At 71.1% G+C, this 56,823-nt stretch carries 51 protein-coding genes (1 of these 51 only partly in view); 26 read left to right on the forward strand and 25 right to left on the reverse strand.

Going from position 1 to position 56,823, the window contains the following annotated elements:
* The 5 genes from lon to BM085_RS32955 form a co-directional block, all read left to right on the forward strand.
* A protein-coding gene (gene lon, locus BM085_RS32935; protein WP_093890720.1) for an endopeptidase La crosses the window boundary here: on the forward strand, nt 1-2,310 show its 3' portion. Its footprint begins 87 nt before the window's first position; 2,310 of the gene's 2,397 nt are visible here — the last part of the coding sequence; the start codon falls outside the window, past its left edge; its stop codon occupies nt 2,308-2,310.
* A 168-nt stretch (nt 2,311-2,478) separates the two neighbouring features.
* Nucleotides 2,479-3,612 (forward strand): Fic family protein, encoded by a 1,134-nt coding sequence (locus tag BM085_RS32940; RefSeq protein ID WP_093890721.1) that lies wholly within the window; start codon nt 2,479-2,481, stop codon nt 3,610-3,612.
* A gap of 363 nt (nt 3,613-3,975) precedes the next feature.
* Nucleotides 3,976-4,938 (forward strand): methionine ABC transporter ATP-binding protein, encoded by a 963-nt coding sequence (locus tag BM085_RS32945; RefSeq protein ID WP_093890722.1) that lies wholly within the window; start codon nt 3,976-3,978, stop codon nt 4,936-4,938.
* Between the two features lie 55 nt (nt 4,939-4,993).
* A complete protein-coding gene (locus BM085_RS32950) occupies nt 4,994-5,650 on the forward strand; it encodes a methionine ABC transporter permease (protein WP_086574677.1) in 657 nt (218 codons plus the stop codon).
* 75 nt (nt 5,651-5,725) lie between these two features.
* Nucleotides 5,726-6,559, forward strand: a complete 834-nt coding sequence (locus BM085_RS32955) for a MetQ/NlpA family ABC transporter substrate-binding protein (RefSeq protein ID WP_093890723.1) — start codon at nt 5,726-5,728, stop codon at nt 6,557-6,559.
* 43 nt (nt 6,560-6,602) lie between these two features.
* On the opposite strand, the gene BM085_RS32960 is transcribed toward BM085_RS32955, so the two are convergent.
* Together BM085_RS32960 and BM085_RS32965 are read right to left on the reverse strand one after the other, a co-directional pair.
* A complete protein-coding gene (locus BM085_RS32960; protein WP_093890724.1) occupies nt 6,603-7,268 on the reverse strand; it encodes a response regulator transcription factor in 666 nt (221 codons plus the stop codon).
* Entirely contained in the window at nt 7,265-8,440 is a 1,176-nt protein-coding gene (locus BM085_RS32965) for a sensor histidine kinase (RefSeq protein WP_245789842.1), read from the reverse strand. Before BM085_RS32965 ends, BM085_RS32960 begins: the two co-directional genes overlap by 4 nt.
* 174 nt (nt 8,441-8,614) lie before the next feature.
* On the opposite strand from BM085_RS32965, the gene BM085_RS32970 reads away from it, so the two are divergent.
* The 3 genes from BM085_RS32970 (at nt 8,615) to BM085_RS44820 (ending at nt 12,024) form a co-directional block, all read left to right on the forward strand.
* Entirely contained in the window at nt 8,615-9,925 is a 1,311-nt protein-coding gene (locus tag BM085_RS32970; protein ID WP_093890725.1) for an alpha/beta hydrolase family protein, read from the forward strand.
* Nucleotides 9,926-10,191: 266 nt separating this feature from the next.
* Nucleotides 10,192-11,727 (forward strand): acyl-CoA synthetase, encoded by a 1,536-nt coding sequence (locus BM085_RS32975; protein ID WP_093890726.1) that lies wholly within the window; start codon nt 10,192-10,194, stop codon nt 11,725-11,727.
* 129 nt (nt 11,728-11,856) lie between these two features.
* Complete coding sequence (locus BM085_RS44820; protein WP_177245392.1) at nt 11,857-12,024, forward strand: hypothetical protein; 168 nt, start codon at nt 11,857-11,859, stop codon at nt 12,022-12,024.
* A 30-nt stretch (nt 12,025-12,054) separates the two neighbouring features.
* On the opposite strand, the gene BM085_RS32980 is transcribed toward BM085_RS44820, so the two are convergent.
* The 3 genes from BM085_RS32980 to BM085_RS32990 form a co-directional block, all read right to left on the reverse strand.
* Nucleotides 12,055-12,936 (reverse strand): TetR/AcrR family transcriptional regulator, encoded by an 882-nt coding sequence (locus tag BM085_RS32980; protein ID WP_093890727.1) that lies wholly within the window; start codon nt 12,934-12,936, stop codon nt 12,055-12,057.
* Nucleotides 12,937-12,955: 19 nt separating this feature from the next.
* Nucleotides 12,956-14,218, reverse strand: coding sequence for a carotenoid oxygenase family protein (locus BM085_RS32985; protein WP_093890728.1), 1,263 nt, complete (start codon nt 14,216-14,218; stop codon nt 12,956-12,958).
* Between the two features lie 169 nt (nt 14,219-14,387).
* Nucleotides 14,388-15,338 (reverse strand): Lrp/AsnC family transcriptional regulator, encoded by a 951-nt coding sequence (locus tag BM085_RS32990; protein ID WP_093890729.1) that lies wholly within the window; start codon nt 15,336-15,338, stop codon nt 14,388-14,390.
* Nucleotides 15,339-15,422: 84 nt separating this feature from the next.
* On the opposite strand from BM085_RS32990, the gene BM085_RS32995 reads away from it, so the two are divergent.
* From BM085_RS32995 to BM085_RS33020, 6 genes are all read left to right on the forward strand, one after another.
* Nucleotides 15,423-16,298 carry a VOC family protein gene (locus BM085_RS32995; protein WP_093890730.1) on the forward strand — a complete coding sequence of 292 codons (876 nt, stop codon included), beginning with the start codon at nt 15,423-15,425 and terminating at the stop codon, nt 16,296-16,298.
* Nucleotides 16,299-16,460: 162 nt separating this feature from the next.
* Nucleotides 16,461-16,988: a DoxX family protein gene (locus BM085_RS33000; protein WP_093890731.1), complete on the forward strand. Its 528-nt coding sequence runs from the start codon at nt 16,461-16,463 to the stop codon at nt 16,986-16,988.
* Nucleotides 16,989-17,165: 177 nt separating this feature from the next.
* Complete coding sequence (locus BM085_RS33005; RefSeq protein ID WP_093890732.1) at nt 17,166-18,482, forward strand: S1C family serine protease; 1,317 nt, start codon at nt 17,166-17,168, stop codon at nt 18,480-18,482.
* A gap of 404 nt (nt 18,483-18,886) precedes the next feature.
* Nucleotides 18,887-19,300 (forward strand): hypothetical protein, encoded by a 414-nt coding sequence (locus tag BM085_RS33010; RefSeq protein WP_177245393.1) that lies wholly within the window; start codon nt 18,887-18,889, stop codon nt 19,298-19,300.
* A complete protein-coding gene (locus tag BM085_RS33015; protein WP_177245394.1) occupies nt 19,257-20,075 on the forward strand; it encodes a helix-turn-helix transcriptional regulator in 819 nt (272 codons plus the stop codon). Before BM085_RS33010 ends, BM085_RS33015 begins: the two co-directional genes overlap by 44 nt.
* Nucleotides 20,076-20,393: 318 nt before the next feature.
* Nucleotides 20,394-21,506: an ABC transporter substrate-binding protein gene (locus BM085_RS33020; RefSeq protein ID WP_093890733.1), complete on the forward strand. Its 1,113-nt coding sequence runs from the start codon at nt 20,394-20,396 to the stop codon at nt 21,504-21,506.
* 192 nt (nt 21,507-21,698) lie between these two features.
* On the opposite strand, the gene BM085_RS33025 is transcribed toward BM085_RS33020, so the two are convergent.
* Together BM085_RS33025 and BM085_RS33030 are read right to left on the reverse strand one after the other, a co-directional pair.
* Entirely contained in the window at nt 21,699-22,697 is a 999-nt protein-coding gene (locus BM085_RS33025) for a hypothetical protein (RefSeq protein ID WP_093890734.1), read from the reverse strand.
* Between the two features lie 55 nt (nt 22,698-22,752).
* The gene (locus BM085_RS33030) at nt 22,753-23,337 is read right to left on the reverse strand and encodes a hypothetical protein (protein WP_093890770.1); all 585 of its coding nucleotides are present in this window, start codon (nt 23,335-23,337) and stop codon (nt 22,753-22,755) included.
* A 378-nt stretch (nt 23,338-23,715) separates the two neighbouring features.
* Between BM085_RS33030 and BM085_RS33035 the strand changes: the two genes are divergently transcribed.
* Nucleotides 23,716-24,309: a hypothetical protein gene (locus BM085_RS33035; protein WP_093890735.1), complete on the forward strand. Its 594-nt coding sequence runs from the start codon at nt 23,716-23,718 to the stop codon at nt 24,307-24,309.
* Between the two features lie 547 nt (nt 24,310-24,856).
* A complete protein-coding gene (locus BM085_RS33040) occupies nt 24,857-25,870 on the forward strand; it encodes a Vgb family protein (RefSeq protein WP_143121168.1) in 1,014 nt (337 codons plus the stop codon).
* 107 nt (nt 25,871-25,977) lie between these two features.
* On the opposite strand, the gene cydC is transcribed toward BM085_RS33040, so the two are convergent.
* Genes cydC through BM085_RS33060 form a run of 4 tightly spaced genes read right to left on the reverse strand, consistent with a single transcriptional unit; the run spans nt 25,978 to nt 31,392 of the window.
* Nucleotides 25,978-27,657: a thiol reductant ABC exporter subunit CydC gene (cydC, locus tag BM085_RS33045; protein ID WP_093890737.1), complete on the reverse strand. Its 1,680-nt coding sequence runs from the start codon at nt 27,655-27,657 to the stop codon at nt 25,978-25,980.
* On the reverse strand, nt 27,654-29,411 hold the full coding sequence (gene cydD, locus BM085_RS33050) for a thiol reductant ABC exporter subunit CydD (RefSeq protein ID WP_093890738.1): 1,758 nt from the start codon (nt 29,409-29,411) through the stop codon (nt 27,654-27,656). Before cydD ends, cydC begins: the two co-directional genes overlap by 4 nt.
* Nucleotides 29,412-29,429: 18 nt before the next feature.
* Entirely contained in the window at nt 29,430-30,197 is a 768-nt protein-coding gene (locus tag BM085_RS33055) for a cytochrome d ubiquinol oxidase subunit II (protein ID WP_093890739.1), read from the reverse strand.
* 10 nt (nt 30,198-30,207) lie between these two features.
* Nucleotides 30,208-31,392 carry a cytochrome ubiquinol oxidase subunit I gene (locus BM085_RS33060; protein WP_093890740.1) on the reverse strand — a complete coding sequence of 395 codons (1,185 nt, stop codon included), beginning with the start codon at nt 31,390-31,392 and terminating at the stop codon, nt 30,208-30,210.
* A 157-nt stretch (nt 31,393-31,549) separates the two neighbouring features.
* Between BM085_RS33060 and BM085_RS33065 the strand changes: the two genes are divergently transcribed.
* Nucleotides 31,550-31,879, forward strand: a complete 330-nt coding sequence (locus tag BM085_RS33065) for a PadR family transcriptional regulator (RefSeq protein WP_031161345.1) — start codon at nt 31,550-31,552, stop codon at nt 31,877-31,879.
* On the opposite strand, the gene BM085_RS33070 is transcribed toward BM085_RS33065, so the two are convergent.
* Nucleotides 31,869-32,552 (reverse strand): permease prefix domain 1-containing protein, encoded by a 684-nt coding sequence (locus tag BM085_RS33070; protein WP_093890741.1) that lies wholly within the window; start codon nt 32,550-32,552, stop codon nt 31,869-31,871. The genes BM085_RS33065 and BM085_RS33070 overlap by 11 nt on opposite strands.
* 187 nt (nt 32,553-32,739) lie before the next feature.
* Nucleotides 32,740-34,167, reverse strand: a complete 1,428-nt coding sequence (locus BM085_RS33075) for a pentapeptide repeat-containing protein (RefSeq protein WP_143121169.1) — start codon at nt 34,165-34,167, stop codon at nt 32,740-32,742.
* 162 nt (nt 34,168-34,329) lie between these two features.
* Here BM085_RS33075 and BM085_RS47030 point away from each other — a divergent pair, with 162 nt between their 5' ends.
* The 4 genes from BM085_RS47030 (at nt 34,330) to trxA (ending at nt 40,029) form a co-directional block, all read left to right on the forward strand.
* On the forward strand, nt 34,330-36,711 hold the full coding sequence (locus tag BM085_RS47030) for an ExeM/NucH family extracellular endonuclease (protein WP_093890743.1): 2,382 nt from the start codon (nt 34,330-34,332) through the stop codon (nt 36,709-36,711).
* Nucleotides 36,712-36,959: 248 nt separating this feature from the next.
* Nucleotides 36,960-38,000, forward strand: a complete 1,041-nt coding sequence (locus tag BM085_RS33085; RefSeq protein WP_093890744.1) for a hypothetical protein — start codon at nt 36,960-36,962, stop codon at nt 37,998-38,000.
* Nucleotides 38,001-38,015: 15 nt separating this feature from the next.
* A complete protein-coding gene (locus tag BM085_RS33090; RefSeq protein WP_093890745.1) occupies nt 38,016-39,566 on the forward strand; it encodes an outer membrane protein assembly factor BamB family protein in 1,551 nt (516 codons plus the stop codon).
* A 91-nt stretch (nt 39,567-39,657) separates the two neighbouring features.
* Complete coding sequence (gene trxA, locus BM085_RS33095; protein WP_093890746.1) at nt 39,658-40,029, forward strand: thioredoxin; 372 nt, start codon at nt 39,658-39,660, stop codon at nt 40,027-40,029.
* A gap of 75 nt (nt 40,030-40,104) precedes the next feature.
* Here the strand turns inward: trxA and BM085_RS33100 are convergent, their stop codons facing one another.
* Together BM085_RS33100 and BM085_RS33105 are read right to left on the reverse strand one after the other, a co-directional pair.
* Nucleotides 40,105-41,436, reverse strand: a complete 1,332-nt coding sequence (locus BM085_RS33100; protein WP_177245395.1) for a class II 3-deoxy-7-phosphoheptulonate synthase — start codon at nt 41,434-41,436, stop codon at nt 40,105-40,107.
* Between the two features lie 65 nt (nt 41,437-41,501).
* Nucleotides 41,502-42,719: an FAD-dependent oxidoreductase gene (locus BM085_RS33105; RefSeq protein WP_093890748.1), complete on the reverse strand. Its 1,218-nt coding sequence runs from the start codon at nt 42,717-42,719 to the stop codon at nt 41,502-41,504.
* Between the two features lie 94 nt (nt 42,720-42,813).
* On the opposite strand from BM085_RS33105, the gene BM085_RS33110 reads away from it, so the two are divergent.
* The 4 genes from BM085_RS33110 to BM085_RS33125 all read left to right on the forward strand — a co-directional run bounded on the left by BM085_RS33110 (nt 42,814) and on the right by BM085_RS33125 (nt 45,320).
* Entirely contained in the window at nt 42,814-43,167 is a 354-nt protein-coding gene (locus tag BM085_RS33110) for a sigma factor (RefSeq protein ID WP_425443288.1), read from the forward strand.
* Nucleotides 43,168-43,210: 43 nt separating this feature from the next.
* Nucleotides 43,211-43,732 (forward strand): GNAT family N-acetyltransferase, encoded by a 522-nt coding sequence (locus BM085_RS33115; protein WP_093890749.1) that lies wholly within the window; start codon nt 43,211-43,213, stop codon nt 43,730-43,732.
* A 231-nt stretch (nt 43,733-43,963) separates the two neighbouring features.
* Complete coding sequence (locus tag BM085_RS33120; RefSeq protein ID WP_093890750.1) at nt 43,964-44,431, forward strand: hypothetical protein; 468 nt, start codon at nt 43,964-43,966, stop codon at nt 44,429-44,431.
* A gap of 181 nt (nt 44,432-44,612) precedes the next feature.
* The gene (locus tag BM085_RS33125) at nt 44,613-45,320 is read left to right on the forward strand and encodes an RraA family protein (RefSeq protein WP_093890751.1); all 708 of its coding nucleotides are present in this window, start codon (nt 44,613-44,615) and stop codon (nt 45,318-45,320) included.
* Between the two features lie 180 nt (nt 45,321-45,500).
* Here BM085_RS33125 and BM085_RS33130 read toward each other — a convergent pair whose 3' ends face one another.
* The 10 genes from BM085_RS33130 to BM085_RS33175 form a co-directional block, all read right to left on the reverse strand.
* On the reverse strand, nt 45,501-46,724 hold the full coding sequence (locus BM085_RS33130) for a S8 family serine peptidase (RefSeq protein WP_093890752.1): 1,224 nt from the start codon (nt 46,722-46,724) through the stop codon (nt 45,501-45,503).
* 177 nt (nt 46,725-46,901) lie between these two features.
* Nucleotides 46,902-47,885, reverse strand: coding sequence for a phosphotransferase family protein (locus BM085_RS33135; RefSeq protein WP_093890753.1), 984 nt, complete (start codon nt 47,883-47,885; stop codon nt 46,902-46,904).
* A gap of 9 nt (nt 47,886-47,894) precedes the next feature.
* Nucleotides 47,895-48,788 carry an aldose 1-epimerase family protein gene (locus BM085_RS33140; RefSeq protein WP_093890754.1) on the reverse strand — a complete coding sequence of 298 codons (894 nt, stop codon included), beginning with the start codon at nt 48,786-48,788 and terminating at the stop codon, nt 47,895-47,897.
* A 76-nt stretch (nt 48,789-48,864) separates the two neighbouring features.
* Nucleotides 48,865-49,872: a LacI family DNA-binding transcriptional regulator gene (locus tag BM085_RS33145; protein ID WP_093890755.1), complete on the reverse strand. Its 1,008-nt coding sequence runs from the start codon at nt 49,870-49,872 to the stop codon at nt 48,865-48,867.
* Nucleotides 49,873-49,905: 33 nt separating this feature from the next.
* Nucleotides 49,906-51,330 (reverse strand): GH1 family beta-glucosidase, encoded by a 1,425-nt coding sequence (locus tag BM085_RS33150; protein ID WP_093890756.1) that lies wholly within the window; start codon nt 51,328-51,330, stop codon nt 49,906-49,908.
* On the reverse strand, nt 51,327-52,205 hold the full coding sequence (locus BM085_RS33155) for a carbohydrate ABC transporter permease (protein WP_093890757.1): 879 nt from the start codon (nt 52,203-52,205) through the stop codon (nt 51,327-51,329). The genes BM085_RS33150 and BM085_RS33155 overlap by 4 nt, the downstream gene beginning before the upstream one ends.
* The gene (locus BM085_RS33160) at nt 52,202-53,179 is read right to left on the reverse strand and encodes a carbohydrate ABC transporter permease (RefSeq protein ID WP_093890758.1); all 978 of its coding nucleotides are present in this window, start codon (nt 53,177-53,179) and stop codon (nt 52,202-52,204) included. Before BM085_RS33160 ends, BM085_RS33155 begins: the two co-directional genes overlap by 4 nt.
* A gap of 78 nt (nt 53,180-53,257) precedes the next feature.
* The gene (locus BM085_RS33165) at nt 53,258-54,610 is read right to left on the reverse strand and encodes an ABC transporter substrate-binding protein (RefSeq protein ID WP_093890759.1); all 1,353 of its coding nucleotides are present in this window, start codon (nt 54,608-54,610) and stop codon (nt 53,258-53,260) included.
* A gap of 549 nt (nt 54,611-55,159) precedes the next feature.
* A complete protein-coding gene (locus tag BM085_RS33170) occupies nt 55,160-55,801 on the reverse strand; it encodes a DsbA family oxidoreductase (protein ID WP_093890760.1) in 642 nt (213 codons plus the stop codon).
* A 13-nt stretch (nt 55,802-55,814) separates the two neighbouring features.
* Nucleotides 55,815-56,288, reverse strand: a complete 474-nt coding sequence (locus BM085_RS33175) for a nucleoside deaminase (RefSeq protein ID WP_093890761.1) — start codon at nt 56,286-56,288, stop codon at nt 55,815-55,817.
* A gap of 139 nt (nt 56,289-56,427) precedes the next feature.
* Here BM085_RS33175 and BM085_RS33180 point away from each other — a divergent pair.
* Nucleotides 56,428-56,823: MarR family winged helix-turn-helix transcriptional regulator (locus BM085_RS33180; protein ID WP_093890762.1), on the forward strand; the 396-nt coding region annotated here is incomplete at its 3' end.

Consider the following 56,823-nt stretch of genomic DNA (forward strand, 5'->3'; position numbering starts at 1 on the left):
AACGAGATCCGGGCCGCGATCGACGCGGCGCAGGCTCTCGCTGACAACAAGCCAGAGGTGTTGCTCGTTCCCCGGATCGACGGGCGATACGGTTCCGTCGGGGTCCGGGCGGTAGTCGAGCAGGTGGGCAGGCTGCCCGGTGGCGAGCCGGCCGCCGTGGTGCGCGGTGTCGACCGGGTCCGCGTGGGTTCCGGCACGACCGGCCCCGGCGCGGCCCTCTGGGTGCAGGCCACCCTGGTCGAGGCCGTCCAGGTGGACGAGCGCGCCGAGGAGCTGGCCAAGCAGTACAAGGCGCTGTCCACCACCATCCTGCAGAAGCGGGGCGCCTGGCAGGTCGTCGACGCGGTCAACCAGATGGACGACCCGTCGGTCCTCGCCGACAGCTCCGGCTACGCCCCCTGGCTGAGCACCCAGCGCAAGGCCGAGATCCTTGAGACCGCCGACCCGGCCGACCGGCTCTCGATGCTGGTCGAGTGGGCGCGCGAGCACCTCGCCGAGCTCGACGTGGCCGAGACGATCCGCAAGGACGTCCAGGAGGGCATGGAGAAGCAGCAGCGGGAGTTCCTGCTCCGCCAGCAGCTCGCCGCGGTCCGCAAGGAGCTGTCCGAGCTCAACGGCACCTCCCCGGAGACCGAGGAGGAGGACTACCGCGCCCGCGTCGAGGCCGCCGACCTGCCCGCGAAGGTGCGCGAGGCCGCGCTCAAGGAGGTCGACAAGCTGGAGCGGACCTCCGACCAGTCCCCCGAGACCGGCTGGATCCGCACCTGGCTCGACACCGTCCTCGACATCCCGTGGAACGTGTACACCGAGGAGCGTCGTGCCGAAGGCGCGCCGAACGGCACTGTCGACATCGCCGCGGCCCGTGCCGTCCTCGACGCCGACCACACCGGCCTCGACGACGTCAAGGACCGCATCATCGAATACCTCGCCGTCCGCGGGCGCCGGGCCGAGAAGGGCCTCGGCGTGGTCGGCGGGCGCCGCAGCGGCGCCGTGCTCGCGCTGGCCGGCCCTCCCGGCGTCGGCAAGACCTCGCTGGGCGAGTCCGTCGCCCGCGCGATGGGCCGCAAGTTCGTCCGCGTCGCCCTCGGCGGCGTCCGCGACGAGGCCGAGATCCGGGGCCACCGGCGCACCTACGTCGGCGCCCAGTCCGGCCGGATCGTCCGGGCCGTCCGCGAGGCCGGCTCGATGAACCCGGTCGTGCTGCTCGACGAGGTCGACAAGGTCGGCTCCGACTACCGGGGCGACCCGACGGCCGCGCTGCTGGAGGTGCTCGACCCCGCGCAGAACCACACCTTCCGCGACCACTACCTGGAGGTCGAGCTCGACCTCAGCGACGTGCTGTTCCTGGCGACCGCCAACGTGCTGGAGTCCATCCCCGGCCCGCTGCTGGACCGCATGGAGATCGTGACGCTCGACGGCTACACCGAGGACGAGAAGGTCGCGATCGCCCGTGACCACCTGCTCCCGCGCCAGCTCGACAAGGCCGGCCTCACCGCCGAGGACGTCACCGTCGAGGAGGACGCGCTGCGCAGGCTGGCGGGCGAGTACACCCGGGAGGCCGGCGTCCGGTCCCTGGAGCGCTCGATCGCCAGGATCCTGCGCAAGGTGACCGCCAACGTCGCGCTCGGCGAGGGCGAGCTGCCCGTGACCGTCGGGGACCTGGTCCCCTACCTCGGCCGCCCGCGCCACGTGCCGGAGTCCTCGCTGCCGGAGTCCCGCCAGCGTACGGCGGTGCCCGGGGTGGCCACCGGCCTCGCGGTCACCGGTGCCGGCGGTGACGTCCTCTACGTGGAGGCGTCGCTGGCGGACCCGGAGACCGGCGACACCGGCCTGACCCTGACCGGTCAGCTCGGCGACGTCATGAAGGAGTCGGCCAAGATCGCCCTGTCCTACCTGCGTTCGCGCGGCGCGGAGCTGGAGCTGCCCGTGGCGTCCCTCAAGGACCGCTCGGTGCACATCCACTTCCCCGCGGGCGCGGTCCCCAAGGACGGTCCGTCCGCCGGCGTCACCCTGACCACGGCCCTGGCCTCGCTGCTGTCGGGCCGGCCGGTCAGGAACGACGTGGCCATGACCGGTGAGGTCTCCCTCACCGGCCGGGTGCTCCCGATCGGCGGGGTCAAGCAGAAGCTGCTGGCCGCCCACCGGGCGGGCATCACCACCGTGCTGATCCCGGCCCGCAACGAGCCCGACCTGGACGACGTGCCCGAGGCCGTCCGCGGCGAGCTCACCGTCCACGTGGTGAGCGACGTGCGCGAGGTCCTGGAGATCGCGCTCACCCCGGCCAAGGTCGCCGAACGCGCCGTGGCCTGACCTCTCTCCTGGTCTCCTGGACGGCCCGCTCTCCCCGGAGGGCGGGCCGTCCGCCGTCCCGGAAGGCTGGTCCCATCCACCTGACCGGCCCAAACACGCACGGCGGACATATATGGGTAAATCATCAAGTCGATTGACCGAATGATTCACCCATGCTGTCATGAGTGCATGCTGTACGACACGCCTCGGCTCGAGGCCATGGACGAGATGGTGCTCGGCGAGATCGAGGAGATGCGGCGCGACCTGAAGTACCGCCTGGCGGAGACGCACCGCTGGGACGGCCAGTTGCGGCGGCAGCTCCAGGCGCGGGCGATCCAGGGGTCGAACTCCATCGAGGGCTACCGGGCCAGCGTCGAGGACATCGAGTCGATCATGTCCGGCGAGGATCCGCTGGAGACCTCCGCCGGAGTGGCCCGGGAGATCGCCGGATACCAGCAGGCGCTGACCTATATCCGGCTTCTGTCGCGAACGCCGGTGTTCGAGTTCGACACCGGTCTGCTCCACGCGCTCAACTTCATGATGATCGGGCATCACGTGGACAAGACTCCGGGCACGGTACGGCCCGGCGGCATCTACATCCGCAACTCCGCGACGGGCGAGGTCGTCTACGAGGGCCCGGACGCAGAGGAGGTGCCGGAACTACTGGGCGAGCTGGTCGACTGGCTCAACTCGGGCGACCTCGGCGCGCCGAGCTACGTGCGGGCGGCGATGGCCCACTTCAACCTGGTGAGCATCCACCCGTGGCGGGACGGCAACGGCCGGATGTCGCGCGCGCTGCAGACACTCGTGCTCGGCAGGGATCAGATCACCACCCCGGAGTTCTCCTCGATCGAGGAGTGGCTCGGAAGCATGGAGAACACGGTCGACTACTACCGGGTGCTGAGCGCGCGCGGCAGACGGAACTGGAGCCCGAACGGGGACACGCTCCACTGGGTGCGCTTCTGCCTGCGCGCTCACCACATGCAGGCCCAGCAGGTCCGGCGGCGCCTGTCGGAGGCGGGGGAGGTGTGGATGCTGCTGGAGGGGCAGATCGACGCCGAGGGGCTGAACGCGCGGACCGTGTCGGCGCTCTACGAGGTGTTCGTCAACAGGCGGCTGCGCCGTACCCGATACCAGACGGACGAGTCGCTCAGCCAGGGGCAGGCGGCCAGGGATCTGCGTGATCTCGCGGCCAGGGGCTGGCTGCGGCCGTACGGGGAGACCAAGGGGCGCTTCTACGCGCCCGGTCCCAGGATGCAGGAGATCAAGGACGAGTTCGCCGCGCGGGTGACTCCGCTGCGCGACCCCTACCGGCGGGACTGATCCCACCGGCAGGGAGCCGGGGTGACTGAGATCACATAACGTGTCGGGAATTGGGGTAAGCGGGACTCGCGTTGAGGCAGACGTGAACGTGAGCGTGGCACAGCAGGCCGGCATGTCCCCGCAGAGGTGGGGCACGTGTTGTGGTGCGCGCATGTGTGGGATGCCCGGCATGCGCCGCATCCACGCCGTGCGCTGAACTCCGACCCCGCCCGTTCCCTTCACGAAGGCTCCGAGACCATGACCTGCCCCGCGGACGATCTCGTCCTGCGCCGTCTGAGCCATCTCCCCTTTCACCCCGGCACGCGCTAGCCCTTCCCCCGCCCGGAGTCTTTTCGACGATCTGTCTGATGTTGGGGAACAGCTGTGATTGATGTGTCAGGCCTGCGAAAGGTCTATCGAGATCGGGACCGCGAGGTGGTCGCCATCGACGGCGTCGACCTCCATGTCCGCGAAGGTGAGATCTTCGGCGTGCTCGGGCAGAGCGGCGCCGGCAAGAGCACGCTGCTGCGCTGTGTGAACCTGCTGGAGCGGCCCACCGAGGGCACCGTCACCGTGGCGGGGCAGGAGCTGACCGCGCTGGGGCAGAGCGAGCTGCGCAGGGCCCGGCAGCGGATCGGGATGATCCACCAGCATTTCGCGCTGCTGTCCTCCCGCACGGTCGCCGGGAACGTCGCGTTCCCGCTTGAGGTCATGGGGATCGGGAAGGCCGACCGCGCCAGGCGCGTCGCCGAGTTGCTGGAGCTGGTCGGCCTGGCGGACAAGGCCAGGGCGCACCCCGCGCAGCTGTCCGGCGGGCAGAAGCAGCGGGTCGGCATCGCCCGCGCGCTGGCCGGCAACCCCGCGGTGCTGCTGTCGGACGAGGCCACCTCGGCGCTCGACCCGGGCACCACGCAGTCGATCCTGGCCCTGCTCAAGAGCCTGAACCGGGAGCTCGGCCTGACCATCCTGCTGATCACCCACGAGATGAACGTCGTCAAGTCGATCTGCGACTCGGCCGCCATCATGCGCGACGGCCTGGTTGAGGAGTCCGGGGCCATCCCGGAGTTGATCGCCACGCCGGGATCCCGGCTCACCGCGGAGCTGTTCCCCCTCCCCGCGCCGGACCCCGGCAGCGTCACGATCACCTTCACCGGGCAGGCCGACGAGCCCGTGGTGTCGGAGGTGGTCCGCAAGTTCGACGTGGACGTCAACATCCTCGGCGGTGCGCTGGAGCAGGTGGCCGGCGTCTCCGCCGGCCGCCTGCGCCTGCGCCTCACCGGCGCCGAGCGCGCCGCCGCCCTCGCCTACCTGTCCGGGCGCGGCCTGCTGGTGGAGGAGAGCCCGTGAGCGAGCGCACCGGCAGACACGGCACCGAAGGACCGCGGCCGACGGAGGATGACGCATGACGTGGGATGAGATGACCCCCCTGCTGTGGGAGTCGACCTGGCAGACCGCCCAGATGGTCGCCTGGTCCACCCTGTTCACCGTGCTGATCGGGCTGCCGCTCGGCGTGGCGCTGGTCGTCACCGACCGGGACGGCCTGTTCCCGTCGTGGACCCTGAACCGGGTGCTCGGGCTGGTCGTCAACATCGGCCGCTCCCTGCCGTTCATCGTCCTGATGATCGCGGTCATCCCGCTGACCAGGCTGATCGTGGGCACGACCATCGGCACCGTCGCCTCGGTGGTGCCCCTCACCCTCGGCGCCGCGCCGTTCTTCGCCCGGCTGGTGGAGACCGCGCTGCGCGAGGTCGGCCGGGACAAGGTGCAGGCCGCTCAGGCCATGGGGGCCGGCGGGAGCACCGTCGTCGGCAAGGTCCTGCTGCCCGAGGCGATGGCGGGCCTGGTCGCGGGGCTCACCGTGACCGTGGTCGCGCTGATCTCCTACTCGGCGATGGCCGGGGCGATCGGCGGCGGCGGTCTCGGCGACCTGGCCATCCGCTACGGCTACCAGCGCTTCGAGACCACGCTCATGGTGGTCACCGTCGTCGTGCTGATCGTCATCGTCCAGCTCGTGCAGACCCTGGGCGACACCGTCGCCCGCCGTCTCACGCGTCACTGACCCCTTTCCTCCCTCCCCCCGGGATCCCGCCACAAGCGGGTGCCTGTGATCTTCCACGCCCAAAAGGAGCACACCATGCGTAAATTCATAGGAATCGCATCCGCGATCACCGCTCTGGCCCTCACCCTGACGGCCTGCGGCTCGACCGAGCCGACCACGGCCGGCGCCGGCACGACCTCCGCCACGGAGGTGCTCAAGGTCGGTGCGAGCCCGGTCCCGCACGCCCAGATCCTGAAGTTCGTCAAGGACAAGCTCGCCGCCAAGGAGGGCCTGAACCTGGAGATCGTCGAGTTCACCGACTACGTCCAGCCGAACGTGCAGCTCAACGACGGCCAGCTCGGCGCCAACTACTTCCAGCACAAGCCGTACCTGGAGGACTTCAACGCCTCCAAGGGCACCAAGCTGAGCTTCGTGCAGCCGGTCCACCTGGAGCCGCTGGGTCTGTACTCCAAGAAGGTCACCGACGTCGCCGGGCTGGCCGCCAACGCGACCGTCGCCGTGCCGAACGACGCCACCAACCTGGGGCGGTCGCTGAAGCTGCTCGCCGACAACGGCCTGGTCACCCTGAAGGACGGGGTCGGCACCGCGGCCACCGAGCGCGACGTGACCGGCAACCCCAAGAACCTGAAGTTCCAGCCACTGGAGGCCGCCCAGCTGCCCCGTTCGCTGGAGGACGTGGACGCGGCCGTCATCAACGGCAACTACGCCCTCGAGGCCGGTCTCAAGCCGGCCGAGAACGCGCTGGTGCTGGAGAAGGCCGAGGGCAACCCCTACGCCAACGGCCTGGTGGTGGCCGCCGGCAGCGAGCAGGACCCCCGCGTGGTCAAGCTCGCCAAGCTGCTCGCCGGCCCCGAGGTGAAGCAGTTCATCGAGCAGACCTACCAGGGAGCCGTCATCCCCGCCTCCTGAGGGCTGTTCCGAGGTGTGATCAGGTGGCCGGCCGGAGGCCGGGCTACCAGGTCGCCGGGCGGATGAGACCGCTCTCGTAGGCGAAGACCACCACCTGTGCGCGGTCCCGCAGCCCCAGCTTCAGCAGGACCCGGCTGAAGTGCGTCTTCACGGTGGCTTCGGCCAGGTGCATCGCCGCGGCGACCTCGGCGTTGGACAGCCCGCGCGCCACCTGGACCAGCACCTCGTGCTCGCGGGAGGTGAGCAGTGCCAGCCGCTCGTCGCGCTCGGGAGCACCGGGCATGAGCTGGGGGGCGAACTTCTCCAGCAGGCGGCGGGTGATCCGCGGGGAGACCGCGGCGTCGCCCGCCGCCACGCTGCGGATCGCGGCCAGCAGTTCCTCGGGCCGCGTGTTCTTCGGCAGGAAGCCCGAGGCCCCGGCCTTCAGCCCGGCGAAGGCGTACTCGTCCAGGTCGAAGGTGGTCAGGATGAGCACGCGCGAGCGCGGGGAGTCCCTGACTATCCTGCGGGTGGCCTCGATCCCGTCGACGCCGGGCATGCGTACGTCCATCAGCACGACGTCGGGACGGACCAGCCGGGCCGTCCGGGCGGCCTCGTCGCCGTCGCCCGCCTCGCCGGCCACCTCCATGTCCGGCTCGGCCTGGAACACCATGCGAAACGCCATGCGCAGCAGCGACTCATCGTCGGCGATCAGCAGCCGGATCGTCACGCCGTGTCCTTCCCCGCCATGTCGCCGCCGATGTCGAGGCCGGCCGCCACCCGCCAGCCGCCGCCGGGCAGCGGACCGGCATGGAGGGTACCGCCGTAGGCGGCGACGCGCTCGCGCATGCCGACCAGGCCCCGCCCGCGGGCCTCTCCTGGCGCGGGCTCCGGGCGCCCGTCGTCGACGACCTCCACGGCGGCGCACCGCGGCGTCAGGCGGACCCGGACCTCGGCCGCCGCCCCGGGGGCGTGCTTGAGCGCGTTCGTCAGGGCCTCCTGGACCAGCCGGTAGACGGTGAGCTGGGCGGTGGCGGGGATCGCCGCCGGGTCACCGGTCACCTCCAGCCGGGTCGGCAGCCCGGCCGCGCGCATCCTGCCGGTGAGAGGGCCGAGCTGGGCGATCCCGGGCGCCGGCCGCAGCCGCGCGCCGGCCTTCCGGCAGGGCTCGTCGTGCTCGCCGGCGCCGAGGGAGCGTCGCATGTCGTCCAGGGCCTGCCGCCCGGTGGCCGCGATCTGCTCCACAGCGGCGGCCGCCTGCTCCGGCGCGCCGTGCCGTACGTATGCCGCGCTGTCGGCCAGCGCCACCATGACCGACAGGTTGTGGGTGACGATGTCGTGCATGTCGCGGGTCATCCGGGCGCGTTCCTCGGCGACGGCGAGCCGTGCCCGCTGCTCGCGGTCGTGTTCCAGCGAGGTGACGTACGCCCGCCGGGCACGCGTCCACAGGCCCGTGGCGAGGGCGGCGGCGGCCATCGCGGTCAGCGCGGCCGCCGTGAACGGGAACTGGCCGGGCGGCGCCCATCGCGCCGCGGCCAGCAGCGCTCCGGCCTCCAGCGTGAGACCGGCCACCAGCGTCTGCCGCCCGGTGCAGCGCGCGCCGACGGTGCAGAGAGCGACCAGCAGCGCGGCGTCGGCGGGAAGCTGCACGCCGGCGACCCATTGGACCGCGGCCGCCGCCGTGATCGCGTAGAACACCGTCAGCGGCGCGCGCCGCCGCCACACCAGGGGCGCCACCAGGGCCACCTGAAGCAGCAGCGGCCCCGGGTCGCCGGGTGCCGGCACCCGGCCGGGCCCGAGCGTGGCAAGAAAGATCACGGCCGCCAGCAGCGCGTCGGCGGGCATGGACGGCCATCGCGTGGACGCTGCGAGGCAGGCCACCGGACGGTCGCCGTGCTTCATGCCGCTCACCCTAGTTGTCCTGCGGGTTCGCTCCCCATCCTGCTTCAGGATGAACATCCGGGCCTGTCAGCCGGAAGTCGTAGGCGTGGATCAGCCGTACGCCGCTGGCCCGGGGCCGCGCCCCGCTGCCAGCCTCGTCGGACACCGGAATCCGCAGCTCGCAAGGGACCTCACATGCTCTTCGTCAAGATCACCGCAGGGGTCGCCGGGCTGGCGCTGGCCGCGGTCACCGCGCCTGCCACGGCCGCCCCCGCCGTCCTGGCCGCCGATCACGCGCCCGCCGGGCACCGCGTCACAATGGCCCTCGCGCCTGCCGGGCACCGTGTCACGACGGCCCATCACGTGCCTGCCGGGCACCGCGTCACGATGGCCCTGCCCGCGCCTGCCGGGCCGTACCCCGTCGGCACCCTCGCCGTGCGCCTGGTCGACCGGTCGCGCCCCGACCCCCTGGTCAGGTCGGAGCCCTACCGGGAGCTGATGGTCAGCCTGTGGTACCCGGCGAAGGACACCGGCCGGACCCTGCCCGTCGCCCCCCATATGGCGCCCCTGGCCGCGGCCGACTGGGACCGCCGCTCCGCGCCGCCCATGGGCATCGCGGCGGGCGCGGTGGACTGGGCCGCCACGCCTGCCCATGCCCGCGTCGGCGCGCCGGTGGACCGCCGGGCGGGCAGGCTCCCGGTCGTGCTCTTCGGCTCCGGGGACGGCGGCCCGCGCACGCTCGGCACCGCCCTGGTGGAGGACCTGGCCGCCCGTGGCTACCTGGTCGTCACCGTGGACCACACCTACGAGGCCGACCAGGTGGAGTTCCCCGGCGGCCGGGTCGCGCGAGCCGTGCCCCTGCCGGAGAAGCTGACTCCGCGCGTCATCGCCAAGCTGCTCGCGCGGCATTCACGGGCCCGCCTGGCGGACATGCGGTTCGTCCTCGACAGGATCGCCGCGCTGGGACGCGGCCACGGCCTCGGCGAGGAGACCGGGCAGCTGCCCGCCGGGCTGCGCGGCGCCCCGGACCTGTCCCGGGTGGGAGTGCTCGGCCAGTCCCTCGGCGGGTCGGTGGCCGCACAGCTCGTCCACAACGACCGGCGCGTGGACGCGGGTGTCAATCTCGACGGCGGCTATGTCGGCCGGGTGGCGAAGTCCGGCGTCGCCAAACCGTTCCTTCAGGTCGCAGCCGAGGCGCACACCCGGGCGAGCGAACCGAGCTGGAAGTCCTTCTGGGACGCCTCGACCGGCTGGAAACGGGAGCTGCGCCTCGCGGGCGCGGCGCACGGCTCGTTCACCGACCTGCAGGTGATGCTGCCGCAGATCGCAGCGGCGTTGCCGAAGGTGCCCGCCGCCGACTTCGTCGGCACGATCGACCCCGGTCGGTCCGTGTCGGCCCAGCGGGCCTACGTCGCGGCCTTCTTCGACCTGCACCTGAACAGGCGGCCCACCCGGCTCTTCGACACCCCCGACGCCCGCTTTCCCGAAGTCTCCCTCATCCCCTGACCCGCCCACCGCCGTATGGCACGTCCCCTGACCCGGCCACCGCCGTATGGCGCGTCTCCTGACCCGCCCGCCGCCGTATGGCACGTCCCCTGACTCGGCCACCGCCGTACGGCACGGCTTCCGGACCGGGCGGTCGGCGGCCCACCGGCCACTGATCGTGTTCGGCGCGACCCGTCCGGAGCTCTCCCGCAGGGCCGCGGCTCCCGCGACGCCGCGGCCCTGTCATGCCTTCTCACCGAACATCAAACCGAGTAATGTTCGGTTTTATGCACCCGGGAGCCATCGCAGCAATTTCGCCGGACAAGCCCGCTGTGATCATGGCGGACTCCGGACAGGTCGTGACCTACCGTGAGCTGGACGAGGAGTCCAACCGGCTCGCCCACCTGTTCCGCGCCGCCGGACTCCGGCCGGGCGACCACATCGCCTTCATGCTGGAGAACCATCTGCTGTTCCTGGCGGTCGCCTGGGCCGCGCACCGGTCGGGCCTGTACTACACGGCCATCAGCTCGCGGCTGACGACCGACGAACTCGCCTACATCGTGGACAACTGCGGGGCGCGTGTGTTCGTCTCCTCCGCGAAGCTGGCGGAGGTCGCCACCTCGATCACCGGCGCGACGCCGAAAGTGGAGCTCAGGCTCATGCTGGACGGCGTCGCCCCCGGCTTCGACTCCTATGAGGAGGCGGTGGCCTCCCACCCCGCCACGCCCGTCGAGGACGAGTGCCAGGGCATGGACATGCTCTACTCCTCCGGCACCACCGGGCGGCCCAAGGGCGTCAAACCCACCCTGTCCAAGGCTCCGCTGGACACGCCGGGGCCGCTGCTGCAGCTCATCCAGTTCCTGTTCGCGCCGTCGGCCGACAGCGTCTACCTCTCCCCGGCCCCGCTGTACCACGCCGCCCCGCTGCGCTACTGCATGAGCTTCCAGCGCCTCGGCGCGACGCTCGTGGTGATGGAGAGGTTCGACCCCGAGCAGGCGCTCGCGCTGATCGAGAAGTACGGCGTCACGCACTCGCAGTGGGTGCCGACCATGTTCATCAAGATGCTCAAGCTGCCGGAGCCGGTGCGGGCACGGTACGACCTGTCGTCGCTGATCTGCGCGATCCACGCCGCCGCGCCCTGCCCGGTCCCGGTCAAGGAACGGATGATCGACTGGTGGGGGCCGATCGTCCACGAGTACTACGCCGGGACCGAGGGCAACGGATTCCTCTACGTCGGTCCTGACGACTGGCTCAAGCACAAGGGCACGGTCGGCCGCCCGCTGCTCGGCGTCGTGCACGTCTGCGACGAGGACGGCAACGAACTGCCGCCGCGCGAGCACGGCACCGTCTACTTCTCCGACGGGCCCCGATTCGTCTACCACGGCGACGAGGAGAAGACGAGATCCTCGCAGGACCCGCTGGGCCGGGGCTGGACCACCCTCGGCGACATCGGCTATCTCGACGAGGAGGGTTTCCTCTACCTCACCGACCGCCGTTCATACATGATCATCACTGGCGGGGTGAACGTCTACCCGCAGGAGGCCGAGAACGCCCTGTCCATGCATCCGAAGGTGGCGGATGTGGCGGTCTTCGGCGTCCCGGACGAGGAGATGGGCGAGCAGGTCAAGGCCGTCGTCCAGCCGATCTCCATGGATTTGGCGGGTCCGGCGCTGGAGGCCGAGCTGATCGACTACTGCCGCTCCCAGCTCGCCCCCTACAAATGCCCCAGGTCCGTCGACTTCCGTGAGGAACTGCCCCGGCATCCCACCGGGAAGCTCTACAAGCGCCTCCTCCGCGACGAATACTGGCCCGCCGGCCACTGACCCCGGAGGCCCGCGCCGGTGTGCCTCACCTCTACCGGGGCAGACGACGACCCACGAGGCCCGGACGGGAAAGTGACCTGCCCGCCAAGGCTCAGTGATGTCGATCGCCTATCTTGAAGGGATCCCGGCATGACACAGCCCCAGCCGCCCATGTGCAGGACGTGCGGAGTCGTGGTCGAACACCCCGGGCGGCACCGTGAATGGCACGAAGCCCTCGAACGCCTGGTGCCCGGTCTGGAAGCCGAGTTGGAGAGAGTGCAGGGAAGCGGGGAGCCCGACCAGGGCTTCACGTTCTAGATTGACGCGCCGGCTCCGGTGCGGGCCCGGTCAGCGGCGCACCTGCCGGGGCGTGATCACCATGGTCAGGCCGTCGAGCAGGCGTTCGAGGCCGAAGGTGAACAGCGACTCCAGGTCGAGCTCCGTGCCCGGCTCCGCGACCTGGGCGATCAGCGGCCCGTCGACGGAGAGCCGGGCCGCGCTCCACTGCCTGCTGGTCATCCCCGTGTCCAGCTCGGCGCCGACCTCGCTCTCGATGTTCACCGCCGTCCCCCGCACATAGTTGACCATCGTGGCGTAGATGTGCATCCGGGTGCCCGGATCCAGGTCGAGGCCGTCGAGCGCGCGCAGGGTCCACAGCCCGTACGCCAGCAGCCCCGGCAGCGTGACCGGCCGGGTGATGGACACGAGCCGCGGCAGCCAGGGATGGCGCTGGTAGGCCGCCCACTGCAGCTGGGCGGCCACCCGCAGGTGGGAACGCCACCCCGGCGGCGGCTCCGGATAGCTGATCTCGGCGAACGCGGCGTCGGCGATCAGCTGGGTGAGTTCGGCCTTGGCCTCGAGCTGCCGGTGGAGGGTCATGGTGGCGACCCCGAGCTTGGCCGCCACCGCCCGCATGGACAGCGCGGCCAAGCCGTCGGCGTCGGCGATCTCCAGGGCCGCGCGGACGATCCGGTCGCGTTCGAGCCCCCCTGCCGAACGCGAGGGCAGCCGCCGGGGAGCGACCACGGCGCCGACCCGGGGGGCGGACTCGATGGCGCCCACCTGCTTGAGCGCGGCCAGCGCCTTGGTGGCCGTCGCCATGGCGACGCCCCACTCACGCATGATCGCCCTGGTGGTGGGGATGGGGTCGCCGGGCCGCAGCTCTCCGTCGGCGATGCGTCGCTCGATGTCGGCGACGATCCGGAGGTACGGCGGTCGCGGATCGTTCACGAGGCCATGGTGCCACGCCTCAGCGGTCAGGCATCCAGTTGCCGTGCAGGCCGAGCGGCACCCTGACGGGCAGGTGGACGCGCGCGACGGGCTCGCCGGTGAAGTCCTGGGCCGAGAGGATCACCAGGTCGCTGGCGTTCCGGAGGGGATTGTGCACGTACGTGAGCAGGTACCCCTCGTCCTCCCCCTGTCCCGTGGCGGCGAACGAGGCCTCCCCGACGGCCTCGTCCTTGCCGAACCTGTGCACCTCGGTCGTCCCCCGTTGCAGGTCATGCTTGACCAGGGCGTTGGTGAAGGCGTCGTCCGACGGCATGCCCTCGGGTGTGAACGGGATCCCGTACAGGGCGGTCGCGGCCGAGTAGCCATATCGGTACGGGCGGGTGGCACGCGCGTCGTTCACCCGCGGGAAGTCCTGCGGCCGGTCGTCGACGCGCCGCTGGTGGACCTTGTCCGGCCCGATCGTCCAGCGGTCCAGCACGGGCCGGATCGCCCCGGGGTCGGCGGGATCGAACGGCCCCTCGGCCGTGACCACGTCGACCACGACCGAGCCGTCGTCGTCGTCGTAGGCGTTGAGCGTGTGGCTGACATGGACCGGGTCGATGTCCAGCCAGCGCACGTCACCCCCGGTCCGCGGCATGACGCCCACGCGCGCCGGGTGCTCGGGCAGCCACCGGCACTCGAACCCGTCGAACCCCAGCGGCGTGTCCCACAGCACCACGTGGTTCCCGGTGAGCGCGAAGTCGTGCATGAACGGCGTCCGCGTCATGGGGATGGCGGTGGCCTGGGCGACGCTTCCCCCGGCGTCGGTCACGATGTACTGGACGAAGTCGCGGCCCGGCATGTACGACAGCGAATGCAGCTCGCCGGTGAGCGGGTCGTGCTTGGAGTGCGCCCCCGCCGTGAACCCCTCCGCGGTCCCTCCCAGGTCGCACACGCCCACGGTGTTCAGCTCCGCGTCCAGCTCGGCGGGCGGCAGGCCGCCCTCCGCCATGGCGAACGTACGCTGGGCGTGCTCGATCACGTGCACCATGGGCGCGAAGCCCGGTATGCGCACAAAGCGGTTGCGGTACCACTCGGCCCGGCCGTCACGCAGCCGCACCCCGTGAACCATGCCCTGACCCATGCCCCAGATGTGCACCACGGGGTCCTCCACACCCAGCGGGTTGGGCCCGTTGCGCAGGTAGCGGCCGTTGAGCTCGGCCGGGATCCGTCCGGTGACCGGGAGATCGTAGGCGGTGATCTCTTCATTGACGGGCGCGAAATGCCCTTCCAAATACCTCATGTGGGAACCGTACGGAGGAGAACGCCTGAGCCTGCGGCCGCGACCGGAAAAGCCCTGCTGTGCACTAGTGCAACAGCGCGAGCCCGTCCGGAAGGGGGCTCTGGCGGCATCGTCTCGGTTGTCCTGTCCGGGCGAACCTTGCCACATCACCGGACAGACCCGTATCCGGTCAGGAAGCGGGGGCGGCGCGTTTGGCGTAGGAGGTGATCGGGGTCGTTTCCATGCGCTCGATGCCGGTCAGGGAGCTGAGGCGGTCGGTGACGTAGGTGTAGAGGGCGTCCGCGTCCCGGCAGACGGCGATGGCCACCAGGTTGTGCGCGCCGGTCGTCGCGCCGACAAAGGCGGTTTCGGGGTCTGCGGTCAGGGACCGGGCGATGGTGGTGAGCCGGGAAGGGGCGACGGTCAGCCAGAGCAGGCATTGGACGGAGAACCCGAGAAGCGCCGGGTCGACCTCGACGTCGAACTGGAGGGCGCGGGAACGGCGCAGCTCTTCCAGGCGGCGGCGGACGGCGGATTCCGACCAGCCGATCTGCTTGGCCAGGGCCGGGTAGGCGGCGCGGCCGTCGATCGCGAGGGCGGGGAGCAGGCGGCGGTCGAGGTCGGTCAGGGGGACCGGGGCGGCGTCGCCGGGGGCTGGTGAGCGCAGTGCGGAGATCTGCTCGGCCGTGAGCGCCGAGGTGCGGCCGAGCCAGCGGCGATCCATCAGGTGGCGCAGCAGCCGGTGCGCGTCCACGTCGCGTATCTGCGGATGGCGCGCCAGCGCCTCCAAGGGGGCCGGGCCTCCATCGGTGACACGGAAGATGCAGGCGATCTCGGTCCCGCTCGACGCCACGGTCACCCAGGCGGTGTCGGGCCGCCGGGCCAGCGCGTGCGCGATGGCGGAGCAGCCGCCGGGCAGGACGCGAAGGCGGACCAGCCATTCGGCATGGCCGGTGCGGCGGCTGTCGGTCACCGCGGCCACCCGCACCGCGTCCGCGGCACGCAGCCGCTCATAGCGACGCGCCACCGTGCGGTCGGAGACGTCGAGGACTTCGGCGACCCTGCTGAACGGGGCGCGTCCATCGAGCTGGAGTGCGTGCAGCAGCTCCAGGTCCAGCGAGTCCAGAGTGACTGAATCCACCTTATAAGGGTACTTTCCTGTCGGATAGCGGCGCCATGGCCGTGTTCCAGCGCCGGGGCGCGGGCGGCCGGGCAGGCTCGGCCCATGGCACGCGACATTCATGGTTTCCACCACACCGGCATCCTGACCCGTGACCTCGACGGCCTGGAGCACAGGTACACCGGGTTCGGCTTCACGCTCAGTCCCCGTTCGCGGCACCTGCTGAGCGTCCGGCCCGGCGAGCCGCCGGTGCCGGGTTGCACGGCCAACCGGTGCGCGCTGTTCGGCGGGTCCTACATCGAGCTGCTCGGCATCGTCGACGCGTCGGCGCCCGATCCCTGGCACACCAAGGCGATGGCCGACCAGTACGAGGGCTTCCGCCTCCTCAACTTCGACACCGACGACGCCGAGGCCGCCGACCGTCTACTGACCGGCGCGGGGCTGCGCACGTCGGGGGTGCTCGGACTGGAACGCGAGGTCGACACCGAGGACGGTCTCCGCACCATGCGAGCCCGCGCCGTCCACGTGAACCCCACCTCGACCCCGGAGGGCCATGTGGGGGTCGCCCAGCACCTGACACGCGAGTACGTCCACCAGCCGCGCTATCTCGATCACCCGAACGGGGCGCGGGGTATCGCCGCCGTGCTCATGGTGGCCGCAGACGATGAGGCCGACGCGATCGTCGACCGCTACGCACGGATACTGCAGGCCCGGCCTGAGCGGGACGGTCCCCGCACCGTTGTGGACATGGGGAACGGGCGGCTGGAGATCGTCCGGGCCTCGGACTCCGAAGGGGTGCTTCCCGGTGAACCCGCGCCGGCCTCCTCGTACCTGGCCGCCATGACCGTGGTGGTCGACGACGTCGACACCGCCCGCGTGATCGTTGAGCGGGGCGGCACCGCGACCCGGACGACCGGCGGAGGTTTCTTCGTGTCCGCGCGCGACGCCTACGGCGCCGCCCTGTTCTTCACCGCCCGATGATCGTCGAGACGGCCGCGGGCAAGGTCCGTGGCATCGCCGGCGGGCGGGTCACCGCATTCCGCGACCTGCTGCCTCAGGAGCTGGGGATCCCATCGCGGCAGGCCACACGGCTGGCCGACATCCCGGCGCGATCCACCGTCTCACCACCTCAAAAGGATGACCATGTTTGGAACCCTTATGCTTGTCCTGGGCCCCTGGCTGGGGTTTCGTCTGCTGGGGGTGCTCGGCGTCGGCCGGTTCACCACCTGGCGGGCCAGCGCCGCAAACGGACTCGCGGTGATGCTGGCGTTCACCGGCGCCGCGCACTTCGCCCCTGCGAGCGTCACGGTGATGCCCAGTCACGCCGACCTGGTGGCCATGGTCCCACCCTTGCTGCCGTTCCCGGACCTTCTGGTCTACGCGACCGGCGTGCTGGAACTGCTCGGCGCCCTGGGACTCGTCGTGGCCTCGACTCGCTCCGCGGCCGGTATCTGCCTGGCCGTGCTCTTCGTGCTGATGTTCCCCGCCAATGTCTACGCCGCCGTCGAGAACGTGCCACTCAACGGTGACCCGGCCACGCCGTTGTGGTTCAGGATCCCCGAGCAAATTCTCTTCATCGGCATCGCGCTCTGGGGAGCCGGGGCCGCGGCTCTCCGCCCGCGCCGCCCCGTGGCCCGCACGCGCCGATCCGCGGAGTCCGGTTCGAGGTGATTTCTGGCGATCAGGATGGCCGCTGAGCATGCTTGATAAAGCGGCTGTCAGAGGATTCGGACAACCGAGATCATCCCCTTAACGTGCTCTTACACGCCCTGGGGCATCGTTGCAGTCACCGGGAGGACCGGTCGCCGCTCGGCAACCCACGGGCGGACGCATGAGTTGGGGGAAGACATGGAACCGGACAAGAATGAGCAGGACATCACCCCGGCTGAGACGACCTCCGGGAACGACGGGTGGAGCCAGTTCGGCAAGGTGCCGCCGCGGGCGGGCGGATACCCCGCGGACAGGGACACCGGGCCGCAGCCGACGCTGATCCACCCGGTGCAGGGACCGCTCGCGGCCGAGGCGCCCACGGTGCCCGCCCAGCGGACCTCGCTCACCATCGGGCAGAAGGTGGGCGCGGGTCTCGCGCTGGCCGCGATGGCCGTCGGCGGTGGAGTGGCGGGGGCCTTCGCCGTGACCTCCTTCGGCGGCACCACCGCGATCGGCTCCTCCACCAGCCCGATCGTCAGCCCGGTGAGCAACGTGACCACGGTCGCCGACGTCGCCAAGGCCGTCCAGCCGGCGGTGGTGTCCATCCAGGTCAAGACCGGCAACGGCGGCGGCGAGGGGTCCGGCGTGGTGCTGTCGGCCGATGGCCTGATCCTGACCAACAACCACGTGGTGGAGGCCGGGGGAGCCGGCCAGGGCGCCCAGGTGACCGTCAAGTTCAGCGACGGCAGGTCCGCCACCGCGAAGGTCGTCGGCACCGACCCCGTCACCGACCTCGCGGTCATCAGGGCGAACGACGTCTCCGGCCTCACCGCGGCCTCGATCGGCGACAGCGACCGGCTCAAGGTGGGCGACTCCGTGCTGGCCATCGGCAGCCCGCTCGGCCTGTCCGGCTCGGTCACCGCCGGGATCGTCAGCGCGCTGAACCGCACGCTGACCGTCGGCGGCCAGCAGCAGCAACAGCTCCCGCCCGGCTGGGGCAACGGCATGCAGCAGCAGGGCGGCAGCGCGCCCACCGCCATCGGCGGCGCGATCCAGACCGATGCGGCGATCAACCCCGGCAATTCCGGCGGCGCGCTGGTCAACGCGTCCGGGCAGCTGGTCGGCATCAACACCGCCATCGCCACCAACGGCGGAGACGGCAACATCGGCGTCGGCTTCGCCATCCCGATCAACACCGCCAAGCAGGTCGCCCAGCAGCTCATCGACAAGGGCAAGGTCACCCATGCCTTCATGGGCGTGAGCTTCGCCCCCGTCACCGGCGACGCGGGCGGCGCCATGGTCGCCCAGGTGACCGACGGCAGCCCCGCCGCCCAGGCAGGGATCAAGCAGGGCGACCTGATCACCAAGATCAATGACACCGTGGTCGAGGACAGCACCACCGTCGTCGGCGCGGTCCGCGGCTTCAAGCCGGGGCAGAAGGTGACCGTGACCTACGTCCGCGACGGCCAGACCCAGACCGCCGCGGTGACCCTCGCCGAGAAGACCGGCGAGTAGCCTCCACAGACGGATGTGCCGCCGGGGTCGCTGCGGACCCGGCGGCACATCCATTCCCGCCGGCAGGACCTTCGACAACCGGTCCAGGTCCTCTTGAATCTGATCGGTCATCAGCCGGCACGTCGACGCGCTGACCTTGACGTTGCCGCAGGCCGGGCCGGGCATGCTGAGGTGCGTCCTTCAGGGAGCGCCGTGGGGCCGCGCAGAGCGTGACCGGCCCGCCTTTCTCCAGGTCGCCCGGACAGGACACGTTCACCGACCGGATCGCATGTGCGGCTGTCCCCCGTGCGAGCTACCCGCGAATGTCCACCGTGCGGGGACGATTCCGGACCGCCGGATCCCTAGTGTTTCTCGGCGTAGCGACGGCGCCCCGTCGCGGAGTCCCCCCACGTGAGGAAGTCGTCATGCGGTTGTTGAAACAACTCGTGCCCGTCGCGCTGGTTGCCTTCGCCGGCGGCGCGATCGTGGGCGCGGTGCAGGGGAATTCGTTCTTCACCCTGCTCCTCGGCCTCGCGACGGCCGTGCTCGCCGTACTCGTGTACGCCCGCGTGGTCCGGTGGTCCGAGCGCCGCGAACCGGTGGAGGTGGCAAGGCAGGGCGCCACCCGCGCCCTCACCCGGGGAACCCTGATCGGGGTCGCGCTGTTCGCGGCCGTCATCGTGAACATCGCCCTCGTGGGCGGCTACCGGATCGACGGCCTGGGCTCACTGACCGGCGCGATCGGGCTGATCGGCTTCATGGCCGCCGCCGCCGTACGCCCGCTACGCTCGCCCGATGATCGACCTACGGCGGGTCACGGACCTGTGGCGGCGGTGTGATGTCGTGGTCCGGGACCTGCCGTTCGGGCTGCTGCTGGCCGTCGCATCGCTCCTGCCGGCGCTCCACGGCAAGGGGACGCAGGTCGGCGACCTGCCGACCCGCCCCTTCGACGCGCTGGCGTTCGTGGTGATCGCCCTGGAGTGCCTTCCGCTCGCCGTGCGCCGGCGGTGGCCGGCCGTGTGTCTGGCTCTGGTGTCGCTCGGCTTCGCCCTCGACCAGTTCCGCGCCTACCACGTGTTCGCGAGCAACGCGATGCCCATCGCGCTCATCAGCGCGGGCGCCCACCTGGAGCGTCACCGGCGCGTCACCGTGGTCCTCCTCTCCATGGCGTACGTGCCGCTGGCGCTCGCGCTCGGCCGGCTCGGCGCGACCGAGCGGGTGGAAGGTTACGTGGTGTTCTACCTGGCCCTGGCCCTCGCGTGGGGCATCGGGGCCTGGCTGCGCTCCACCCGCGCCGCCGAGGCCGAACGCCGCCGCCATGTCGCCGAGGCCACCCGCGCCGCCGAACGCACCCGGATCGCCCGCGAGCTCCACGACGTCGTGACGCACCACGTGACGGCGATGGTCGTGCAGGCCGAGACCGCGCTGACCTCGCGCGAGCTGGAGGTGCTGCGCCTCATCGCCGACGGCCTGTCCAACAGCGAGATCGCCGCCACCCTGGTGATCAGCCAGGAGACCGTCAAGACGTACGTGTCGCGCATCCTCACCAAGCTCGACCTGCGTGACCGCGTGCAGGCGGTGGTCTACGCCTACCGCAGGGGCCTGGTGACCTGAGACACACCGCCCGGCCGCTTCGCCGTCGATGCGCATGCCGACGCCCGCGGCGCCGCCATCCGCCGGCAGTTCCTTGGGATGCCCGCTCCCGTCACCGCCGATGCCCTCGGCCACCACGACAGAACCACCGCCGGACTCATCGGCGAGGGCGGAGCATGGACCCACTACGCCTCCGGAGAGCACGGACGGTGACCGTTGAACGTGACGTTGTCGACCCGTCGTGACAGTTGACTGGGCGATCTCACCAGTACCGAGGTCGTTGCCGGTCTGTGATTCGGGCATACTGCACCCCAATCGTCACACAGGAGACACCACCGCATGAATACGTCACCATCGCCGCTTGTAGCGGAGCGGACTGACGGATCATCCGTCCGGATCGGCGCTCTCGTCCCGCTCACTCGGCCCGGCTGGATCCAGGCAGGCCGACACTTGCTCGCCGGACTCGAGCTGGCCGTCCGCGACGTCAATGACGTCGGCGGGATCGCCGGAAGACCGCTCGAGCTGGTGGTCCGAGACACCGCGGCCGATCCACAGAGGGCCGCGGCGGCCGTAGACGAATTGGCCCGCCTGGGCGTGGCCGCCTTGGCGGGGGAGTATCACAGCGTCGTCGCTCGCGCCGCTGCCGCCAGGGCCGACGCCCTCGGCCTGCCATTCCTCTGCTCGTCCGCGGTTCTCGACGCGCTCACCGAACAGCCAACGGAATGGGTCGCGCGCCTGGCCCCGGCGCAGTCCCACGGCTGGCAGATCTACGCGGACTTCCTCCTCAGCGCGGGCCACAGCCGAATCGCCGTAGCAGTCCAGCCGAGTGTCTACTGGGCGGCTGGGGTCCGCATTCTGCGGGACTGCCTGGCTCCGCGCGGCGGCACCGTCATCGAACTCGACATGCGCGCGCTCGACCCCATGGCCGTGTGCGACGAACTCGTCGACAATCGCGCGAGTGCCCTCCTTCTTCTGGTCGGCCACCCGGAGCCGGCAGTATCGATCGTCAAGTCTGTCCGCCGCGACCGGCGCCTCGCCGAGATCATGATCGGTGCTCCGGCCGGGCAACCGGAGTTCGCCGAATGGGCGACGTCGCTGGGCGACGACAGTGCCGCGATCCCGTTCTTGCGCTACCTGCCCGAGCGCCTCACCCCGCTCGGTGTACGAGTCGAGACGGCCCTCCGCGAGCGGCTGGGCGCAGCGCCCTCCTTCGTCGCCTTCGAGGGCTACGACACAGTCGCCGTCCTCGCCGATGTGCTGCGTTCTCACGGCGCGGACCGGGCATGCACTACCGAAACCTGGCCTCGCGTCGCGGTCGAAGGCACCCGCGGGCAGATCCGGTTCTCCCGCACGCCAGGCATCAGCGTTTGGCAATGGGCTTGGCCCCCCGTCCAAGTCGTTGATCGAGATCCGGCGGAACCCGATCGCTTTCGCATCCTTCACGCCGGCTGAGAGCACGGGCAGTCACCGTCGAGGTCCACGTCGCCGAGAACTCGCGACTCCCAGGCCGAGCCGTTCAGCTGATCGACCTGAACGTCAAGGGTGTCATGTGCACCATCGAGGCGTCCGTGCGTGATCTGGAGTCCGCGGCTGCGGCCGGCGGGTCCGCCGGCCTGATCGTCACCTCGTCGATCGCGGCCACCCTCAGGTGAGGTCGCCGTGGAGAGGGCCGGTGGCCGGACTCCGCCGGCGCGCGCGGAAACGGCGGAAGCCGAGGAGGAGGATCACCGCGGCGACCAGGGCCACCAGTACGGCGAGCGCGAGGGTCAGCGTCAGGGGGGAGGACAGCGAGGCCGCCGGGCCCCAGGTCCCGGGCTTGGCGGGGAAGGTCAGCGTGCCGGTCGCCGTGTGGCTGACACGGCCGCTGCGGAGGGTGAGGCGGAACGTCCACGGCCCGTCGGGAAGGTCCCTGCCCAGCAGCACGGTGATGTCTCCGCGGCCGCCGGGCGCCAGGGTCGTGTCGCGGTTGGTCGGGAAGGGGCCGGCGCTCAGGGAGCTGGGTCCCTCCGACAGGGACAGCCGCCCGTCGAGGTCGATGGCGCGCTTGCCGGTGTTGGAGACGGTCGCCACGATCTTCGGCTGTCCGTCGTCGGTCCGCTGGGGGACTATCTCGCCGATCTCGAAGTCCGACGGCGGCTCCCCGCCCGGGCCGACGTCGAGGTAGGTGCGGATCCCGACGCGGTTGACGAGTGCGATGTTCCCCTTCGGGCCCGGTGCGGCCGAGGCGACCTCCGCCCAGATGACGGCGTACCGCTCCGCCGCGGTCGCCCACCCCGGCACCGTGATGGTGGCCTTGATCGGCGCCCTGCCCCGGGCGGGCAGGTCGGCGGCGGAGCGGTTGAGCGTGATCCACGAGCTCAGCTCGTTGGGGGTCTGGGCCGGCGCGAAGGTGAAGCGGGAGCCCTTGATGCCGGCGGCGGCGGCGTACAGCCGCACGTGCTGGGGCTTGGGCGAGGTGCTGTAGACCTCGAAGCGCCGGGTGAAGGTGGTGCCGGGGTTGACGTGGTCGACGATGAAGGAGTGTGATCGCGGATCGTCCACCCGGTTGGCGGGGATCTCCAGCAGCCTGACGCCGACGACGGGCTCGCCGTCCGGGCGTGACTGCCTCCGGCCGGTGTCCGCGGCCGACGGAGCACCGATCATCGTATGCAGCAGAAGCGCTACCAGCGTCGCCGGGACGGACCGGCGCGACAGTGGGCTAGGCAACGGAGTGGTTCACCGTGCCGGTGTAGACGCCGGCCACCGCCTGGTCGGGAACGTTGATCAGGATGGTCGGATTCCAGGTGGCGGAGTTGTTGCCCGAGCCGGTCGTCTTGCTGAAGGCGGTCCGCGACACGTTCAGCGTCTGCGCGGCCGCCGCGTTGGCCTGGCCGGGCACGAAGGTGCCGGTGCCGGTGGTGGCGGTGGCGGGGCCGGACCAGTAGAGGGCGTCGTCGGTGGGGACGGTCTCGGGAGTGGTGCCGGCGCCCGTGGTGAAGCCCCCCGTCGCCGCGATCACCGTCGCCGTCCACGTCGCGGTGAGCGCGGCGCGCTGGTCGGAGACCGTGACCGGGCCGAGCTGCCCGCTGATCTGGGTGCCCGGCGCGCCGCTGCCGAGGTTGACCGGACCGTCGGGAACGGTGATCGTCAGCCCGCCGGGGGCGGTCACGGTGAAGGTCACCGTGGTGGGGCAGGTGGTCGAGGCGGGGCAGGTGCCGGCCTGCGCGGGCAGGGCCACCACCACCATGGCCGCCACCAGGGCGGCGGCGCCTGTCAATGAGATGCCCAGACGGCTTTCGGACACTGCTGTCTCCTTCGTCGAACGCTCGCCCTGCCTGGGCCGTTCCTGCGTGATCACATCCTGCTCCGTGGCCGGATCTCGGAAACCGTCCCAGAAGGGCACCTGGCAACTTTTGGTGATCATATGGTGACTGTTGGTAATCATGGGGCTGGTGGTCCGTCTCCGCGCCGGGTCCGGGGGCTCCCGGCCGGAGCGGACGACGTAGCCGTTCGCCCCGGAACGGGCGTTTCCACCGCTGCCTTTGCGGCGGATTTGCCGTCCACGGACGACGGTGGAAAACGCGGCCCGAACGGAGTGATCTAGGCTGCGATCGGTTTTTCCGAACGCCACCGAACAGATGCTCCACGCGCATCGCCCACGAGACACGTGTGAGGAATCGCAATGAGCAAGAGCCGTGCGGGCCACGCCGCCGCGCGAACGTCACTGTCGCCGGCGGCGTCGATCGCGTTGCTGCTCACCCTCGGCGCCCCGGCGGTCTCGGCCTCCGGCGCCCCGGTGGCCATGGACACCGGGGCCGCGGCGATGGCGACGGTCGCCTGGCGCGCCGACCCGCTGGAGATCACCGTTCCCGCCTCGGCGAGTCTGGGCAGCGGCGTCGTGGGCAGCACGCTCAGCGCCTCCCTGGGCACGGTGACCGTGGTCGACTCCCGCGGAGGGGTCCCCCCCTGGACGGCGACCGTGGCGGCCACCGATTTCACCACCGGCGCCGGATCACCCGCGCAGACGATCGCCAAAGCCAACGTCGCCTACTGGTCCGGCCCGAGCACAGCCTCGTCGGGTGGCGGCAGCCGCACCGCCGGGCAGAGCACCGCGGCCCAGATGGTCTCCCTGTCGGCGCCGGCGATCGCGTTCAGGGGACGCAAGCAGGCGGGCGTCCCCTCCTCCACGAGCTGGGAGCCGACGCTCGTCGTCACCATCCCGCCCCTCGCCGCCGCAGGCCTCTACACCGGCGTCATCACGCACTCGGTCGCCTGAGCGGCGGCCTCTCCGGCCGGCGTGCGACGGTGGCGCCGGCCGATCGGGGCGTTCCGCGAGGGCGCCGGCCGATCGGGGCGTTCCACGCGGGCGCCCCGGACCCGCGCCTTCCGGGAACGTGGCGGAGCCGAGGCCACCCGCCCAGGGCCCGGCGCGTTCCAGGGCGGCTCCGGCCGATGAGTTGACGTTTCCATGACCAGCCACGCACGCGGATGATCGAGGGCCGTCGGCGACCACGGGAGATATTGGGACCGCCGGGGCCGGACAGAGGACGGACAGCATCGTCCGGATCGGGCCTCAAGGGTGTCTGCGCCGATGCTCGCAGATTCCCGCCGGCGGCGGCCCGATGCCGCGGACCTCGATCGCCCGATTGCGCTCAGCGGCCGGCTCGCGTTCCTTTTTTTGTCTTTTTCCTGGAAGGGATGTCATGCGTCACCGTTCTCGATGCCTGGGGTATCCGCTCGTGGTCATGGCTCTGATCCTGGCGGCAAGCGCTCCTCTGCCGGTGTCCGCCTCTGCCGCTCCGCCGCCTCGCCCTCCTTCCCCTGTGCGCCCATGGGTGAAGCTCTGCTCCAAGCTCAAGCTGATGCCGCAGCACCGGCGCATCCGCTGTCACTTCCCGCCCGCGCCCCGGCTCGCCGCGGCTGCGGCGGCCAGGCGCATGGCGGAGAGCCGGAGAATACCGACGATCAGTGAACTGTCCATCCCGACCGTCCCGTCGACTCCCATCGGGATCACCGCCGGGCCGGACGGCGCGATGTGGTTCACCGAGAACTTCGCCAACAAGATCGGGCGCGTCACCACCACCGGCCTGTTCACCGAGTACACCATCCCCACCACCGCTTCCGAGCCGGCGCACATCACCACCGGGCCGGACGGAGCCCTGTGGTTCACCGAGGCGGTCGGCAACAAGATCGGGCGGATCACCACCTCCGGGACGATCACCGAGTACACCATCCCCACCGCGGACTCCTACCCCTGGGGCATCGCCCCCGGGCCGGACGGCAACCTGTGGTTCGTCGAGACGGTGGGCAACAAGATCGGGCGGATCACCACCTCCGGGACGATCACCGAATACGCCCTGCCGACCAGCGACGTCTACGCCATGCGCATCACCCCCGGCCCGGACGGAGCCCTGTGGTTCACCCAGCCGCTGGGGAACAGCATCGGGCGGATCACCACCAGCGGGACGATCACCGAGTTCACCGTCCCGTCCTCCGGCGCGATGCCCATCGGGATCACCACGGGCCCGGACGGCAAGCTGTGGTACACCGACGCCAACGGAAAGGTCAGCTCCGTCACCACCACGGGCACTTTCACCGAATACTCGCTCACCGACCCCGACAGCTTTCCCTGGGGCATCACCGTCGGGTCGGACAACAACCTGTGGTTCGTCGAGCAGAGCGCCAACAACGTCGCCAGCGCCTCCACCTCCGGGATCATCAACGAGTACGCGATGCCGACCGTCGTCTCCGGGCCGTTCGACATCGCGGCCGGCCCCGACGACAACCTCTGGATCACCGAGGACTACGTCGACCAGATCGCGGTCGTGACCCCCTGACCAGGCCGGCCGGCAGCCGTCCCGGGAGATCCGGGCCGCGGCTGCCGGCCGTCCCGCGCCCCGCCGGGCGCCCGCCTTCCGGCGGTCACCGTCCCGCTTCCCGGCGGTCACCGTCCCGCGGTCAGCGCCTCCGACCGCCACAGGTCGCGGTAGTACCCCGGGGTGTCCACCAGTTCCCCGTGGGTGCCCCGCTGGACCACCGAGCCGTTCTCCAGCACGACGATCTCGTCCACCCGCTCCAGCCCGCGGAGGCGGTGGGTGACCAGCAACGTCGTGTGACCGTGGGTGGCGTCCAGCAGATCGGCCATGAGCGCGTCCGCCGTCTCCTCGTCCAGCGCCTCGGCGGGCTCGTCCAGCAGCAGCACCGGCGGGTCGTTCAGCAGCGCCCGTGCCAGCGCCAGGCGCTGCAACTGCCCTCCGGACACGGTCCGCCCGTCCTCGCCGAGGACGGTGTCCCACCCGGTCCGCTCCACCCACCGCTCCAGGCGGGCCCGCCGTACGGCCTCGGCCAGCGCGTCCTCGCCGGCCTCCGGGCCGGCCAGCCGCAGGTTGTCCCTCAGCGATGCCTGGAACACGTACGGATCCTGGGTCAGCCCCGTCATCACCCGCCGGGCGTCGTCCGCCGACAGCCGCCCGATCTCCACCCCGCTCAGCCGGATCGTGCCGGACTCGGGTTCCACCAGGCGCATCAGGGCCGACAGCAGGGTGCTCTTGCCGGCCCCGCTGGGGCCGACCAGGGCGACGCGCCTGCCGGGGGTGAGGGTGAGGCTGACGCCGTTGAGGGCGGGGGCGCGGTCGGCGCTGTGCCGGACGACCAGGTCGTCGATCTCGACGGTCGGCGGGCCGTCGGGGACGGGGACGGGAGCCGTGGGGTCGGTCACGGCGGGCGGGGTCGCGCGGACCTCCCTGAGGCGGCGCAGGGCGGCGAGCACCCCGGTCAGCCGCTCGCCGGCCGCGGCCATCGGCAGCACCGGCTCGAACGACACCAGCGAGGTCAGCGCGAGCACCGCCGTGGCGACCGAGCCCGCACCGGAGTTCTGCGCGACCAGGACGATCGCCAGCACGGTCAGCCCCTGGGCGAGCATCCCCAGCCCCGTGGCCACCGCGTTCCCCCGGGCCTGCCGGCGCTCCAGCGCGGCCAGCCGGGCGTCGGCCTCGGCGCAGGCCGCGAGCGCCCGGTCGCCGGCCCCGTAGGCGGCCAGGTCGGCGGAGCCGTGCACCAGGTCGGCGACCCGGGCGGCCAGGTCGGCCCGCGCGGGGGCGATCCGCGCCGACCAGCGCCGGGCGGCGGCGGCCGTGCCGGCCGGGATCAGCACTCCGGCCACGGCCAGCCCGGCCAGCAGCACCAGCGCCGCCGCCGGGAGCAGGAACAGCGCGATCACGACGGTGGTCACCGCGGTGACCAGCGCCGCCACCGCCGGCAGCAGGCAGCGCACCAGCAGGTCCTGGGCCGCGTCGGTGTCGTCGACCATCCGGCTGAGCAGGTCGGCCCCCCGGTGGTTCAGCGGCCCGGCCGGGATGAGCGCCTGGTACAGCCGCTCCCGGGTCGTCGCCTGCGCCCGCAGCGCGACGTCGTGCCCGGCCAGGCGCTCGCCGTACCGGAAGACGCCCTTGCTCGTCGCGAACGCCCGGACCCCGACGATCGCCACGCTCAGCGCCGCCAGCGGCGGCTGCTCGGCGGCCCTGGTGATCAGCCATGCCGCCGACCCGATCAGCCCGAGCCCGGCCAGCTCGGCCGCGGCCCCCGCCGCGGCGGCCAGGGCCATCCGCCCACCTGCCCGGTTCACCGCGATCCTCCGTTCTTCTCCGCCGAAACGGCGCTGGCGGCGCTGACGGCACTGGCGGCCAGATCGTCTCCGGGGCGGGACGTCCGGCCGGACCCCGGGACGGCCGGACGGTCGGACACCACGCGGCCGTCGGCGATCCGGATCACCCGGTCGGCCAGGTCGATCATCGCGGGCCGGTGGGCCACGATCACGGAGGTGCGGCCCTCGGCGAGGTCGCGGGTGGCGGTCACCACCGCACCCTCGCTGCGGCCGTCGAGCCGCGCGGTCGGCTCGTCGAGCAGCAGGACGTCCGCCGACGGCCGGCAGAACGCGCGGGCGAGCGCGACCCGCTGCCGCTGCCCGGCCGACAGGTTCGCGCCGCGCTCGCCGAGCACCGTCTCGTATCCCTCGGGCAGCGCCGCCACGAACTCCTCGGCGTACGCCGCCTCCGCCGCCGTCCGGACCTGGTCGACCGTCGCACCGGGGGAGCCGAGCCTGATGTTGTCGGCCACCGAGGCGGCGAACAGGTGGGGCCGTTGCGGCACGAACGCCAGCCGCCCGCGCCAGGCGTCGAGGTCGGTGAGCTCGACGCCGTCGATCAGGACCCGGCCGGCCGCGGGGGTGACGAAGCCGAGGAGCAGGTGGAGCAGGGTGCTCTTGCCCGCGCCGCTCTCGCCGACCAGCGCGACCCGCTCACCGGGCGCGATCACCAGCGAGACGTCCTCCAGCGCGGCCTCCTCGCGGTCCGGGTAGCGCACGGTGACGTTCTCCAGCCGGATCTCCGGCGCCGTGCGCCCGCCCGCGCCGGCACCGGACGCCCGCTCACCCCGCGCCGGACGCTCGGCCTGCCCGTCCAGTACGGCGAAGGCCTGGTCGGCGGCGGCGACCCCCTCCATCGCCGCGTGGAACTTGTTACCCATGTTGCGCAGCGGCAGGTAGGCCTCGGGGGCGAGCAGCAGCACCAGCAGTGCGATCGACAGATCCAGCGAACCGGACAGCAGCCGCAGCCCCACCGGCACGGCGACCAGCGCCAGTGACAGCGAGGCGGCCAGCTCCAGCACCAGCGACGACAGGAAGGCCACCCGCAGCGTGCGCATCGTCGCGTCGCGGTGGGCGTCGGCGACCCGCTGGATCACCCCGGCCTGGAACCGGGCACGGCCGAAGGCACGCAGCGTCGGCAGGCCCCGGACCACGTCCAGGAAGTGGCCGCCGAGACGGGACAGGGCCTGCCACTGCCGTTCGGTGACGGCCTTGGTGTGCATGCCGACCAGCGCGCCGAAGATCGGGATGAGCGGGAGCGTGACCAGCACGATCACCGCGCTGGCCAGGTCGGCGGTGAACAGCCGGACGAGCACGGCGATCGGCACGACACCCGCCACCGCGGCCGCCGGGAGATAGCCCGACAGGTAGGGGTCGAGGGCGTCCAGACCCCGGCCGGTCAGCGTCACCAGCTCGCCGGAGCGGTGGGAGGTCAGCCGGGCCGGGCCCAGCTCCTGGAGCCGCGACAGCAGCCGGCGGCGGAGCGCCGACTTCACGCCGGTGCTCGTGCGACCGGCGGCGACGCCCTGCGCCAGGCTCAGCGTCGCCCGGACGCCGACGACCAGCGCCAGGAAGACCAGGGCCGAGGCCGCGAACCTCCCGGACAGCACGCCGGCCAGTAGCTCCGCCTGGACCAGGACGAGCAGTCCGGTGACGACCGCGGCGGCCAGGCAGAGAGCCAGGTGGCGGCGGACGGCCCGCTCGCTCAGGGCAAGCCGTAGGAGATCCTTGTGCATGCGAACCTTTGAAAAGCCTCAGAAGAACGACGGGACCCTGTCGGCCGCACGCCGGGGACCGAACGTGCGCCACACCCATACTTGCGCGCCCAGCATGAGCGGCGCGAACGGCAGAATCATGACACTCAACACATTCAGCGTTCCGGAGGGTGCGATGTGTTCCAGCAGCCATGGAGCGAGTGCGGCGAGCAGCACGGCGACGGGCAGTGCGGCGACGCCCGCCGAGGCCAGCAGCGCCCCGCCGGCCCGGCTCGCGCCGGTCACCTGACCGGGCAGCCGCCAGGAGAGGAAGGTCCAGCCGTGGAAGGCGAACGCCGCGGCGACCACCAGCCCTCCGCCCAGGCCGGGCAGGCCGATCGGCGACCCGGACAGGCCGCCGGCCATCGCGACCAGCGCCATGCCCCAGCTCAGCGCCAGGCCGTACGAGCCGAGGCAGATCATCCAGTCCCAGCCCGCCCGCCAGGCGTGGCCGTCGAGGCGGCGGCGGAACCACAGGCCGGCGTCGCGCAGGATCCACGAGACGAGCAGGGTCACCACCAGCGGGTAGAGACCGGACAGCACCTCTCCCTCGATCGAGGGGAAGACGCCGAACAGCACACCCGCCACGGCCACCAGCCAGACCTCGTTGGCCAGGACGAAGGGCGCCATGGCGGCGACGACGCGGTCGCGGTCCGGCTGGGTCCCGCCCAGCGCGGGCAGCAGCATGCCCACGCCGATGCCCGAGCCCTCCAGGGCGAAATAGCCGATCAGCAGCAGGGCGAACACGCCCGTCCAGAGGATGTCCACGGGCTTCTCCCTAGAGGCTCAGCGCGTGCGCGCGTTCGGTGGAGTCGGCGGGTCCGTCCGCGCCGAGGGTGACGGCGGCGGGTCCGCGCCGGACGGTGCGGACGATCAGGAGGTAGTCGACGACCGCGAGCAGGCCGAGCACGCCGACGAAGCCGACGAAGGACAGGGTGATCATCCCCTTGGTGAGGCCCGGGGACATGGCGTCGGCGACGGTGAGCCTGCCGTGGACCAGCCACGGCTGGCGGCCGACCTCGCGGGCCAGCCAGCCGAAGATCGCGGCCAGGAAGGGCAGCGGGGTGATGAGCATGAGGATCGGGTGCGCCCAGCGCCAGCGCGGCAGCCAGTACACGGTGGGCAGCAGGACGAACATGATGAGGACCTGCAGCAGCTGCCCGATCAGGATCATGAAGCCGAGCCCGATCCCGGCCAGCGGGGTGCCGTTGAACTTGTCCGGCTGGAACAGGGAGACCGGACCGAACTGGGCGTAGCCGAAGCCGACCGTGACCAGCGAGCCGGCGAAGGCGGCGACCACCCCCAGGCGGAGCGAGCCCGTGAAGGACTCCCGGTCGGCGGTCCGCCTGAACAGGTGGTAGGCGCTGGCGCCCATCACCACGAACCCACCGGTCCACAGGCCCGCGCCGAGCACGTGGGGGAGCGCCATGGTCAGCATGGGGTTGGTGACCAGTGCGCCGAAGTCGGTCAGCACCAGGTGGTCGCCCCGCTCCACGGCTCCCGCGGGGTTCTGCAGGAACGAGTTGGCCACCATGATCCAGAAGGCCGAGGCGTAGGCGGTCAGCGTCACCAGCCAGATGCACGCCAGGTGGAGCCACCGGGGCAGCCGGTGCCAGCCGAAGATCCACAGGCCCAGGAAGGTGGACTCCAGGAAGAAGGCGCCGAGCGTCTCGATGGCGAGCGGCGCGCCGAAGACGTCTCCCGCGTAGTGGGACAGGCCGCTCCAGCTCATGCCGAACTGGAACTCCATCACCAGTCCGGTGACGATGCCGAGCGCGTAGTTGATCACGTAGATCTGACCCCAGAAACGGGTCATCCGCTCGTGCGCCGGCTTGCCGGTCATGGCGTGGCGGGTGTGCATGATCGCGACGAGGGGGGCCAGGCCCAGGGTCAGCACGACGAACAGGAAGTGGAGACTCCCCGTCACCGCGAACTGCGTCCGAGCCAGGTCGAGCACGTCCATGGTGTCACCTCCAGTATTATGTCTGTCTACCTATAGACACTCTACATGTAGAACGTCTACATGTAGAGTGCCTATAGGAGAGGTAGGGTGGCACCGTGAGTGAGCGAAGCGAACGGGTCGGCGGGACGGTGCCCGCGCGCCCGGCACGGGAGGCCGCGTGAACACCGACGCGCTCCGCGGGCACATGGACGCCCTGCTGCTCTCGGTGCTGGAGCACGACCCCCTGCACGGTTACGCGATCATCGAGGCGCTGCAGGAGCGCAGCGGAGGCGCGCTGAACGTGCCGACCGGCACCGTCTACCCGGCGCTGCGCCGGCTGGAGCAGGCGGGCTACCTGGCCAGCGAGTGGGCCACGGTGGGCGGGCGCAAGCGGCGCACCTACCGCCTGACCTCCTCGGGCCGTACGGCCCTGGCGGGGGAGCGCTCCGCCTGGCGGGAGTTCGCCGGCGCGATCGGCAGCGTGCTGGAGCCGCGGGTTACGCGGTGACGGGACGGCGCCGGGTGAGGCTCACGCAGCGGGCCGCGCAGTACAGCTGCAGCAGCATGAACGTGTAGCTCACCAGCCCCACGCCGATGCCCGGCGGGTAGTCGGAGAAACCGGTGGGGCCGTGCGAGCCGTACGTCAGCGCCGTGCCCAGGGCCAGCGTGACCGGCAACATGAGCCAGACGAACACGGCCAGTGACCGGGTGACGAGCCTGGGACGCCGGATCCGGCGCAGCCCGCGCCCCAGCGCGACCAGCGCGAGCGCGCCGAGCACCCCGGTCAGCATCTGCAGGATGTCCAGCCCGCGGGCGACCGGCACGAACCAGCCCGGTCTGGCGGCGTAGTCGGCCACATCGGTGGGGAAGATCCGCCAGATCACGGACCACATGAGCGTGGTGAGCGGCATGCTGAGGAAGAGCAGGGCGGCCAGTCTGCGGCCCGCCGAGATGGACAGCTCCTCCTGGTAGCCCGGCGCGATCTCGCTGATCGAACCGAACTCCTCGACCGCGACGCGCTCGGCCTCGGCCCGGTCCAGCCCGTCGCCCTCCAGCGCCTCGGCGGTGTCGAGCAGGCTGTCGCGCGCCTCGGTGACCATGTCGAGCTTCGGACCCCTGGGGCCTTTGAGAGTGCGGCTGAGCCGGGTCACGTAGTCGTCGATGACTCCGGTGCTCGCCATGTTCTCCCCAGCCGTGTGATCCCCCTTGAGGGTGTTCGCCCCCCCATCCTGCCCTCCGGGCGGGACCGGCGCATCGGGGACCACCCTGATAATCCCCCGAGCCCGCCGCCGCCCGCCGCCGCCTGCCGCCGGGCACCGGCCGCCGGGCACCAGCGCGGCGGCAGGATCCCGGCGCGCCGGGCGGGCCCTACGGCGAAAGGTGGGCCGACGGCGGGGAGGGCAGCCGGGGGACGGCCGGGCGGCGGGCGGCGTGGGAGGCCGAGCTCACCAGGAGGCTTCCGGCCGTGATGGCCGCGACCAGGACGGACCAGCCCAGGGCGCGGCCCATCCGCAGGCCGTACCCGCAGAGGATCCAGTACAGCGACAGCAGCCAGCGGCCGGACGACCGGCTGGTGGCGCGGCGCATCTCCATCGCCCCGAAGGCGAAGTCGGCGGCCGTCGCCTTGTCGTCGACGCCGGTGCCGAGGCGGGAGTAGAGGACGGCGAGGCGGTGCGGGGCCGACGGGTCGGCCTCGGGTCCCGACCAGCCGCGCCAGGCGTGCTCGTCGGCGAGGGTGCGCCTGCGGGTCCACCAGCGCATCGGCGGCCAGCGCAGCGCGAAGCGCACGCCGCGCGGGGTGGTGGCGAACGCGCAGCCGGCCAGCCGGAGCCGCTCGGGATGGCGGATCCCGGTGAAGCCGCAGACACTGAGGTCCACGCCGTTCAGCTCCAGCGCCTCGGAGTCCACGTCGCGCAGCGAGGTCACCCGTGCCGCGCCCCGCCCGCTGACCGTGGCGGGCCCGCGCAACGTCGCGTCCTCAAGGTCGGCCTCCGCGCCGTCGAGGCGTACGGCCAGCCGGCCGGCCACCCGCAGCCGCCGCAGGTCCACCGCGCAGTCGCGGGCCGTCACGTCGAGACCGTTGCCCGCCCACGCCCCGGCGAGGCTCAGGCGGCGGCCGACCGCGATCGGGGCCAGGGAGCAGCCCGCCCAGAACCGTGCAGCCTCGAACCCGGCGAGCCCGCCGAACCCGGCCTTGCGGAACGACACCGCGCGGCCGAACCGGCACCCCCGGAAGGTCGCGTCACCGGTGAACCGGGTGCCGTCGAAGGTGGCGAAACCGTGGAACTCCGCGCTCTCGAAGGACGCGGTCCGCCCGAACCGGGCCGCGCCGAACAGCGCGTCCCTGCCGGCGGAGATCCGGTCGAAGGCGGCGTGCCCGATGACGCTCACGCCGTGCATGGACAGCTCCCTGGAGAACCTGACCTCCCTGAAGGAGACGTTTCCCGCGAAACGTGCGTCCAGGAAGGAGGCGAGGCGGTGGAAGCGGGCATGGTCGAAGGAGACGTCCCCGTCGAACACGACGCCGCCGAACCTGGCCTCCTCGGGGAAGACCGCCCGATCGAACCTGGCCCGGCCCAGGCGGCCGTGCGCGGCGGACAGGATCCGCGCCAGCAGAGGCCTGCCGACGGTGGTGCCCCGCAGGTCGATCGCGGAGCCGGGGGACAGGCCGCGGACGACCTCGTCGAGCTCACTGTGGTCCAGATGGGCCAGGCAGCGGCCGTACGGCCGCTGTGCCGATCCGGCGCACTCCGGGGAGGCGGCGCAGGTCATCCAACCCACGTCCAGAGTTCTCATGACCAAGTGATACCCAAAGACGGCGGCGAGGCGAGATCTAGGTCAAGGCAAGCCATATCTGATCCTCTCCGATCGACATGAAGTGTCAAGATTTACCGATTTCACTCTCTATCCACTTATAGGTAAGTGTCCGCCGATCCATCGGGCTCTACGCTCCCGGTCATGCGTGCTTTATCCAGGGCGTCCGCCGCCCTCGTGGCCGTCGGCATCGCCGCCGCCGGCGTCACCGCCCTCACCTCGGCCCCCGCCCTGGCGGAGCCGGGCACCGTCGTCATCAGCCAGGTCTACGGCGGTGGCGGCAACAGCGGCGCGCCGCTCACCAACGACTTCGTCGAGCTGTTCAACCGCGGCCCCGCGGCCGTCGCCCTGGACGGGTGGTCCGTCCAGTACGGCAGCGCCACCGGCACCGGCAACTTCGGCGCCAACCCGGTCGTGCCCCTGTCCGGCACGCTGGCACCCGGCCAGTACCACCTGGTCCAGCTCGCCGGCGGCGCCAACGGCGCTCCGCTGCCCGCGCCGGACAGCACCGGCGCCATCAACATGAGCGGCAGCGCGGGCAAGGTCGTCCTGGCCCGCTCGGCGGAGGGACTGGCCTGCAACGGGGGCTCCACCCCCTGTACGGCGGAGCAGGCGGCGCTGATCGCCGATCTCATCGGATACGGCACCGCGAACTACTCCGAGGGCACCGCCGCCCCCGCCCTCTCCGGCACCACCGCCGGGCTGCGCAAGGACCACGGCTGCGCCGACACCGACGTCAACGGCGCGGACGTGGAGACCGCGGCTCCCGCGCCGCGCAACCGGGCCACCGCCCCGGCGCCCTGCGGCGACGTCGGGCCCACCCCCACGCCGACCCCGACCGCGGAGCCGACCCCGACTCCCACGCCGACCCCGACTCCCACGCCGCCGGGGGATCCGTGCGAGACCCCGGCCACCCACCGGATCGCCCAGGTGCAGGGGAGCGGTGACGTCAGCCCGCTGGCCGGCCAGAGCGTCCGCGTCGAGGGCGTCGTGACCGGGGACTTCCAGGAGACGGACCAGCTCAGCGGCTTCTTCCTCCAGGACCCGACCCCGGACGCCGACCCGGCCACCTCCGAGGGCCTGTTCGCCTTCGCCCGCAGCTCGTTCAAGGACGTCAAGGCCGGTGACCGGGTGCTGGTCACCGGCAAGGTCGTGGAGTTCAACGGCTGGACGGAGCTGTCGCCGGTCACCGCGGTGGACGTCTGCGGCACGGGCACGGTCCAGCCCGCCCGGCAGAGCCTGCCCCGCCCCGACGGCGTGACCTTCGAGCCGGTCGAGAGCATGCTCGTCACCTTCCCCGAGCCGCTGACCGTCAGCGACCACTACAACCTGGGCCGCTTCGGTGAGGTCACGCTCTCCTCCGAGGGCCGGGTGTTCCAGCCGACCGACCGGCCGGGCGTGGACGCCGCCGGGAACGCGCGCCGCACCCTGCTCGTGGACGACGGCTCCACCAGGGAGAACCCCTCGGTCATCCCCTACACCGACCCGCGCGCCGTCCGGCTGGGCGACACCGCGTTCGGCGCCACCGGCGTGCTGGGGTACGGCTTCGGCAAGTATCGGCTCCAGCCGACCAAGCCGATCAACTTCCTGCGGACCAGCCCGCGCCTGCCCGCCCCGTTCCCGGTCCTCGGCAACGTCAAGGTGGCCGGCTTCAACACCCTCAACTGGTTCACCACCCTGGGCTCACGCGGGGCGAGCAACGCCGGCGAGCAGCAACGTCAGCTCACCAAGCTGGTCGCCGCGCTGAAGGGCATGAACGCCGACGTGGTCGGCCTGATGGAGGTCCAGAACAACGGCCAGACCGCGGTCCAGGCCCTGGTCGACGCGCTCAACGCCGAGGTGGGCGCGGGCACCTACGCGGCGCTCGCCCACCCCTACCCCGGCACCGACCTGATCCACGTGACGATGATCTACAAGCCCGGCAGGCTCCAGCTCGTCGGCGCGGCCCAGTCGTCCACCGATCCGGTCTTCCGGCGTCCCCCGCTGATCCAGACCTTCCGCCGGGTCCAGGGCGGGCAGCCGTTCACGATGATCGTCAACCACTTCAAGTCGAAGGGCTGCGACGACGACGCCATCGGCCCCGACGCCGACCAGGGCGACGGCCAGAGCTGCTACAACGGCGAGCGCGTCCGCCAGGCGGAGGCGACGCTGGGCCTGATCGACAGCCTGGAACTGCCCAACCCGCTGGTGCTGGGCGACCTCAACGCCTACGGCGAGGAGGACCCGATCGACACCCTGGAGACCGGGGGCCTGACCAGCGTGACCAAGAGGTTCGTCCCCGCGCCGCTGCGCTACAGCTACCTCTTCGACGGCCAGGTCGGCGAGCTGGACCACGCCCTGGTCGGCAAGGACCTGCTCAAGCGGGTGACCAGCGCGACGATCTGGCATGTCAATGCCGATGAGAGCCGGATCCTCGATTACAACACCGAGTACAACCCTCCGGCCCTCTACCGGCCCGACGCCTTCCGGTCCTCCGACCACGACCCCGTGGTCATCGGGCTCACCCTGCCCGGTGGCAGGGGCTGATCCCGGAGTTCACCCGCTGAGGGGGCCGGCGACGCGGAACGTCGTCGGCCCTCTTTTTCGGCCCGCTCCTTCTTCCGGGTTTTGTACAGGGCGATCAGGATCTGCAGAAGCTCCTTCAGGGGCACAGCGAGGCGCTGAACGCCGGCGACCTCAAGGCCTACACCGGGATCTTCGACCGTAAGAACGCGGCGCTGGTCCAGCGGCAGACCAGGATCTTCAACAACCTGCGCAAGCTGCCGATCACCCAGATGTCCTACCAGACCCTGCAGCAGCAGGGACGCACGCAGGACAGCTTCGGCCGGGGGCTGACGTTCACCCTCGATGTCGCCTTCGTCCACCAGTTCGAGGGGATCGACCTGCGCCCGGTCTCGGAGTGGTACCGCTGGACCATCACCAAGAGCGGCGCCGACGCCCCGCTCACGGTCACCAAGGTGGGCGGGGCCCCGGCGCCGCTGGGCGAGTCCAAGACCGTCTACTACCCGGGGCCCTGGGACATCTGGCCCGACGTCTCGATCGTCAGGACCGATCACACCGTCGTGCTGGCCCATCCGGCCATGGCCGCCCAGGCGGCGCGGGTCGCTCCCATCGCCGAGAAGGCGGCCGTGAACGATCTGCGGTTCCTGTCGGCCAACGGCGCGCGGAGCGCCGCCCTGCCCAAGGGCTTCGTGGTGGCGCTCGTCAAGGGCAAGGCCCAGCTCGGCAACCTGTTCCGCAAGGAGAAGGCCACCGAGGCCGGAGTCTCCATCGGGATGCCGACCTGGAGCAGGGCCGCGGACGAGGTGAAGGTCGGTGCCAGCCGGGTCGTGATGGACCTCGGTTCGTCGTTCTTCGAGACCGCCGAGGGCAGCGGGGAGATCTTCCGGCATGAGTTCGCGCATTCGGCGGTCGCCGGCCTCGACAGCGGCAAGTTCTCCCTCATCGGGCTCGACAACTGGGTCGTCGAGGGATTCGCCGAGTACGTCGCCAACCGTGGCGGCGCCGTCACCGGAAACATCCGCTACGACGAGGGCCGCGCCTACCTGGCGGGGCGGCTGCCCGAGCGGTTCGACGGCAGGATCCCGGACAACGCCTCCTGGGACATCCCGGGCATGACCAGCGTCAACTACCTGATGGGGCACCTGGCGATGCGGCTGATCGAGGAGGAGTACGGCGAGCGGAAGCTGGTCGAGTTCGTCAGTGCCCACTACCGGGGCGACACGAGCGATGAGGCGCTGCGGAAGGTCCTGGGCACCGGCGAGGCGCAGTTCCAGCGGCAATGGGCGGCCTACGTCCGGGCCCGGCTCGGCTGATCGGGGAGAGACGAGATGACCGACCCGCACAACGCTCGTCCCCAGGGGAATCCGTATCCCCGGCAGCCCCACCAGGGGCCGTCGGCGCACGAGAATCCGGTCCGGCCCCCCGGACAGTACGGTGCCCCCACCGGGCCGCAGCCGTACCCGCAGGCGCAGCCGTACGCGCAGGGGCCACAGCTCTATCCGCAGGGAGCGCGGCCGTTCCCGCCGCATCAGCCTCCCGGCCGGTACGGCGGGCAGCCGGACCAGCCGCCCGCCAGGAAGAGGACCGGCAGGACGGTGCTCTTCGTGGCGCTGGGGCTCGTCCTGCTGCTGGGTCTCGGCGGCGGCACGGCATGGGTCGTCGCCGGCGGGTTCGGCGACGGGTTCGGCGAGGGCGACTGGCAGGTGCCGTTCACCGCCGCCGGTACCGAGGTCCTCGGCACGGACGCCTCGATCGCCTTCGGCGCCTGGATGAGCGAGACCGCCGCCATCCGGGTGCAGAAGGACGGCGTGCTCGCCTACGACCTGAAGACCGGCAAGCGGACCTGGGGCACGCCCTCGCCGGGAGAGCAGCTCTGCGCCGCCACCCCCGGCATCGCGGGCGGCAGGGGCGCCATCGCCTACGGCACCACGAAGGTCTGCGACCGCGTGGCGGGCCTCGACGTCAAGACCGGCAAGCTGCTGTGGAAGATCAAGATCCCGGCGGCGCCGGCGCAGCGGGCCGGCTCGAAGAACCTCCAGGCCCCCGGCCTCGTGCTCGCCGGAGACCTCGTGGTCGTGCGGACCGGCAAGCAGGTGACGGGCTACCGGCTCTCCGACGGCAGGCGGGTGTGGACGTCGAAGACCTCGGAGGTGTGCACGACCACCGGCGTCGCCGGCTCGCCCAAGCAGGTGGTGGTCAACCTGGACTGTTACCGGGGCGGTGACAGCGTCGTCGTGCTCGACGGGAAGAGCGGCAGGTTCAAGGGGGAGTACCGGATCAAGGACGACGACGGGGGCCCCGACGACCTGCTCTCCGCCGACCCGGTGGTGGCGGCGTGGCGGGGCGGCGAGGAGTCCTCCATCCTCGTGCTGGACGACAAGGGGGGAAAGGTCAGGGAGTTCGAGACCGGGACGAAGGCCGACTTCCTCGCGCTCAACGACACGATCTACATCGACGGCGGTTACCGGGAACTCCGCACCATGGTGCGCGGGGACACGCTCTACCTGGCCACCTTCCCGGCGAACGTGAAAGGCGGCGGGATCTCCCGCAACGACCTGCTGGCCTTCGACCTGACGAGCGGCAGGCAGCGGTGGAAGTCCTCGGGCACCGGTGACACCATGCTCACCTTCGTCGACGCCGACGACAAGGGGCTGCTGGTCATCGAGGAGGGCGGAACGAACGAGCCCGTCCCGCGGCTGACCAGGATCGACCCCGCGACGGGAAAGGCCTCGCCGGTCGCCGAGCTGCCGCAGAAGGCCGGCGGGGAGAGCAGTGACGCCCGCGTCTACCACCGGAACGGCACGCTGGTGGTCATGCCCTTCGAGAAGGTCGCCGTCCGGTACGCCATCACCGTGCTGCGCGTCGAGACCGGCGCCTGACGGGGGTCCGCCCCGAGGGGTGGATGGAATGCCGGGCGAGGGTAAGTGGTTATGCGAGCCATACAGATGCGACAGACAAGAGGAGCCAACGGTGGCGACCATCGAGGTAACCGAGAAGAACTTCAACGAGATCGCCGACGAGGGGATCGTCCTGCTGGACTTCTGGGCCGCCTGGTGCGGACCGTGCCGCACGTTCGGGCCGATCTTCGAGAAGTCGTCGGAGAAGCACGACGACATCAAGTTCGGCAAGATCGACACTGAGGCTGAGCAGGCGCTGGCCCAGGGCTTCGAGATCACCTCGATCCCGACGATCATGGCCATCCGTGACGGCATCGTCGTCTTCGCCCAGCCCGGGGCGCTGCCCGCGCCCGCCCTGGAAGACCTGATCGGCCAGGTCCGCGCGCTCGACATGGACGCGATCCGGGACGAGCTCGCGAACGAGATGGGCGTTCAGAACAACTGATGCCCGGGCCCGGAAAGCCCCGCGACCGTTGGCGGCGCGGGGCTTTCGTGTCTCTCCGGAGTGCTGGGGGAGGGGTCAGACCGAGCGGTAGAGCTCCGCCACCCGGAAGGCCAGGTCCAGCGACTGGCCCCGGTTGAGGCGCGGGTCGCACGCCGTCTCGTAGCGCAGCGCCAGGTCGTCCTCGACGATCTCCGCGCCGCCGCCCACGCACTCGGTGACGTCGTCACCGGTGAACTCGATGTGGATGCCGCCCGGGTGGGTGCCGAGGTCGCGGTGGACCTCGAAGAAACCCGCCACCTCGTTCAGGACGTCGTCCAGGCGGCGGGTCTTGTGGCCGCTGGGCGCCTCGAAGGTGTTGCCGTGCATGGGGTCGCAGATCCACGCCACCTGGGCGCCGCTCGCGGTGACCTTCTCCACCAGCGCGGGAAGGTGCTCGCGGATCTTCGGCGCGCCCATCCGGGTGATGAACGTCAGCCGCCCGGCCTCGTTGTCCGGGTTCAGCTTGTCGATCAGCGCGAGGGCGTCCTCCGGCGTGGTCGTCGGGCCGAGCTTCACGCCGATCGGGTTGCGGATCCGGGAGAAGAACTCCACGTGCGCGCTGTCGAGCTGGCGGGTGCGCTCGCCGATCCAGACCATGTGCGCCGACACGTCGTACGGCTGGCCGGTCCGCGAGTCGATCCTGGTGAGCGCGCGGTCGTAGTCCAGGATCAGCGCCTCGTGCGAGGAGTAGAACTCGACGCTGTGGAACTCCTCCGGCTCGGCCCCGCAGGCGCGCATGAACGCCAGCGCCTGGTCGATCTCCCGGGCGAGCTGCTCGTAGCGCTTCCCGGCCGGGGACTCGATCACGAAGTCCTGGTTCCAGGCGTGCACCTGGCGCAGATCGGCGTAGCCGCCCTTGGTGAAGGCGCGGGCCAGGTTCAGCGTCACCGCGGAGGAGTGGTAGGCGCGCAGCAGCCGCCAGGGGTCGGGGACGCGGGACTCGGGGGTGAAGTCGAAGCCGTTGACCATGTCGCCCCGGTAGGCGGGCAGCTCCACGCCGTCGCGGATCTCGGTGTTCTTGGAACGGGGCTTGGCGAACTGCCCGGCCATCCGGCCGATCTTCACGACCGGTACCTTCGCCGCGTAGGTGAGCACGATCGCCATCTGCAGCAGCGTCTTCAGCTTGTTGCGCACGTCGTCCGCGGTGGCCCCGGCGAACGTCTCGGCGCAGTCACCGCCCTGCAGCACGAAGGCCTCGCCCCGCGCCACCGCCGCCAGGTCCGCCTTGAGGTTGTCACACTCCCCTGCGAAGACCAGGGGCGGCAGCCCCTGCAGTTCGGCGACGACCTTGTCCAGCTCGCCGCGGTCGGGCCACTCGGGCTGCTGCGCCGCAGGCAGCTGCCGCCAGGAATCGAGGTTGATGCTCACGACATACCAGGCTATTGCAACCAGGTGTGCGAACAGACCTGATTGTCCACAGAGTGAGAATCTCTTTATGCATCGTGAGACGCGGCCGGGCTCCTGACATGCTCGGGGCGGACGCCGAAACCGATGAAACGGCGGGCCAGCGTGCCGATCGCGGGAATGCGCGAGATGTCGCGCGGCAGCCGTACCGGTCCGGCCTCCCCGGACAGGGCGGGACGGATCAGCCGGTGCTGCACCACGCGCTGGGCGAGCTGGGTGAGCACGGTGGGCGGAGTGCGGCGGCGCTGGACCCGGGCGAGCAGGGGCTCGGGGATCTCGGCCCCGGCGGCGAGCGGCCCGGCCAGCAGGTTGGCGGCGGCCACCGCGTCCTGCACGGCCAGGTTGATGCCGACGCCGAAGACGGGGGACATGGCGTGCGCCGCGTCACCGATCACCAGCAGGCCGGGGCGGTGCCAGCGGCGCAGCCGGTTGAGCGCGACCGACAGCATGCTCACGTCGCCGAAGTCCGACAGCAGCTCGACGCGCTCCTTGAGGAAGGGCAGCAACCTGGCGACGTGTTCGCGCACCGTCTCGATGCCCCCGGCCCGCAGGGCGTCGAAGCCGCCCTTGGGGATCAGGTAGGCGAGCTGCCAGTAGTCCTCGCGGTTGATCGCCACCATCATGTGCCCGGCGGACACCCGCAGGAACGGGTCGCCGGGGTCGCCGGGGTCGCGCGGCAGCCGGAACCACAGCACGTCCATCGGGACGCCGTGCTCCACCGGGACGAGCCCGGCGGCCCGGCGCACGTCGGAGTGGCGGCCGTCGGCGGCCACGGTGAGCGCCGCCCGGAGCTCGTGCTCGCCGCCGGCGTCCCGGTAGCGGACCCCGCGCACCGCGTTGCCCTCGCGGATCACGTCGTACACCTCGGCGTTCATGACGAGCCGGAAGGTGGGATACCGCTTCGCGGCGGCGGTGACCAGGTTGAGGAAGTCCCACTGCGGAATGAACGCGATGTAGTTGTATCTGCCCGGGAGCCTGGACAGGTCGGCGATCGGCACCGTGGCGTCGTCGGTCTGCAGGGTCATGCTGTACGCCTTGCGGTGGGGCAGCCGGTCGAGCTCCTCGGCCAGGCCGAGCTCGTCGAGGACCTGCAGGGTCGAGGGATGGACGGTGTCCCCCCTGAAGTCACGCAGGAAGTCGCCGTGTTTCTCCAGGAGCGTCACCCGGACGCCGGCCCGGGCCAGCAGCAGGGCGAGCACGGCCCCCGCCGGGCCGCCCCCGGCGATCACGCATGTGTTCGGATCCATAATTCATCACCCATTGAAATCTTGACACAGAACGCCCCCCAAGAAAACAGTCTTCCCGGCAATCCGTTCCTCACCCGGTGTCGAATGGTCAGGTGTGAGGACAGAACGCGAGCCCTCGGGGGTGCCGGCCTCCGGGGAGGAGCCCAGCCTGGAGGATCTCCTGGCCCAGGTGGCGCTGGGACACGAGCAGGCCTTCGACCGGGTCTACGACCTGCCGGCCGGCCCGGTGTTCGGCCTGGCCCGGCGGGTCGTGCGGGACCGGGCCCAGGCCGAGGAGGTCGCGCAGGAGGTCCTGGCCGTGGTGTGGCGCACCGCGTCTCGATACGACCGGACGCGGGGCAGCGCCCTCTCATGGGTGATGACCATGGCCCACCGCCGCTCGGTGGACCGGGTCCGGTCCGCGCAGGCCTCGGCCGGGCGGGTGGCCGCCGGGCGTCCGTCCGCCTGACGGGTGATGCGCGCCGCCGCCCGGTTGGGCGAGGGTTGCTCCCATGAGCGTTTACGAGACCGAGCGGCTGACCGTCCGCCTGTGGACCCACGACCAGAGCGACCTCGACCGGATGGCCGACCTCTACTCGCGCCCGGAGGTCACCCGCTGGCTGCCGCCCTTCCCCGCCTTCGAGGCGGCGCCGGCGGTGGACGGCTGGCGGGACTTCCACGAGCGGGACCGCCGGTTCGGATCCTGGGCGGTCGAGGTCCGCGACACCGGGGTGGCCGCCGGGACCGTGCTGTTCCGGCCGATCCCGGGAGGGGAGGGGGAGATCGAGGTGGGCTGGCACTTCCACCCCGACTCCTGGGGGAACGGCTACGCCACCGAGGCGGCCCGTGGCGCGGTCGAACGCGGTTTCGCCGCCGGGCTGGAGGAGGTCTACGCCCTGACGATGCCGGGCAACGAGGCGTCCATCGCCGTCTGCCGGCGGCTCGGGATGACCCCGCTCGGCCGGACCCGGCGCTTCTTCGACCTGGAGTCGGAGATGTTCCACCTCCCCCGGACGGCCGCAGGCCTTCCCTGAACACCCGTTCCCCGGACGGCCGCAGGCTTCCCCGAACACCCCGTCCCCGGACGGCCCCCGGAGGTCCCGGGGTCCCGGGTGCCCGATCCTTCGTGCCCTCCGGAGGTTTCCCGAGGTAACGGCTCCCCGGGACCTGCGGGAGCTTGCCGGAGCACCGGCCTCCCGAGACTCCTGGAGGTTTTCCCGGGTCACTGCCGGAAGGTGTCAGTGACCCGGCCCTACGGTCCTGCCATGGCCTTCCACCGCAAACAACTCCGCGTGCCCGTCCCGGCCGTCGCCGCTGGACGTCACGTCAAGCGATACCACGTCAACCTCGACGGCTCCGAGATCGACCGGGCCCGCCAGGAGGCCGCCTACGCCTTCCTGCCGGGCCTGCTGCCCCGCCCCGACGGCACCCCGGCCGCCACGTTCACCGTGCTGCACGATACAGCGAACGGCATCTTCCTCAACGCCTACAGCTGGTACTGGGACAACGTCCTGTACTGCAGGACCGCGGCCGCCGGGATCCCCTTCCTCGGCTGCCCGGACGAGGACTACACCCACTGGGTGGAGCTGGCCGAGCCGCTGATCGGCTGCGTCTGGGAGCTGCCCCCCATCGAGCACGAGCGCTCCGCCTGGATCCGCCACGTCCTGCGGCCGGACGAGCCGGACCTCGACGCCTACCTCGCCGACCTGCTCCCCGAGGGCCCCATCGGCTAGCCGTTCTCCCCCGTCCGGGGCCGGTCCGCCGCGGACGGGAACGCGGCGCGGGCGCGGCCAAGGGCAGAAAGCCGGGGAAACCGGCGGGGAAGCCGGCGCGGCGCGGATTGATGCCGGCTCCGCGACGTGCGAGCGTCGAGGACGACGACGCCCCCGCGAAGACAGGGAAAGGAAGCACGGTATGGACCACCACGAGCTCCGGCGGCGGTTCGCAGCCCTGAACACCGCTCATCTGGCGGATGCGTGCATTCGCGCCCGGATCCCGGTACGGTGCGCGCCCGCGAGCCTGCACGCCGTCGTGCCCGGCAGCCGCCTGGCCGGGCGCGTGGTTCCCGCCCGGCATGTCGGCAGCGTCGACGTTTTCCTGGAGGCGTTCGAGAGGGCCGCGCCCGGCGACGTGCTGGTGGCCGACAACGGCGGACGTCTCGATGAGGCGTGCGTCGGCGATCTGGTGGTTCTGGAGGCTCAGGCCGCCGGGCTGGCGGGGATCGTGATCTGGGGGCTGCACCGCGACACGGCCGACATACGGGCGATCGGGCTGCCGGTCTTCAGCCTGGGAGCGGTCCCCACCGGTCCGCTCCGCCTCGACGTCCGCCCCCGGGACGTGCTGGAGTCCGCCACGGTGGGAGATTCCACGGTGGGCCGTGAGGACCTGGTCCTGGGCGACGACGACGGGGTGCTCTTCGTGCCGGCCGCCCGGGCCGAGGACCTCTTCGCGCTCGCGGAGACGATCCGCGACACCGAGCGGCGCCAGGCCGAGCAGATCCGCGCGGGTGTCTCCCTGCGCAGTCAGGTGCGCTTCGACACCTACCTCGTGCAGCGCCGGCAGGCGCCCTCCCTGAGCTTCCGCGACCATCTGCGGGCTGTGGGCGGGGCCGTCGAGGAATGACCGCGCGCCGCGGCGGGGTGAGCGGCAGCCCGGCGGCGCGTCCTGGCGGACCGCGTCCGGGACCCCGGGCCGCGCGCGTCCGGATACGCGAGCCCGGCCGGTCCGGGCCTCCATGAGGAACGGACCCGTGGACGCCTCCTGCGGCGTCCACGGGTCCGTTCGCCCGGTGTCGGCCCGGTGTCAGAAGGTGGAGACGTTGAGCAGCTTCTCCTTGATGCCGTCAGGGTCGTCGGCGTTGTTCCAGTTGGTGGTGCCCGCCGCCTGGAGCGCGGACTTCACCGCCGCCGGCGTCGCCGCCGGATGCGTGGCCTTGTAGAGGGCCGCTCCACCGGCGACGTGCGGGCTGGCCATCGAGGTGCCCGAGATGGTGCTGGTGCCGCTGCTCCTCCAGGTGGACAGGATGCACACGCCCGGGGCGATGATGTCCACGTCGGCGCCGTAGTTGGAGAAACCGGCGAACGTGTCGTCGACGTCGCTGCGGCAGGTGGACGCCGCCCCGCCACCGGGAAGCCCGTTGAAGTCGGCCAGCGCGCTGACCGTTATGACCTCGTCGTACGCCGCGGGCACGTGGTTGGCCGCGTCGTCGGTCTCGTTGCCGGCCGCGACCACGAAGGTCACGCCCGCCGCGACGGCGGCGCAGATCGCCCGGTGCATGGCGTCGTTGTTGGTGTTGCCGCAGTTGCCGTCGTCGGCGCCGAGGCCGCCGAGGCTCATGTTCGCGACCTCGATCTCGGAGGCGTGGGCGGTGACGTAGTCGATGCCGCAGATCACCTGCGACCAGCTGCCGCCGCCGCTGTTGTTCAGCACGCGCACCGGCCACAGGCGGGCGCCGGGTGCCACGCCGACGACGGAGCTGGTGTTGTCCAGCGCCCCGACCGTGCCCGCCACATGTGTTCCGTGGCCGTGGCCGTCGTTGGCGCTCGTGCCGGTGTTGCAGTTCTTGGCGCCCGCGGTGTAGACGTTCAGGTCGGGGTGGTTGAGCTGGATGCCGGTGTCGATGATCGCCACATCGACGTTGACCCGCGTGTCCACGCCGTTGATGGCGGCGGTGGGGCTGAGTTCGGCGTCGACCCGGTTGACCCCCGTGGGCAGCGTCTGGGCGTTGATCGACACCACCCCGTCGGGCTGCACGAACTGCACCTGCGGGTCGCGGGCGACGGCGGCGGCCGCGGTGGCGCTCATCTTCGCCGAGTAGCCGCGGAGCGCGTGGTTGAAGATCTTGTCCACCGCGGCGCCGCGGGAACGTGCCTGGGTGCCGGCGAAGGACGAGGGGTCTGTGCCGTCCCGCAGTACGACGATGTAGTCGCCGACAGGGTCCGGTGCGGCGGCGATCGCGGCTGTGGCCGGGATCGCCGTCATAGCGAGGGCACTCGCGAAGAGAGCTGTGAGGAGCGTTTTGCGCATGGGGGATCCTCCACTCTGCTGCCCGGTTGGGCAGGCAAAGTTGAGATTGACACGTTAAGTCATGGCTTTCTATAAGCTGAGTCAAGTATTTATTGTGATATTTATATAAAAAAATTGAAGTAGTCATATGTCAACGTAAATAGCCCAGGCCGGAAATGACGCGTGCCGGGGCACGGGTCAGGTGGAGAGCTGGTCCAGGGCCCTGACCAGGGCGGCGGCGCTCAGGTCCCGGAGGGGGGCGTAGTCCTCCTCGGGGTACTGGCGGGGGCCGTTCTCCACCAGGATGATCAACGCGAGATAGAGGCGGTAGAGGGTGATCCGGGCACGGGCGGAGTCGGTGAACTCCACCACGCCGCCCGCCTCCCGGTATCCCGCCACGAGCTCGTCGGACTCGTCCAGCTCGCCGAAGATCGTCGGCGTGACGAAGTCGGCCAGCGGGTCGCCCCAGAACGCCCGCTCGTGGTCGATGATCGCCTGGATGCGCGGGCTGTCGCCGGGGGTCAGGAAGACGTTGCCCGGCCAGACGTCGAAGTGGACCAGGGAGGGCGTCCTCACCTCCTCCAGCACGCCCGCGCTCGCCGCGATCACCGCCGAGATCTCCGCCGCGGGCCTCGGCAGCGGCGTCGCGTAGCGGCGCGCGTCCGCCAGGATCGCGCCGGTCATCGCGAGGAAGGCCGCTCGCCAGGTGTCGCCGGTCAGGCCCGCGTGCGGGTAGCCGTAGACGTCGCCGGTGACCGCGTTCAGCCGGGCCAGATGGCCGCCCAGCTCCCGGCGGAGCGCCCGCTGGTCCGCGTCGGCCGGCGTGACCTGGTTCCACGGCACCCCGCCGAGAGCGGCCAGGACCAGGTAGTCGCCGCCCAGCACCGGATCGTCGAACCCGGCGCACAGCAGCTCGGGTCCCGGCACGCCGGCCGGCCCGGCCAGGCGGTAGACCATCGCCTCGGTGCGCAGCAGGTTGCGTTCGTAGCGCAGCTGCTCCAGCTCCGGCGGGGGCGACAGCTTGAGCACCACCTCGCGGCCGTCCTCCAGCGTCAGCCGCCAGACGGCGTTGGCGAAGCCGTCGGCCAGCTCCGCGGAGGCGGTGATCCCGGTGCCGAGGGCCCGCCGCGCCAGCGCGTCGAGCTCGGCGGCGGTGAGCGGGCGCTTGGTCCTGCTGTCCATCGCGGTATCTCAGACCGGGGAGATCGTCCAGGAGGTCTCGATCTTGTCGCCGGGTTGGAGCACGACCAGGTCGGTGCCCGAGTTGAAGGCGTCCGGCGGGCAGGTCATCGGCTCGACGGCCAGCCCGGAGTGGCCGAGCCCGGTCCCGGTGCACACCTGGACCCAGGGCAGCTTCGCGGCGTCCCAGCGCATCTCGACCCCGCCGTCCGGGCCGCTCACCCGCACCCGGGCCAGCCCGTCGGCGTCCGGGACGATGCCGGTGAAGGCGTGGTCCACGGCGGTGTCGCCGACCGTGCGCCCGGTCGTGAAGTCGTACGGCGTGCCGGAGACGTCCTCCAGGGAGCGCGGCAGCAGCCGGTCGTCCACCAGCAGCACCTTGGTGGCGGGCACGTGCAGCTCGTAGCCCTCGACGTCGCCCGGCAGCAGCCACGGGTGCGGGCCGCAGCCGTAGGGGGCGGGGCCGTCGCCGAGGTTCTCGGCGGTCAGGGTGGTGGTCAGTCCGTCGGGGGAGAGGGAGTAGAGCACCTGCAGGGCGACGGTGAACGGATAACCGGGGGACGGGGTGATCGTGTACGCCAGCCGTACGAAACCGTGCTCGTCCTCCACGGCGAGCCACTCCACCGCCTCCCAGTCGACCTCGGCGACCAGTCCGTGGATGGCGGTGCCCCTGTCCTCCTCGTTCGCCACGAGCCGGTGGGTCTCGCCCTCGAAGGTGTAGCGGGCGTCGGCGACCCGGTTGGGCCAGGGGGCGAGCAGGGTGCCGCTGTAGTAGGGGATCGGCTCGTCTGCCTGCCAGCTCGTCACCAGGTCGCGCTCACCGTGTCGGAGCACGCGCAGGGCCGCGGCCCGCTCGCTGATCTCGGCGTGCATGGTGCCGCTGCGGAGGGTGAACTGCCGGGACACGGGAGTCCTTTCGCCGGGGGAGTGAGGAGGGGACGGACACGATCTGCTCGAAGTTATACAGGCCGGGGCGCCCCCGTTACGCGGAGGCCCGCTCGACCAGATGGGTGTCGAGTATCACCACGGGCTGCTCCAGATGCTCGCCGTTGATGCGGGCGACGAGGAGGTGGGCCATCTGGCGGCCCATCGCCTCGGTCGGCTGGTGCACGGTGGTGAGCGCGGGGGAGGAGTGCGATCCGGCGGGGGAGTCGTCGAACCCGATCACCGCGACGTCCCCGGGGATCTCCTTGCCCTCCTCCCGCAGCACCCGGATCGCGCCCAGCGCCATCGGGTCGGAGGCGGTGAACACCGCGTCGACGTCGGGGGCGGCGGACAGGAGCTTGCGCATGGCGACGATGCCGCTCTCCTCGCTGAAGTCGCCGTACGCCACGATCTCGGTCATGCCGGTGGCGAGCAGCGCGTCACGGTAGCCCGCGAGCCGGTCCACACCCACCCCCATGTCCTGCGGACCCGCGATGGTGGCGATCCGGCGGCGGCCCTTGCCCAGCAGGTATTTGACCGCCTGCCTGGCGCCGGCCCGGTTGTCCACGTCGACGTAGCTGTAGGGGGTGAGGCCGACGGGGCGGCCGCCGATGACCGTCGGCACGCCCATCGCCTCCAGCCGCCCGGGCAGCGGGTCGGCGCCGTGCAGCGAGATCAGCAGCACCCCGTCGACGTGCTGCCCGGTCAGGTAGTGCTCCAGCCGCTCGTGGTCCTGCGGCGTCTGGGCCATCGCCAGGATGAGTTGCAGACCGGTCTCGGACAGGGCCGAGCCGATGCCGCGGATGGTCCCGGCGAAGTAGGGTTCGTCGAAGACGCGTAACTCCGACTCCGAGACCACCAGCGCGACCGTGTCGGTGCGCCGGGTGACCAGCGCGCGGGCCGCCCGGTTCGGGACGTAGCCCAGCTCCTGGATCGCCTGCTGGACCGCGCCGCGGGCCTTCTCGCTCACCTTCGGTGAGCCGTTGATGACCCGCGACACCGTGCCGCGGCCGACACCGGCCAGGGCCGCGACCGCCTCAAGCGTCGGACGACGGTCGCCGTTCATGTTCCTCGCCCCCATGGAAGATTCGCTGACCCCTTATTCTGCCGGACCGCTCAGGCCTCCACGCCTGATTGTCCCGGCATACCAGAGAGCGCTCTCTTTGGGAATTCTCAGCTGTGTCCCGTAGTCGACGCGCACCAGCCCGAAGCGTTTGCCGTACCCCCACGCCCACTCGAAGTTGTCCATCAGCGACCAGGCGAAGTAGCCCTCCAGCGGCACCCCGGCCTCGATCGCGGCGTGGCAGGTGCGCAGGTGGGCGTCGATGTAGTTCAGGCGCTCGCGGTCGTGCACGACGCCGTCGGCGCCCACGACGTCGTCGAAGGCCGCGCCGTTCTCGGAGATGACCAGCGGGATCCGCGGGTACTCCCGGGCCACCCGCAGCAGGAGCTCGTGCAGCCCGCTGTCGTCGATCTCCCAGCCCATCGCGGTGACCGGCCGGCCGCCCTCGACGAACGACACGTCCTCGCTGCCGACCCACGGCGATCCGGTGCCGGTGGGGGCCGCCGCGGCCGACGCCGCGCCGCCGGGGGTGCCCGAGACGGTGAAGCGGCTGTAGTAGTTGATCAGGAGCATGTCCAGCGGGGCGGAGATGACCTCCATGTCCCCGTCCTGGACGAACCCGGTCATCTCGGCGAGGTCCGCCAGGACGTCGGCCGGGTACTCGCCCTTCAGCAGCGCGTCCAGGAAGAAGCGGTTCTGCAGGCCGTCGATGCGGCGGGCGGCGTCCAGGTCGGCCTCGGAGCCGGTCTGCGGCGAGATCGCGTAGAGGTTGACGCTGCCGCCGATCCTGCTGTCGGCCCGCTGGGCGCGCATGGCCGAGGTGGCCAGGCCGTGCGCGAGGAGGAGGTGGTGGGCGGCGCGCACCGCCTGCGCCGGCTCGCGCCGCCCGGGGGCGTGCTCACCGGAGGCGTATCCCAGGAACGCCGCGCACCACGGCTCGTTGACCGTGCTCCAGTTGCGGACCCGGTCGCCGAGCGCGTCGTGTACGGCCGCCGCGTAGTCGGCGAAGCGCTTCGACGTCTCCCGTGACGGCCAGCCGCCCGCGTCCTCCAGGGCCTGCGGCAGGTCCCAGTGGTAGAGCGTCACCCACGGGTCGACGCCGCTCGCCAGCAGCTCGTCGACCAGCCGGCTGTAGAAGTCGATGCCCTTGGAGTTGATCGCGCCGCTGCCGTCGGGCTGGATCCGGGGCCAGGAGACGGAGAAGCGGTAGGCGCCCAGGCCGAGGTCGGCCATCATCCGGACGTCGTCGCGGTAACGGTGGTAGTGGTCGATGGCGACGTCGGCGTTCTCGCCGTTGACCACCCGGCCGGGCTGCTGGACGAAGGTGTCCCAGATGGATCGGCCGCGGCCGTCCTCGGAGACGGCGCCTTCGATCTGGTAGGCGGAGGTGGCCGCGCCCCAGACGAAGCCTGTCGGGAACACCAGATCCGGGGTCTGAATCCGCGTCTCTTGCGTGGTCATGCCTTGACCGCACCTTCCATGAGGCCGCCGACGATCTGGCGACCGAACGCGACGAAAACGATGAACAGGGGGAGGACCGAGGCCGCCGTGCCGGTGAACAACATGACGTAGTCGGTGCCGTGGGCCTGGTTGAGCGCGGCGATCGAGGTCTGCACCACCGGGTTGTCCGGGTTCAGGACGATCAACGGCCACATGAACTCGTTCCAGGTCTGCATGAAGACCAGCAGTGCCAGTACGGCCATGCCGGGACGGAGCGCGGGCAGGATGACGTTCGCGTAGATGCGCATGGTGGAGGCGCCGTCGACGCGGGCCGCCTCGACGAGCTCGTCCGGCACCGCCTGGGTGGCGTACTGGGTCATCATGAAGACCCCGAACCCGTTGACCAGGAAGGGCAGGATCACCGCCTTGAGCTGACCGGTCCAGCCGAGAGTGACCATGAGCTCGTACAGCGGCACCACGCCCATCTGCTGGAGCGGGACCATCATCGTCACCAGGATCAGGCCCAGCAGGATCTTGCTGCCCCTGAAACGGAGCTTGGCGAAGGCGAAGCCGGCCAGGGTGGAGATGAGCACGACCGACAGGGTCACGGTGACCGAGACGATGGCCGAGTTGACCAGGCCGGTGAGGAAGTAGGCGTCCTCGGTGGCCAGCAGCCGCTCGACGTTCTCACCGAGGTGCCCGCCGGGCAGCAGCGGCGGCGGGACGTCGATCGCCTCCTCGTTGGTCCGCGTGGCCATGATGAACATGTAGTAGATCGGGAAGGCCGACAGCACGAGGGCGACGGCGAGGACGACCTTCGTCAGCGGGCCGGCGTCCCAGATGCGGTTGCGGGCCTCCGGCTGCGCGGGGCGCCGCCGGGTCTGGATCGCCGTCACTTGGAACCCCCGATGCGGCGGGTGAAGGAGTAGTTGATGAGCGTGCCGATGAGGATCAGCGCGAACAGCAGCCAGGCGGCGGCCGCGGCGTAGCCGAAGTCGAAGTCGCGGAACGCCTCCTTGACGATGAACATCGCCACGGTCTGGTACTGGCCGGTGGCGCCGCCGGCCATCGTCGGGTTGCCGTCGAACATGACCGGTTCGGTGAACAGCGTCAGTCCGCCGATGGTCGAGATGAACACGGTGAAGATGATCGTCGGGCGCAGCATCGGGATGGTGATCTGCCAGAACTGCCGCCGCGCCGTGGCGCCGTCGATGGCCGCGGCCTCGTAGAGATCCTTGGGGATGGTCTGCATCGCGGCGAGCAGGATGATCGCGTTGTAGCCGGTCCAGCGCCAGTCGATCATCGTGGAGATCGCGATCCACGAGGACCACTTCTCGTTCTGCCAGTTGATCGTGTCGACGCCGAAGAGGCCGAGGAACCAGTTGATCATGCCGTAGTCGCGCCCGTAGAGCTGGGTGAAGACGACGGCGACGGCGACGACGGAGGTGATCAGCGGCAGCAGCACGCCGAGGCGGAAGAAGAGCCGGCCCCGGATGCGCTTGTTGAGCGCGTTGGCGAGGATCAGGGCGAGGACGAGCTGCGGGACCGTCGACATGACGAACATCCCGAGCGTGTTGATCACCGCGTTCCAGAAGGCCTCGTCGGTGATCAGGGAGACGTAGTTGTCGATCCCGATGAAGGTCTTGTCCCCGGCGAGCTCCCAGTCGTGCAGCGACACCCAGAGGGTGTAGCCGAGCGGGAAGACGCCGAAGACGGCGAAGAGCAGGAAGTAGGGGGAGACGAGGAAATAGGGAGTCGCCCGGAGGTCGAACCTGGCGAGTCCGCCGCCGCTCCCTCCCGGGCCCCGGTGCCCGGACGGCCGGCGGGGGCCGGGCCGGGCCGGGGCCGGGGTGTCGACGTGCAGGGTCATGTCCAGCCTTTCAGCGATGGGCAGGCGACCGGCCCGGCGGCGGGGAAGCCGCCGGGCCGGTGCGGATCGGGAAGGTGATCAGCCCGCTGCCTTGACGCCGGCCTCGAGGAACTTGGTCCAGGCCTGGTCGTAGGGGACCGAGCCCTGGTCCATGCCCTCCAGGACCTTCTCCACGGAGGTCTTCACCTGGGCGTGCTTCTCACCGAGGAAGGTGGGGAGCAGGTCCTTGACCGAGGCGCCGAAGATCTGGCCGGTGGGCGCGTCGTTGAAGAACGCGTTCTTCAGCTCGCTGACCGCCGGGTCCTGCTGCGCGGGGATGGAGCTCGGGAAGGCCGCGGCCTCCTGGAAGGCCATGACGTGGCCCTCCTTGCCGGTGAGGTAGTTGAGGACCTCGGCGGCCTCCTTGGGGTGCTTGCTCTGCTTGGGCACCGCGAGGTAGGAGCCGCCCCAGTTGCCGGCGCCGCCGGGCACCGCCGCGACGTCCCACTTGCCCTTGTTGGAGTCACCGGCCGCGCCGGAGACCACGCCGAGCATCCAGGCCGGGCAGCCCATCGCGGCGAACCCGCCCTTCTTGATGGCGGCGTTCCACGGCGGGGTGAAGGAGGCGAGCTTGGCGGTCAGACCGGCCTCGCTGAAGCTCTTCACCGTGTCGAAGGAGGTCTTGATGGCCGGGTTGCTCTCGATGACGAGCTGGTTGCTCTTGTCGAAGTAGGAGACGTTGCCGTTCTTCGGCGCCTCCTGCGACAGGATCACGTTGTAGAGGGTGTTCGGGCCGTCGAGGAACTTGGGGTCGCCCTTGCCGGGGTTGGCGGCCTGGAACTTCTTGCCGACCTCCATGAAGGCGTTCCAGTCCGGCCAGAGCTTGCCGACCTCCTCGCGTTCGGTGGGCAGTCCGGCCTTCTTGAACAGGTCCGCGCGGTAGCACATGGTCATGCCGCCGATGTCGGTGCCCAGGGCGAACAGCTTGTTGTCGGCGTTGATGCCGTTGTCCCACTTCGCCGCGGGGAAGTCGGCCTTGCGGCTGTCCAGCCCGTACGCGGCGAGGTCGGTGAAGAACTGCGGACGGGCCTTCATGAGGCCCATCGCGCCCTCGTCCAGGGCGATGATGTCGGCCGCGCCGCTGCCGGCCTGCAGGCGCTGGAGCAACTGGGGCAGGTAGACGTCCTCGAAACGGTCCGTCAGGTTCTGGTACTTGACCTGGATGTTCGGGTGCGCGGCGTTCCACGTCTCCACGGCCTTGTCGTAGCCGAAGTTCTCGCCGCCGCCGAAGGTGTGCACGGTGATGGTCACCGGCTCGGCCGCGGCCGGCGCGGAGCCGCCGCCGGCAGCGGGCTTGGCGTCGTCACTCGAACCGCAGGAAGTGATCGCCAGGGCGGTGGCGGCCATGACCGCGACCGCGGCCAGCTTGCCCTGCCGCTTGTTGTTCAACATTCCGGACCCCTCTCAGGTGGTCGCCCGAATCGATGGGAGGTGACATCGCGGATCGGTCCCCGACAAACGCGATCGGCGATGGGGTGGTTCCTCAATGTGCTTTGGGAGCGCTCCCACGAAGAGTGGACGATGGGCAACCGAAACGTCAATATGTCGAAACTCAACCGTTACATCCGACTCGTCCAGGGGGGATGAACGAGCACATAGTTCAGCAAACCTCTCAGAGAGGTGTTTGGGAGCGCTCCCATCGTATAGTGACACCCTGGGACATTCCGTACGTCCAGGCCTGCACGGAGGGGCGGCCACACTGGAGGGGGGATCCGCGGCGTAGCCACCATCTCGGTGGCCGTCGTGCTTCGCGGGCCGGCTCGTCCTGGGCGGCGAGTCCTTGGCGGGGCCGCGCCCGTCCTGAAGAACACACGGCGCGCAGTGGAGCGGCAGACCCGTCAGGGCCGGACGGCAGCCGGTGCCGCGGCGAACGCGCCATCGCCACCGGCCGATGCGGCCGGTGGCGATGGCGTGCTCGTCCTGGGGCGTGTCTCCGGCCGTTCAGCACCCCTCGATCGAGCAGGCCGGAAATGGCGCAAGGTGCTCTTCCTGTCTGGTCGCGGCTCTGTCGATGGCCTCGTGCAGTGCGGCCCGGCTGGGCATGCCCTCGATCCTGATGTCCTCGATGAGGATCGTGGGGACGGCGGTGATACGGTGCGCGGCGGCCTCGGCCAGCGCCGCTCGGTGGGCTTGGGCGTACCGGCCGCTCTCCAGCGCGGCACGGTAGGCGGTGGCGGGCAGCCCGAGCCCGGCGGCCAGCTTCTCCAGCACGTCGAGGTCGCCGATGTCGAGCCCGTCTTCGAAGAAGGCCCGCAGCATGCGGTCGTTGTAGGCGTCGGCGAGGTGGTGCTCCTTGGCGAACTGGTAGCCCTCGAAGGCCAGGCGGGTGTAGGGCTGCGGCGAGACGTCCGGCAGCCGGATGGCGACGCCCATGGTCCTGGCCATCGGGTAGACCGCCCGCGACCAGATGCCGCGCAGGTAGTCGCCTTCCGGGCGCAGCGTGGGGGTGGGCTCGGGCCGCAGCTCGAACGGCATCCACTCGACGGCGACGTCGTGGCCGGCGGCGGCTTCGGCGAGCGGCTGCTTGGCCAGCAGGCAGAAGGGGCAGACGTAGTCGGACCAGACCTTGATACGTACAGTCATGACGAAATCCCTTTCAGCGGGCGAGCCAGGCGCGGAACGGCTCTTGTGCGCCTTCGACGGGCAGGTGCAGCGGGGACAGCCGCCACTGCTCGACGGGGACGGCGAACAGGTCGTAGGAGGAGGCGTAGTCGAAACCGGCGGCCGCGGCGGCGTGCCGGTCGGCGGCGAAGACGATCCGGCCGACCCCGGACCACAGGGCGGTCACATAGCAGAGCGGGCAGGGCTCGCCCGAGGCGAGCAGCGTGGCGCCGACGAGGGCGTGCGGCCCGTGTTCGCGGGCCGCCTCGCGCAGGGCGACGATCTCGGCGTGCGCGGTCGGGTCGCGGTGTGCCCTGACCTGGTTGACGCCCGTGCCGAGCACGGTTGCGGTGTCGTCTGCGACGAGCCCGGCGAACGGGATGCCGCCGGCGTGGACCTCGGCGGTGGCCAGGGCGACGGTCTGGGTCAGGCGTTCGGTGAGCCATTGCGGTTCGGTGGCGTTCGGCATCGTGGATCAGATCCCTGCGGCGATCTTGTTTGCATGTACGTGCAAGTTCCTGACGGGACAGAATGTTGCATGTACATGTATGCTTCTGTCAAGCCGGTCCCAGGAAAGATCGGGAAGGCCGTACGAACGAGGAGGTCTCATGACTGCCGCAGTCCCCGCCCCGGTTGCCGCCCCGCCCGTCTCGGACCTCGCCGCGACCTGGCAGCACATCCTCCTGCTGCACGCCCGCGTGGAGAGCAGACTCGCCGCCGCGCTGCAGCGAAGGCACGGCGTCGGCCTGTCGGAGTTCCGGGCGCTGGGCCATCTCGCCGCCTCCCCCACCGCCGAGCTGCGCATGCAGGAGCTGGCCGACAAGATCGGGCTCAACCAGAGCTCGGTGACCCGCCTGGTCGCCCGGCTGAGCGCGGCGGACTTCGCCGTCCGGGATCTGTGCCCGGACGACAAACGCGGCGTCTACACGGTCATCACCGAGACGGGCCGGACGAGATACGCCGAGGCGAGCCGCACCTATGAGGAGACGCTGAACGCCGCCGTG

Origin of the sequence: Streptosporangium canum, assembly GCF_900113865.1 — a bacterium.
In the GTDB taxonomy this organism is placed as follows: Bacteria; Actinomycetota; Actinomycetes; order Streptosporangiales; family Streptosporangiaceae; genus Streptosporangium; species Streptosporangium canum.

Bases quoted from the DNA above. Each gene is read 5' to 3' on its own strand.
- BM085_RS32940 (WP_093890721.1), top strand. From the start codon at position 2,479: ATGCTGTACGACACGCCTCGGCTCGAGGCCATGGACGAGATGGTGCTC.
- BM085_RS32950 (WP_086574677.1), top strand. From the start codon at position 4,994: ATGACGTGGGATGAGATGACCCCCCTGCTGTGGGAGTCGACCTGGCAG.
- BM085_RS32955 (WP_093890723.1), top strand. From the start codon at position 5,726: ATGCGTAAATTCATAGGAATCGCATCCGCGATCACCGCTCTGGCCCTC.
- BM085_RS32965 (WP_245789842.1), bottom strand. From the start codon at position 8,440: ATGAAGCACGGCGACCGTCCGGTGGCCTGCCTCGCAGCGTCCACGCGA.
- BM085_RS32970 (WP_093890725.1), top strand. From the start codon at position 8,615: ATGCTCTTCGTCAAGATCACCGCAGGGGTCGCCGGGCTGGCGCTGGCC.
- BM085_RS32975 (WP_093890726.1), top strand. From the start codon at position 10,192: ATGCACCCGGGAGCCATCGCAGCAATTTCGCCGGACAAGCCCGCTGTG.
- BM085_RS44820 (WP_177245392.1), top strand. From the start codon at position 11,857: ATGACACAGCCCCAGCCGCCCATGTGCAGGACGTGCGGAGTCGTGGTC.
- BM085_RS32985 (WP_093890728.1), bottom strand. From the start codon at position 14,218: ATGAGGTATTTGGAAGGGCATTTCGCGCCCGTCAATGAAGAGATCACC.
- BM085_RS32995 (WP_093890730.1), top strand. From the start codon at position 15,423: ATGGCACGCGACATTCATGGTTTCCACCACACCGGCATCCTGACCCGT.
- BM085_RS33000 (WP_093890731.1), top strand. From the start codon at position 16,461: ATGTTTGGAACCCTTATGCTTGTCCTGGGCCCCTGGCTGGGGTTTCGT.
- BM085_RS33005 (WP_093890732.1), top strand. From the start codon at position 17,166: ATGGAACCGGACAAGAATGAGCAGGACATCACCCCGGCTGAGACGACC.
- BM085_RS33010 (WP_177245393.1), top strand. From the start codon at position 18,887: ATGCGGTTGTTGAAACAACTCGTGCCCGTCGCGCTGGTTGCCTTCGCC.
- BM085_RS33015 (WP_177245394.1), top strand. From the start codon at position 19,257: ATGATCGACCTACGGCGGGTCACGGACCTGTGGCGGCGGTGTGATGTC.
- BM085_RS33020 (WP_093890733.1), top strand. From the start codon at position 20,394: ATGAATACGTCACCATCGCCGCTTGTAGCGGAGCGGACTGACGGATCA.
- BM085_RS33025 (WP_093890734.1), bottom strand. From the start codon at position 22,697: ATGATCGGTGCTCCGTCGGCCGCGGACACCGGCCGGAGGCAGTCACGC.
- BM085_RS33035 (WP_093890735.1), top strand. From the start codon at position 23,716: ATGAGCAAGAGCCGTGCGGGCCACGCCGCCGCGCGAACGTCACTGTCG.
- cydD (WP_093890738.1), bottom strand. From the start codon at position 29,411: ATGCACAAGGATCTCCTACGGCTTGCCCTGAGCGAGCGGGCCGTCCGC.
- BM085_RS33060 (WP_093890740.1), bottom strand. From the start codon at position 31,392: ATGGACGTGCTCGACCTGGCTCGGACGCAGTTCGCGGTGACGGGGAGT.
- BM085_RS33070 (WP_093890741.1), bottom strand. From the start codon at position 32,552: ATGGCGAGCACCGGAGTCATCGACGACTACGTGACCCGGCTCAGCCGC.
- BM085_RS33075 (WP_143121169.1), bottom strand. From the start codon at position 34,167: ATGAGAACTCTGGACGTGGGTTGGATGACCTGCGCCGCCTCCCCGGAG.
- BM085_RS47030 (WP_093890743.1), top strand. From the start codon at position 34,330: ATGCGTGCTTTATCCAGGGCGTCCGCCGCCCTCGTGGCCGTCGGCATC.
- BM085_RS33085 (WP_093890744.1), top strand. From the start codon at position 36,960: ATGTCCTACCAGACCCTGCAGCAGCAGGGACGCACGCAGGACAGCTTC.
- BM085_RS33090 (WP_093890745.1), top strand. From the start codon at position 38,016: ATGACCGACCCGCACAACGCTCGTCCCCAGGGGAATCCGTATCCCCGG.
- BM085_RS33105 (WP_093890748.1), bottom strand. From the start codon at position 42,719: ATGGATCCGAACACATGCGTGATCGCCGGGGGCGGCCCGGCGGGGGCC.
- BM085_RS33115 (WP_093890749.1), top strand. From the start codon at position 43,211: ATGAGCGTTTACGAGACCGAGCGGCTGACCGTCCGCCTGTGGACCCAC.
- BM085_RS33120 (WP_093890750.1), top strand. From the start codon at position 43,964: ATGGCCTTCCACCGCAAACAACTCCGCGTGCCCGTCCCGGCCGTCGCC.
- BM085_RS33125 (WP_093890751.1), top strand. From the start codon at position 44,613: ATGGACCACCACGAGCTCCGGCGGCGGTTCGCAGCCCTGAACACCGCT.
- BM085_RS33130 (WP_093890752.1), bottom strand. From the start codon at position 46,724: ATGCGCAAAACGCTCCTCACAGCTCTCTTCGCGAGTGCCCTCGCTATG.
- BM085_RS33135 (WP_093890753.1), bottom strand. From the start codon at position 47,885: ATGGACAGCAGGACCAAGCGCCCGCTCACCGCCGCCGAGCTCGACGCG.
- BM085_RS33145 (WP_093890755.1), bottom strand. From the start codon at position 49,872: ATGAACGGCGACCGTCGTCCGACGCTTGAGGCGGTCGCGGCCCTGGCC.
- BM085_RS33150 (WP_093890756.1), bottom strand. From the start codon at position 51,330: ATGACCACGCAAGAGACGCGGATTCAGACCCCGGATCTGGTGTTCCCG.
- BM085_RS33160 (WP_093890758.1), bottom strand. From the start codon at position 53,179: ATGACCCTGCACGTCGACACCCCGGCCCCGGCCCGGCCCGGCCCCCGC.
- BM085_RS33165 (WP_093890759.1), bottom strand. From the start codon at position 54,610: ATGTTGAACAACAAGCGGCAGGGCAAGCTGGCCGCGGTCGCGGTCATG.
- BM085_RS33170 (WP_093890760.1), bottom strand. From the start codon at position 55,801: ATGACTGTACGTATCAAGGTCTGGTCCGACTACGTCTGCCCCTTCTGC.
- BM085_RS33175 (WP_093890761.1), bottom strand. From the start codon at position 56,288: ATGCCGAACGCCACCGAACCGCAATGGCTCACCGAACGCCTGACCCAG.